Origin of the sequence: Bradyrhizobium sp. HKCCYLS3013, assembly GCF_051167615.1 — a bacterium.
Lineage (GTDB): Bacteria > Pseudomonadota > Alphaproteobacteria > Rhizobiales > Xanthobacteraceae > Bradyrhizobium.
In genome coordinates, this window is record NZ_JBNPTK010000002.1 from 506820 (window position 1) to 561963 (window position 55144).

Annotated in this window: 55 protein-coding genes, 1 tRNA gene and 1 pseudogene (2 of these 57 only partly in view); 26 read left to right on the plus strand and 31 right to left on the minus strand. The window is 66.5% G+C overall.

Annotated features, from left to right (window positions below; all coding sequences use genetic code 11):
• Positions 1 to 93, minus strand: the start of a protein-coding gene (locus ACQR1F_RS06460; protein WP_316180941.1) for a hypothetical protein. 411 nt of this gene lie to the left of the window's left edge; the window shows 93 of its 504 coding nt (coding positions 1-93); the start codon lies at positions 91 to 93; its stop codon lies off the left edge, out of view.
• 157 nt (positions 94 to 250) lie between these two features.
• A complete protein-coding gene (locus ACQR1F_RS06465) occupies positions 251 to 976 on the minus strand; it encodes an alpha/beta fold hydrolase (RefSeq protein ID WP_434883202.1) in 726 nt (241 codons plus the stop codon).
• Between the two features lie 104 nt (positions 977 to 1080).
• Here ACQR1F_RS06465 and ACQR1F_RS06470 point away from each other — a divergent pair, with 104 nt between their 5' ends.
• Positions 1081 to 2067: a helix-turn-helix domain-containing protein gene (locus ACQR1F_RS06470; protein WP_434912695.1), complete on the plus strand. Its 987-nt coding sequence runs from the start codon at positions 1081 to 1083 to the stop codon at positions 2065 to 2067.
• Positions 2068 to 2081: 14 nt separating this feature from the next.
• Here ACQR1F_RS06470 and ACQR1F_RS06475 read toward each other — a convergent pair whose 3' ends face one another.
• Positions 2082 to 2375 carry a GlsB/YeaQ/YmgE family stress response membrane protein gene (locus tag ACQR1F_RS06475; protein ID WP_316215629.1) on the minus strand — a complete coding sequence of 98 codons (294 nt, stop codon included), beginning with the start codon at positions 2373 to 2375 and terminating at the stop codon, positions 2082 to 2084.
• 740 nt (positions 2376 to 3115) lie between these two features.
• On the opposite strand from ACQR1F_RS06475, the gene ACQR1F_RS06480 reads away from it, so the two are divergent.
• The 3 genes from ACQR1F_RS06480 (at position 3116) to ACQR1F_RS06490 (ending at position 6485) form a co-directional block, all read left to right on the plus strand.
• Entirely contained in the window at positions 3116 to 4612 is a 1497-nt protein-coding gene (locus tag ACQR1F_RS06480; protein WP_434912696.1) for an amidase, read from the plus strand.
• Between the two features lie 19 nt (positions 4613 to 4631).
• A complete protein-coding gene (locus ACQR1F_RS06485; protein ID WP_434912697.1) occupies positions 4632 to 4907 on the plus strand; it encodes an amidohydrolase family protein in 276 nt (91 codons plus the stop codon).
• A gap of 72 nt (positions 4908 to 4979) precedes the next feature.
• The gene (locus ACQR1F_RS06490; protein WP_434912698.1) at positions 4980 to 6485 is read left to right on the plus strand and encodes an MFS transporter; all 1506 of its coding nucleotides are present in this window, start codon (positions 4980 to 4982) and stop codon (positions 6483 to 6485) included.
• A 15-nt stretch (positions 6486 to 6500) separates the two neighbouring features.
• Here ACQR1F_RS06490 and ACQR1F_RS06495 read toward each other — a convergent pair whose 3' ends face one another.
• Together ACQR1F_RS06495 and ACQR1F_RS06500 are read right to left on the minus strand one after the other, a co-directional pair.
• Positions 6501 to 7319 carry an LssY C-terminal domain-containing protein gene (locus ACQR1F_RS06495; RefSeq protein ID WP_434912699.1) on the minus strand — a complete coding sequence of 273 codons (819 nt, stop codon included), beginning with the start codon at positions 7317 to 7319 and terminating at the stop codon, positions 6501 to 6503.
• A 205-nt stretch (positions 7320 to 7524) separates the two neighbouring features.
• Positions 7525 to 7827 carry a hypothetical protein gene (locus ACQR1F_RS06500; protein ID WP_315800323.1) on the minus strand — a complete coding sequence of 101 codons (303 nt, stop codon included), beginning with the start codon at positions 7825 to 7827 and terminating at the stop codon, positions 7525 to 7527.
• A gap of 285 nt (positions 7828 to 8112) precedes the next feature.
• On the opposite strand from ACQR1F_RS06500, the gene ACQR1F_RS06505 reads away from it, so the two are divergent.
• The 6 genes and pseudogenes from ACQR1F_RS06505 to ACQR1F_RS06530 all read left to right on the plus strand — a co-directional run.
• Positions 8113 to 8838, plus strand: a complete 726-nt coding sequence (locus ACQR1F_RS06505) for a sulfite exporter TauE/SafE family protein (RefSeq protein ID WP_434845845.1) — start codon at positions 8113 to 8115, stop codon at positions 8836 to 8838.
• Between the two features lie 19 nt (positions 8839 to 8857).
• Positions 8858 to 10357 (plus strand): DNA repair protein RadA, encoded by a 1500-nt coding sequence (gene radA, locus ACQR1F_RS06510; RefSeq protein WP_434912700.1) that lies wholly within the window; start codon positions 8858 to 8860, stop codon positions 10355 to 10357.
• A 173-nt stretch (positions 10358 to 10530) separates the two neighbouring features.
• Positions 10531 to 11157, plus strand: coding sequence for a CvpA family protein (locus tag ACQR1F_RS06515; protein WP_315712460.1), 627 nt, complete (start codon positions 10531 to 10533; stop codon positions 11155 to 11157).
• A gap of 23 nt (positions 11158 to 11180) precedes the next feature.
• Positions 11181 to 12713 (plus strand): amidophosphoribosyltransferase, encoded by a 1533-nt coding sequence (purF, locus tag ACQR1F_RS06520; RefSeq protein WP_316180960.1) that lies wholly within the window; start codon positions 11181 to 11183, stop codon positions 12711 to 12713.
• A 207-nt stretch (positions 12714 to 12920) separates the two neighbouring features.
• Positions 12921 to 13667, plus strand: a complete 747-nt coding sequence (locus tag ACQR1F_RS06525; RefSeq protein WP_316180961.1) for an SDR family NAD(P)-dependent oxidoreductase — start codon at positions 12921 to 12923, stop codon at positions 13665 to 13667.
• Positions 13668 to 13932: 265 nt separating this feature from the next.
• Positions 13933 to 14115 (plus strand): annotated as a pseudogene (locus ACQR1F_RS06530) (SDR family NAD(P)-dependent oxidoreductase); the annotation flags it as partial.
• A gap of 227 nt (positions 14116 to 14342) precedes the next feature.
• On the opposite strand, the gene ACQR1F_RS06535 reads toward ACQR1F_RS06530, so the two are convergent.
• Genes ACQR1F_RS06535 through ACQR1F_RS06545 form a run of 3 tightly spaced genes read right to left on the minus strand, consistent with a single transcriptional unit; the run spans position 14343 to position 16851 of the window.
• Entirely contained in the window at positions 14343 to 14645 is a 303-nt protein-coding gene (locus ACQR1F_RS06535; protein ID WP_434912701.1) for a hypothetical protein, read from the minus strand.
• A 35-nt stretch (positions 14646 to 14680) separates the two neighbouring features.
• Complete coding sequence (locus tag ACQR1F_RS06540; protein WP_434912702.1) at positions 14681 to 15922, minus strand: patatin-like phospholipase family protein; 1242 nt, start codon at positions 15920 to 15922, stop codon at positions 14681 to 14683.
• Complete coding sequence (locus ACQR1F_RS06545; RefSeq protein WP_315800330.1) at positions 15919 to 16851, minus strand: DUF3313 family protein; 933 nt, start codon at positions 16849 to 16851, stop codon at positions 15919 to 15921. The genes ACQR1F_RS06540 and ACQR1F_RS06545 overlap by 4 nt, the downstream gene beginning before the upstream one ends.
• A gap of 161 nt (positions 16852 to 17012) precedes the next feature.
• Between ACQR1F_RS06545 and ACQR1F_RS06550 the strand changes: the two genes are divergently transcribed.
• Positions 17013 to 17672 carry a TetR/AcrR family transcriptional regulator gene (locus ACQR1F_RS06550; RefSeq protein ID WP_316180966.1) on the plus strand — a complete coding sequence of 220 codons (660 nt, stop codon included), beginning with the start codon at positions 17013 to 17015 and terminating at the stop codon, positions 17670 to 17672.
• A gap of 251 nt (positions 17673 to 17923) precedes the next feature.
• Positions 17924 to 19150, plus strand: a complete 1227-nt coding sequence (locus ACQR1F_RS06555; protein WP_315800332.1) for an ABC transporter substrate-binding protein — start codon at positions 17924 to 17926, stop codon at positions 19148 to 19150.
• 88 nt (positions 19151 to 19238) lie between these two features.
• Here ACQR1F_RS06555 and ACQR1F_RS06560 read toward each other — a convergent pair whose 3' ends face one another.
• From ACQR1F_RS06560 to ACQR1F_RS06595, 8 genes are all read right to left on the minus strand, one after another.
• Positions 19239 to 20495 carry a TCR/Tet family MFS transporter gene (locus ACQR1F_RS06560; RefSeq protein ID WP_434912703.1) on the minus strand — a complete coding sequence of 419 codons (1257 nt, stop codon included), beginning with the start codon at positions 20493 to 20495 and terminating at the stop codon, positions 19239 to 19241.
• Positions 20496 to 20524: 29 nt separating this feature from the next.
• Positions 20525 to 21895 (minus strand): ribosome biogenesis GTPase Der, encoded by a 1371-nt coding sequence (gene der, locus ACQR1F_RS06565; RefSeq protein ID WP_316215618.1) that lies wholly within the window; start codon positions 21893 to 21895, stop codon positions 20525 to 20527.
• Positions 21896 to 21977: 82 nt separating this feature from the next.
• Positions 21978 to 22514, minus strand: coding sequence for a hypothetical protein (locus tag ACQR1F_RS06570; protein ID WP_315800335.1), 537 nt, complete (start codon positions 22512 to 22514; stop codon positions 21978 to 21980).
• Between the two features lie 46 nt (positions 22515 to 22560).
• Positions 22561 to 23214 carry a tetratricopeptide repeat protein gene (locus ACQR1F_RS06575; RefSeq protein ID WP_316180972.1) on the minus strand — a complete coding sequence of 218 codons (654 nt, stop codon included), beginning with the start codon at positions 23212 to 23214 and terminating at the stop codon, positions 22561 to 22563.
• 177 nt (positions 23215 to 23391) lie between these two features.
• Positions 23392 to 24984 carry a class I adenylate-forming enzyme family protein gene (locus tag ACQR1F_RS06580; RefSeq protein ID WP_316180974.1) on the minus strand — a complete coding sequence of 531 codons (1593 nt, stop codon included), beginning with the start codon at positions 24982 to 24984 and terminating at the stop codon, positions 23392 to 23394.
• A gap of 166 nt (positions 24985 to 25150) precedes the next feature.
• On the minus strand, positions 25151 to 25975 hold the full coding sequence (gene panB / locus ACQR1F_RS06585) for a 3-methyl-2-oxobutanoate hydroxymethyltransferase (protein ID WP_434872908.1): 825 nt from the start codon (positions 25973 to 25975) through the stop codon (positions 25151 to 25153).
• A 2-nt stretch (positions 25976 to 25977) separates the two neighbouring features.
• Positions 25978 to 26562: an NnrU family protein gene (locus tag ACQR1F_RS06590; RefSeq protein WP_434912704.1), complete on the minus strand. Its 585-nt coding sequence runs from the start codon at positions 26560 to 26562 to the stop codon at positions 25978 to 25980.
• A 276-nt stretch (positions 26563 to 26838) separates the two neighbouring features.
• Entirely contained in the window at positions 26839 to 27432 is a 594-nt protein-coding gene (locus tag ACQR1F_RS06595) for a hypothetical protein (RefSeq protein ID WP_315800340.1), read from the minus strand.
• Between the two features lie 162 nt (positions 27433 to 27594).
• Here ACQR1F_RS06595 and ACQR1F_RS06600 point away from each other — a divergent pair, with 162 nt between their 5' ends.
• The 3 genes from ACQR1F_RS06600 to ACQR1F_RS06610 all read left to right on the plus strand — a co-directional run bounded on the left by ACQR1F_RS06600 (position 27595) and on the right by ACQR1F_RS06610 (position 29676).
• Positions 27595 to 28323: an aspartate/glutamate racemase family protein gene (locus ACQR1F_RS06600; protein ID WP_315800341.1), complete on the plus strand. Its 729-nt coding sequence runs from the start codon at positions 27595 to 27597 to the stop codon at positions 28321 to 28323.
• 82 nt (positions 28324 to 28405) lie between these two features.
• Positions 28406 to 29272, plus strand: coding sequence for a S1C family serine protease (locus ACQR1F_RS06605; protein ID WP_434912705.1), 867 nt, complete (start codon positions 28406 to 28408; stop codon positions 29270 to 29272).
• On the plus strand, positions 29269 to 29676 hold the full coding sequence (locus tag ACQR1F_RS06610; RefSeq protein ID WP_434892240.1) for a response regulator transcription factor: 408 nt from the start codon (positions 29269 to 29271) through the stop codon (positions 29674 to 29676). Before ACQR1F_RS06605 ends, ACQR1F_RS06610 begins: the two co-directional genes overlap by 4 nt.
• A gap of 159 nt (positions 29677 to 29835) precedes the next feature.
• Here the strand turns inward: ACQR1F_RS06610 and ACQR1F_RS06615 are convergent, their stop codons facing one another.
• From ACQR1F_RS06615 to ACQR1F_RS06655, 9 genes are all read right to left on the minus strand, one after another.
• The gene (locus ACQR1F_RS06615; RefSeq protein WP_315800344.1) at positions 29836 to 31455 is read right to left on the minus strand and encodes a peptide chain release factor 3; all 1620 of its coding nucleotides are present in this window, start codon (positions 31453 to 31455) and stop codon (positions 29836 to 29838) included.
• A gap of 338 nt (positions 31456 to 31793) precedes the next feature.
• Entirely contained in the window at positions 31794 to 32801 is a 1008-nt protein-coding gene (locus ACQR1F_RS06620; protein ID WP_315800345.1) for an inorganic phosphate transporter, read from the minus strand.
• A 14-nt stretch (positions 32802 to 32815) separates the two neighbouring features.
• Positions 32816 to 33460 (minus strand): DUF47 domain-containing protein, encoded by a 645-nt coding sequence (locus ACQR1F_RS06625; RefSeq protein ID WP_315800346.1) that lies wholly within the window; start codon positions 33458 to 33460, stop codon positions 32816 to 32818.
• A gap of 143 nt (positions 33461 to 33603) precedes the next feature.
• The gene (locus ACQR1F_RS06630) at positions 33604 to 34572 is read right to left on the minus strand and encodes a branched-chain amino acid ABC transporter permease (protein ID WP_315800347.1); all 969 of its coding nucleotides are present in this window, start codon (positions 34570 to 34572) and stop codon (positions 33604 to 33606) included.
• A 1-nt stretch (position 34573) separates the two neighbouring features.
• Positions 34574 to 35437, minus strand: a complete 864-nt coding sequence (locus ACQR1F_RS06635; protein WP_315800348.1) for a branched-chain amino acid ABC transporter permease — start codon at positions 35435 to 35437, stop codon at positions 34574 to 34576.
• A gap of 77 nt (positions 35438 to 35514) precedes the next feature.
• The gene (locus ACQR1F_RS06640; protein ID WP_315800349.1) at positions 35515 to 36738 is read right to left on the minus strand and encodes an ABC transporter substrate-binding protein; all 1224 of its coding nucleotides are present in this window, start codon (positions 36736 to 36738) and stop codon (positions 35515 to 35517) included.
• Between the two features lie 90 nt (positions 36739 to 36828).
• Complete coding sequence (locus ACQR1F_RS06645) at positions 36829 to 37575, minus strand: ABC transporter ATP-binding protein (protein WP_315800350.1); 747 nt, start codon at positions 37573 to 37575, stop codon at positions 36829 to 36831.
• Positions 37568 to 38323: an ABC transporter ATP-binding protein gene (locus ACQR1F_RS06650; RefSeq protein ID WP_315800351.1), complete on the minus strand. Its 756-nt coding sequence runs from the start codon at positions 38321 to 38323 to the stop codon at positions 37568 to 37570. The genes ACQR1F_RS06645 and ACQR1F_RS06650 overlap by 8 nt, the downstream gene beginning before the upstream one ends.
• Positions 38324 to 38598: 275 nt before the next feature.
• The gene (locus tag ACQR1F_RS06655; protein WP_434912706.1) at positions 38599 to 38955 is read right to left on the minus strand and encodes an ArsC family reductase; all 357 of its coding nucleotides are present in this window, start codon (positions 38953 to 38955) and stop codon (positions 38599 to 38601) included.
• Between the two features lie 218 nt (positions 38956 to 39173).
• On the opposite strand from ACQR1F_RS06655, the gene ACQR1F_RS06660 reads away from it, so the two are divergent.
• Positions 39174 to 39374: a hypothetical protein gene (locus ACQR1F_RS06660; protein ID WP_315800353.1), complete on the plus strand. Its 201-nt coding sequence runs from the start codon at positions 39174 to 39176 to the stop codon at positions 39372 to 39374.
• Positions 39375 to 39496: 122 nt separating this feature from the next.
• Here the strand turns inward: ACQR1F_RS06660 and ACQR1F_RS06665 are convergent, their stop codons facing one another.
• Positions 39497 to 40087: a histidine phosphatase family protein gene (locus ACQR1F_RS06665; protein WP_316236662.1), complete on the minus strand. Its 591-nt coding sequence runs from the start codon at positions 40085 to 40087 to the stop codon at positions 39497 to 39499.
• A 107-nt stretch (positions 40088 to 40194) separates the two neighbouring features.
• Here ACQR1F_RS06665 and ACQR1F_RS06670 point away from each other — a divergent pair, with 107 nt between their 5' ends.
• Positions 40195 to 41823, plus strand: a complete 1629-nt coding sequence (locus ACQR1F_RS06670; protein WP_434880844.1) for a tyrosinase family protein — start codon at positions 40195 to 40197, stop codon at positions 41821 to 41823.
• On the plus strand, positions 41820 to 42239 hold the full coding sequence (locus ACQR1F_RS06675; RefSeq protein ID WP_316236663.1) for a hypothetical protein: 420 nt from the start codon (positions 41820 to 41822) through the stop codon (positions 42237 to 42239). Before ACQR1F_RS06670 ends, ACQR1F_RS06675 begins: the two co-directional genes overlap by 4 nt.
• 30 nt (positions 42240 to 42269) lie before the next feature.
• Here ACQR1F_RS06675 and ACQR1F_RS06680 read toward each other — a convergent pair whose 3' ends face one another.
• The gene (locus tag ACQR1F_RS06680; protein WP_434885647.1) at positions 42270 to 43250 is read right to left on the minus strand and encodes an oxygenase MpaB family protein; all 981 of its coding nucleotides are present in this window, start codon (positions 43248 to 43250) and stop codon (positions 42270 to 42272) included.
• On the minus strand, positions 43247 to 43951 hold the full coding sequence (locus ACQR1F_RS06685) for a glutathione S-transferase N-terminal domain-containing protein (RefSeq protein WP_434880842.1): 705 nt from the start codon (positions 43949 to 43951) through the stop codon (positions 43247 to 43249). The genes ACQR1F_RS06680 and ACQR1F_RS06685 overlap by 4 nt, the downstream gene beginning before the upstream one ends.
• Before the next feature lie 127 nt (positions 43952 to 44078).
• Here ACQR1F_RS06685 and ACQR1F_RS06690 point away from each other — a divergent pair, with 127 nt between their 5' ends.
• Positions 44079 to 44456, plus strand: coding sequence for a hypothetical protein (locus ACQR1F_RS06690; RefSeq protein WP_434880841.1), 378 nt, complete (start codon positions 44079 to 44081; stop codon positions 44454 to 44456).
• 2 nt (positions 44457 to 44458) lie between these two features.
• Here ACQR1F_RS06690 and ACQR1F_RS06695 read toward each other — a convergent pair whose 3' ends face one another.
• Together ACQR1F_RS06695 and ACQR1F_RS06700 are read right to left on the minus strand one after the other, a co-directional pair.
• Entirely contained in the window at positions 44459 to 44686 is a 228-nt protein-coding gene (locus tag ACQR1F_RS06695; RefSeq protein WP_316180996.1) for a hypothetical protein, read from the minus strand.
• Between the two features lie 79 nt (positions 44687 to 44765).
• Positions 44766 to 45845, minus strand: a complete 1080-nt coding sequence (locus ACQR1F_RS06700) for an Acg family FMN-binding oxidoreductase (RefSeq protein ID WP_434912707.1) — start codon at positions 45843 to 45845, stop codon at positions 44766 to 44768.
• Positions 45846 to 46987: 1142 nt separating this feature from the next.
• On the opposite strand from ACQR1F_RS06700, the gene ACQR1F_RS06705 reads away from it, so the two are divergent.
• Both ACQR1F_RS06705 and ACQR1F_RS06710 read left to right on the plus strand, forming a co-directional pair.
• Positions 46988 to 47062, plus strand: a tRNA-OTHER gene (locus tag ACQR1F_RS06705).
• A 316-nt stretch (positions 47063 to 47378) separates the two neighbouring features.
• The gene (locus tag ACQR1F_RS06710; protein ID WP_434912708.1) at positions 47379 to 48719 is read left to right on the plus strand and encodes a TROVE domain-containing protein; all 1341 of its coding nucleotides are present in this window, start codon (positions 47379 to 47381) and stop codon (positions 48717 to 48719) included.
• An 84-nt stretch (positions 48720 to 48803) separates the two neighbouring features.
• Here ACQR1F_RS06710 and ACQR1F_RS06715 read toward each other — a convergent pair whose 3' ends face one another.
• Complete coding sequence (locus ACQR1F_RS06715; RefSeq protein WP_434912709.1) at positions 48804 to 49784, minus strand: glycerophosphodiester phosphodiesterase family protein; 981 nt, start codon at positions 49782 to 49784, stop codon at positions 48804 to 48806.
• Positions 49785 to 49979: 195 nt separating this feature from the next.
• Here ACQR1F_RS06715 and ACQR1F_RS06720 point away from each other — a divergent pair, with 195 nt between their 5' ends.
• The 5 genes from ACQR1F_RS06720 to ACQR1F_RS06740 all read left to right on the plus strand — a co-directional run.
• Positions 49980 to 51359 (plus strand): 3' terminal RNA ribose 2'-O-methyltransferase Hen1, encoded by a 1380-nt coding sequence (locus tag ACQR1F_RS06720; RefSeq protein WP_434912710.1) that lies wholly within the window; start codon positions 49980 to 49982, stop codon positions 51357 to 51359.
• A gap of 8 nt (positions 51360 to 51367) precedes the next feature.
• Positions 51368 to 53929 (plus strand): polynucleotide kinase-phosphatase, encoded by a 2562-nt coding sequence (locus tag ACQR1F_RS06725; protein WP_434912711.1) that lies wholly within the window; start codon positions 51368 to 51370, stop codon positions 53927 to 53929.
• Positions 53930 to 53963: 34 nt separating this feature from the next.
• Complete coding sequence (locus ACQR1F_RS06730; protein ID WP_434912712.1) at positions 53964 to 54362, plus strand: hypothetical protein; 399 nt, start codon at positions 53964 to 53966, stop codon at positions 54360 to 54362.
• A gap of 70 nt (positions 54363 to 54432) precedes the next feature.
• On the plus strand, positions 54433 to 54795 hold the full coding sequence (locus tag ACQR1F_RS06735) for a hypothetical protein (protein WP_434912713.1): 363 nt from the start codon (positions 54433 to 54435) through the stop codon (positions 54793 to 54795).
• 118 nt (positions 54796 to 54913) lie between these two features.
• Positions 54914 to 55144: the 5' portion of a hypothetical protein gene (locus tag ACQR1F_RS06740; protein ID WP_434840040.1), read on the plus strand. Its footprint extends 168 nt past the window's final position; the window shows 231 of its 399 coding nt (coding positions 1-231); it begins with the start codon at positions 54914 to 54916; the stop codon falls past the right edge of the window.

Below are 55144 nucleotides of genomic sequence, written 5' to 3' on the forward strand. Positions count from 1 at the left end.
GCCGGCCCTGGTCGCGGCCGGCCGCGCGGGCGCTTTCGCGGCTGATGTCTTGGATGCAAGACCCCGAGGGGACGTCAGATGGAGCTGGGCCATGACGCGTTTCTCCGATGGTGCGGCGAGGATGGATGCCCCGCCGGGCTGCCTTCATCGGAGATCAGTCTGACCGATCGCGCTCCCGGCGAATGTGACGCCGATCACAACCTGGAATCATCACCGCGTGGCGTCACACCGAGAGCGTGACGGCGTCCCGTCAATCGCGTCCCGCATCCATGATCGCCTGCGCGAGCCGGCCAGGATCGGAGAAGCACAGCTCATGGCTGCCGGGCACCTGGACCAGCCGGAACAGGCCGAGCTTGCCGGACAGGCGCGGATGCCATGGCAGGCTGTGCGGCAGCGCCGTGTCCTCGGTGCAGTTGATGTAGGATTTCGCGATGGCCATCTCGGCGGGATTGGTGCGCAGCGTGATCTTGTCGGTGAAGGTCTTGTTGGGATGCGGATTGAGCATCTCATAGGTGCGCGTCGCGGTGGCGAGATCGGCGTCGTTGATGAAGGCCTCGCGCCAGACCGGGAACGGCAGCACCACCGAGCCGTCGCCGCGCTCCGCCGCGACCGCGTCGAACAGCGCAACATAGTGCGGTGGCACCATGTCGTTGAGGCACTCGCCGTCGTTGGGCACGAACGCGTTCCAGTAGACCAGGCGGCGGATGCGCTGAGCAATGCGGTCGGCGACGCCGGTGATGACCATGCCGCCATAGGAGTGCCCCATCAGCACGGCGTCGGTGATGTCGTGCTCGGTGAAGTAGTCGCAGATCGAGGCGATCGCCTCGTCGAGTCCGATGGTCTTGGCGTCGCCGGGGCGGTTGCCGCGGATGGTCGGCAGATGGACCGTGTGGCCGGCGGAGCGAATGGGCGCGGCGACCGGCTCGAGCTCGGCGCCGGTATGCCAGGCGCCATGGACCAGGACGTAGGTTGACATGATCACGTTCCTTTGCACGATGGAAGGCGGTGCAAGGACTATGGGCCGGACCGCGCCCGCGGCGCTTGGCTGCAACTGAACCCGATTGGTCTCGGAGTGAACCGATGGGCGCCGAGCCGGAACGGCAGCGGAGCTGGAATACGGCAGTGGTGCGGCCGGAGGAGCAGTTCTCGTATTATCGCGAGGCGATCTGCCAGGCCTTCATGAATTTGACGCCGGAGCCGGCGCGCGGCATCGGCTTCGCCGCGGAGGTGCAGAGCATCAGCGTCGGGAGCGGCGCCATCAACCGCGTCAGCTTTCCCGAGCACATCGTCCGCCGCTCGCGCGCGGACATCGCCGCTTCCACCCAGCGCTGCTTCTATCTCAACCTCAAGCTCGCCGGCCGCTGCACCATCCTGCAGGACGAATGCGATGTCAGCCTGTCCGCCGGCCAGGTCGGCATCTTCGACAGCGACCGCACCTTCGTGCTTCAGCACGATCGCGGGCCGTCGCTCGGCGTGATCTCGTTCCGCGTCCCAGCCGATGCGCTGTTCGGCCGCCTGCCGGCGGTGCCGGACATCGCGCCGACGCGGCTGTCCGACGACCCGTGCGTCGGCGCGCTGATCGTGGAGACGGCGCGCTCCCTCAACGCCAACGCGCTGCGGCTCGCGCCGGACGATGCGTCGGCGCTGTTCGGCGTGCTGCTCGATCTGGTGGCGCTGAGCCTGTCGCGCCGCGGCCGCCGCGAGACGCATGCGACCACCTCGTTTGCCGATGCGACGACCTTGGCGCTGCGCCGCGCCATTCACGAGCGGGTGCGCGAGCCCGGCCTGACGGTGGCGACCATCGCATCTGTCGTCGGGATCAGCGAGCGCTATGTGCACAAGCTGCTGGCCCGCGCCGGCACCAGCTTTTCCGAGTTGGTGATGGAGCGCCGGCTCGATGGCGCAGCGCGCGATCTGCGCGATCCCGCCCGAGGCGGCCGCGACATCGGCCGTATCGCCTTCGACTGGGGCTTTTCGGATCTGTCGCACTTCACGCGCCGCTTCAAGCAGCGCTTCGGCATGCGTCCGCGCGACTGGCGCGCGGAGACCGCGCGCCACTCGGGCTGACGACCGCGTGGGGCTCAGCGCGGACTCGGTTCGCGGGCTACGCCCCACAGCCAGATCGCCGCCAGCAGGACGAGCGAGCCGACGAACGCCGCGACGACATCGCGTAGCGAAATGACGATGCTGCCCATGCCCGGAAACAACCCGAACAGGTTGAACAAGACCCCGCCGATGAGCGCGCCGACGCATCCCAATCCGATGTTGGTGAGGAGCCCGAAACCTGCTCGGCGGCGCTTCACCAGGATTCCGGCTAGGCCGCCGCCGATCAAGCCGACGACGAGCCAAGTCACTGCGTGTACCAGTGTGAACATTCTTCACTCCGTCGGTCTGCCGTCGCACTTCAGTTGGAGCATCACGGCCAGCAGCAAGATCATGAGAGCACCTTGCCGAGCGAAGCGGGACCGCCGGTTGCGACACGGATGCAGCCAGATCAGGGGTCACGCTCGCAGAGCCGGACGAATCGCGCACGTGCAGGTTACATCGATTTCGTTGCCATGAGCTGAACTCTGCAGATCGGATGAGTTCGCGACCTGATCGCAAACTGGACGATACGCAGGCCGGCGTCCCTCACAATGTGATGCGGCCTGCTTGCTTCGAACGGCGATTCCGCTTCGAAGCCGCGGAGTTATTCCGAATTGACAATCATTCTAACCTATTCGTCTCGAACGCGCGCAGCTCATGCGAACGCTTCGCACGCAATCGACTACGTAGTTCCCCCGAGTTCATACGATCTGCGGAATCGGGAATAGTGTGTTTCCCGCAGAGCGAGCAGAGGTGAATTCATGCGCGTCGCATGCAACGGGGCGAGATTTCGCGGTCTGCTCCAGCTTGAGACTCCGCCAACGGGGCCGGACTGCCACGACTCCCGCTCCTCCAGACAGGCGCGGCGTTCGCCGCGGCCGATGCCGGCCCAACATTGAGGCGCTGATGACCGTCATGAACGGCCAGCTCAGCCACGAACAGCGAAGCTGAATCCTGCGTTTTTCTCGGATCGTCACCTCACGATCAAATCGAAATACTCGGACCGATTCCCGGAAATACGGAGGCGTGTATGATCGACAGACGAATGCTCATCAAAGGCGCGGGAGTGGCGTTGGTCGCGTCCGAACTCGGTTTGCCGGCCGCGCGGGCCGAGTCCGCCGATCCGCTCTGCTACGCATCGGTCGCCGATCTCACCGCCATGTTCCGGGCCCGCAAGGCGTCACCGGTCGATCTCCTGAAGGCGCAGATCAAGCGGATCGAAGCCTACAACCCGAAGGTCAATTGCATCACCTACGAGCACTTCGACCAGGCGATGAAGGAGGCCAAGCAGTCCGAAGACCGTTATCGGCGCGGCAATCCGAGGCCGCTGGAAGGGATCACGGTGGCCATCAAGGACGAATTCTCCAGGCCCGGCTGGCGGACGACACAGGGCTCGCTCATCTACAAGGACTCGCCGCCGGCAACGGAGAACGCGGCCATCATCGACTCGCTCGAGGCGGCTGGCGCCGTGATGCCGTTCCAGACGACCGTGCCGGAATTCTATCTTTTCCTCGGCGCATCCACCCGCGCCTGGGGCACGACGCGCAATCCATGGAATCTCGAATATTCTCCGGGCGGGTCGTCGGCGGGGTCCGGCGCGGCGCTGGCCGCGGGCTTCACGACGCTCGCCCTCGGCTCCGACATGGGCGGCTCGATCCGAATTCCCGCCTCACAATGTGGTCTCTATGGCTTCAGGCCGCCGTTCGGACGCGTGGCCGGCGGGGAAATCCCGTTCGCGACCTCAGGCCCGATGGCGCGGCGCTTCGACGACCTCGTCCGCCTCCAGAACGCGATCGTCGGTCCGTCCGAGCGGATGATGGCCGCGATGCGCCCTCGCCTCGACTATCCCACCCGTTATCCGCGCCTTTCCGGGTGGCGCATCGCCGTGGATTGGGGCGCCGGCATTGCGGAGGTCATACCCTCCGTGAAGGCTGCGATGCTGGGAGGCATCGCGGCGCTGCGCGCCGCGGGTTGCACGGTGGACGAGGTCGATTGCGGCTTCACGAAAGCCCACAAGATGGTCTTCATCCGTGGGCTGATGTCGACGTCCATCGGCACCGCGATCGAGATCTCGAATGCGCATCGCGATCAGCTCTCGCCCTACATGACCGAAATGCTCGACCAGGTCGGCCCGGTCGGACCGCGCCAGGCCGAAGACGCCGAGGAGCTGCTGCAGCGGCTGCACCGCCAGGTCCAGCAGCGCGTGTTCGGGAAGGGCTACCGCATTCTGCTCATGCCGACCATGGCAACGCCTCTTGTCGGGGCCGACATGTTCAAGAGCAAGGACAACAAGGTGGACCCGTGGGTGGGCACCGGCCTGAACCTGGCGCTGACGTGGCACTGGAACCTGCTCAACCGCTATCCCGTCGTCGAGGTCCCGCTCGGCTTGGTCGAGGACCGCATGCCCGCGGGCATGCAGGTGATCGGCCAGACCTACACCGATCTCGACACGTTCCAGTTCGCGTCCAACTGGTCCCGTCTCCGGCGCTCCCTGTTCGCGGGCGAGCGTTTTCCGACTTTCACCTGATGTAGCCGGGGCCACACGGGTGCGGACGCGAGACAATGGCTGCCAGCGCAGCGCTTCGGTCCATCCGCCCGCGACCGAACGCCTGAGCCTGCCGGAGCTCATTCGAGGCGACACGATGGGCGGGGCCGATCAGCTGCGCATGCAAGATAGGATCGGCTCCATCAAGGTCGGGAAGCTGGCCGATCTGATCGTGCTCGAGAAGAACCTGTTCGATGTCGGACCACACGAGATCGGCAAGCTGAACGTTCAGCTGACGATGATGAACGGCCGGATCACACATCGCGATGGACTCTGAACGGGAATGACGACGGTGAACGAGATGGCGAATGCGCGGACTGACCAGAGTCTTCCGCCGGCGGATTCGCCGATGTCGAAGCGCATTCGCTGGCTGATCCTCCTGACCGTCTCCGGCGCGCTGGCGCTCGTCGTCATCGACATGACGGTGCTCTATACGGCGCTGCCCAGCCTGACCCATGAGCTCGGAGCAACCGCCTCGGAGAAATTGTGGATCGTCATGGCCTACGGGCTCGTCGTCGCCGGCCTGCTTCCCGGCTTCGGCTCGCTCGGCGATCGCGTCGGGCACAAGAGGACATTCATCGCCGGCCTCATCGTCTTCGGACTGGCTTCGGTCGTCGCCGCCTATTCGCCGACCGCCACGATCCTGGTTGGCGGACGCGTCCTGCTCGCGATCGGCGCCGCGCTGATGATGCCGGCGACGCTGTCGATCATTCGCATCACCTTCTCCGATGACCACGAACGGGCGCTCGCCATCGCGATCTGGGGAGCCGTTGCGTCCAGCGGGGCGGCGGTCGGCCCCTTGGTCGGCGGCGTCCTGCTGGAATATTTCTGGTGGGGCTCGGTCTTTCTGATCAACGTGCCGCTCGTCGTCCTGGCGCTGGCCGCCGGCCTGCTGCTGATTCCTGCGCCGCGAGATCGTGCTGAGCGCGACTGGGACCTCCTCGGTTCAGTGCAGGCGATGGCCGGACTGATCGGCTTCGCCTACGTCGTCGAGGATCTCGGCAGTCGCCAGTCGTCCTATGTCGTCCTTGCCGGCACGGCTGTCGCGACGGCCATCGTGTTGACGGCGTTCGTACGCCGTCAATTGCGTCTCGAGGATCCCTTGCTCGACTTCACCCTGTTCCGGAATATCGAGTTCGCGCTCAGCGTGATCACCGCGATCGTGGCGTCACTTGCCATCGCGGGCACCGAGCTCGCGATCAGCCAGCGCCTGCAACTCGTCCTCGGCTACTCGCCGCTGCAGGCGGCATTGTACATCCTGCCGGCCCCGCTCGGTGCATTCATCGGCGGGCCGCTCGCAAGCCTCATGCTCCGTCGCGTGGGAGCCGCCACCACGATGTCCGGCGCGCTGGCGATCGCAGGCATCGGCGCGGCCGGCTACCTGCTCTGCTACAACGCCAGCTTCGTGCTGCAATTGATCTGCATCGCAATCAACGGGCTCGGGCTCGGCGCATCCATCGCGGCCGCCTCCAACGCCGTGATGAATCACGCGCCCGAAGGCCGCGAAGGCATGGCCGCGTCGATCGAGGAAGTGTCGTTCGAGCTCGGCGGCACCATCGGCATCAGCATTTTCGGAAGCATCCTGTCCGGGGTCTATACGGCCTTCATGGTTCTGCCCGACGGCCTCGGCATTCCCGCCGCTGCGCGCGACAGCATCGACGAGGCGCTGATCGCAGCCGAGCGGCTGCCGACCGAGCTCGCTGCCATCGTCACCTCGCACGCCCATCGCGCCTTCGATCAGGCGTTCCTGACGGTCGTCACCGTGGCGATGCTCGTCCTGCTCGGAACCGCCTTCCTGGTCCGGCCCCGGGCAGAACGGACGACATCGAAAGAGGCTCGTCAGCGTGTCCATTAGACAGACGACGGCAAATCATGTGTCGTCGTCTGCGGTGGAGACCAACAGGCTCGCCAACGCAATGTCTCCGTCCGTCACGTAGTGATTGACCCGCTCGGGGAGGCTCTGACCAGCCTTGTACAGCTCCACGGTCTCGATCGATCGTGTCCTGATCAGTTCGGCCATGATGTAGTCCCGCTCGGCGTTGACATCCGGATCGGTGGCGTGCGTGACCTGAAACGTCAATCGGGTGAACGACAGGCCGGTGTCCTTCGTGCCGGCGCCGACCCACAGAGCGGATTCATCGACCGCCGGCCGATCGGCGTTGGACCAGAAATCGCCTGCATTCCAGGTTTGCTCTGCGTGTGCCAGGCCAACAGCCCAGAACCTGACGTGATGGCGCTTTCGCGGGCTGTTGCCGATGGCTTTCTGAAAGCCGATATCCTGGCCGCGCCCGAACAGATAGAGCGTGCTGAACGGAGCGGCGGGGTAAGGCGCATCGAGGACAAAGGCGCGGATCATGGCCCAGGAGCTCGTCAGGCCCAATCGGTCCGCTTCAGACCAACCGACCGCAGCAAAGCTTGCGCGAAGCTGTTGGAGCGTCCCGACCAGGGCGAGATTGACGGGGTCGCCAGGCAATCCATCCCCCGTGATCGTGTAGCTGGGCACTCGCCGCTTCTGAAGAATCCTGAGGCTCAACCGGATCACGCGTGGCAGAACGACATAGGCCGCGAACGCGTAGCTGACGCCGACTGCGGCAATCCAGGGCAGCCTGCGGTTCGCGGTCTCGAACACCACGAAGACGATCAGCCAGACCGTGAAGATCCCCAGCCCGGCGACCAGCACGCGTTGCATGAGGCGTATGAGCAGTCGCACTCGATCGGTCCGGCGAAAGAAGTGAGCGGCAGTCGGTGGTTTCGGGAAGGTGTCCGATCTTCATCACAATGGCAACACACCGCACCTGAACGCATGAAACGGCCCAGCCGGCGGCGTTTCGACCAGCTCGTCCGCGCTCGGTGGCTCGACATCCGCAGTCCAACGCAATCGGACTGCGCAGGGCTTAGGCCGACAGCCGCTCGGCGTTGGCCGCGACATAGTCCCGATAGAGATCGACGACTGCCGCCGGGCTCGCGCCGGCCATCAGCTTCGCCGTCGCCTCCAGGGCTGCGGCGATCTTTTCGCTGACCATCAGCTCAGCCTCCTCGCCCGCATCGGCTTCGCCGCGCGCGAACTTCTCCAGCCGGAGCCGGATGACCTCGCCGGCTTCCATGGCCAGCATCGCAGCCGTGAACCAGGGGAACTCCGCATCGGCGGTTGCCGTCATGGACGGCCGCATCTGCAAGGACATTGGCGTTTTGCTCATCGTCATCGTCCGAGAACATCAGCGGACCTGCGAGGAATACGCTTCAACTTTTAATGATGCGGACGCACAATCATCTCCGATTTCGAGTCGGCTCGAACGAGCCGTTAACCACGGGACGCATCTCTCCGACTCCGTCATTGCGAGGAGCCCCTCGAGTCTCGCCTGCGGCGAGCCCGAGGGCAGGCTCCGCGACGACGCAATCCAGGGGCACGCACAGCCTGGATTGCTTCGCTTCGCTCGCAACGACGCGGAGAGAGATCTTGTCCGAGCGCGGAGACGATCTTCTTGGGCTTCCTCTTCGTGCTCGCGGTCGGCCTCGTGGCCGGCACCTTGTCCGGTATCGTCGGCACCGGCTCGTCGATCATGCTGATGCCGGTGCTGACCTATGAATACGGGCCGAAGGAGGCCGTGCCGATCATGGCGGTCGCGGCCGTGATGGCGAACCTGTCGCGCATCCTGGCGTGGTGGCGCGAGGTCGACTGGCGCGCCTGCGCAGCCTATTCGGTCACCGGGATTCCGGCCGCCGCACTCGGCGCGCGCACCTTGCTGATCCTGCCGTCGCACGCCGTCGACATCACCATCGGGCTGTTCCTGATGGCGATGGTGCCGGTGCGGCACTGGCTGGCGCGGCACGACCTCAAGGCCAACCTCTGGCACCTCGCGATCGGCGGTGCGGTGATCGGATATCTGACCGGCATCGTGGTCTCGACCGGGCCGCTGAGCGTGCCGCTGTTCCTGTTCTACGGGCTGTCGAAGGGCGCGTTCCTCGCCACCGAGGCCGCGAGCTCGCTCGGGCTCTACGTCTCGAAATCCATCACCTTCCAGCGTTTCGGCGCGCTGACGCCGGACATCCTGCTGAAAGGTCTGATTGCCGGCGGCTCGCTGATGGCCGGCGCCTTCGTCGCCAAGCGCTTCGTGCTGCACATGAAACCCGATGTGTTCCGTGTGGTGATGGATGGCATCATGCTGGCCGCAGGCCTAAGTATGTTATGGAACGCCACCCACTCCTGACCGCACCGATTCTCACCTCATGGCCAAGACCACGCTCTCCTTCGTCTGCCAGAACTGCGGCGCGGCCTATTCGCGCTGGCAGGGCAAGTGCGAGGCCTGCGGCGAGTGGAACACGCTGGCCGAGGAAGACACGACGGGCGCGACCTCCGCGCCGGTCTCGCTGCGCTCCAAGCGCAAGGGCCGCACCTTCCAGCTGGAATCGCTGACCGGCAAGACCATCGACGCGCCGCGGCTGTCGTCGGGCATGACCGAGCTCGACCGCGTCACCGGCGGCGGCTTCGTCCGCGGCTCGGTGCTGCTGGTCGGCGGCGACCCCGGCATCGGCAAATCGACGCTTCTGACCCAGGCGACCTCGATGCTGGCGCGCGCCGGCCATCGCGCGGTCTACATTTCCGGCGAGGAGGCTGTCGCCCAGGTGCGGCTGCGCGCCGAGCGCCTCGGGCTTGCGGATGCGCCGGTACAACTGGCGGCTGAGACCTCGGTCGAGGACATCATCGCGACCCTGTCCGAGGGCGGCGTGCCGCGGCTGATCGTGATCGATTCGATCCAGACGATGTGGACCGACACCGTGGAATCGGCCCCGGGCACGGTGACCCAGGTGCGCGCCTCGGCGCAGAAGCTGATCAGGTTCGCCAAGAAATCCGGCGCGGCCATCATCCTGGTCGGCCACGTCACCAAGGACGGCCAGATCGCCGGCCCCCGGGTCGTCGAGCACATGGTGGATGCGGTCCTGTCGTTCGAGGGCGAGGGCTCGCAGCAGTTCCGCATCCTGCGTTCGGTCAAGAATCGCTTCGGCCCGACGGACGAGATCGGCGTGTTCGAAATGACCGGATTGGGTCTGCGCGAGGTGACCAACCCGTCCGAGCTGTTCCTGTCGGAGCGCGATCTCGGCAGCCCCGGCACGGCGGTCTTTGCCGGCATCGAGGGCACCCGCCCCGTGCTGGTCGAAATCCAGGCCCTGGTGGCGCCGACCTCGCTCGGCACGCCGCGCCGCGCCGTGGTCGGCTGGGATCCGAGCCGGCTGTCGATGGTGTTGGCCGTGCTGGAGGCGCATTGCGGCGTCAAGCTGTCGGGCCACGACGTCTATCTCAACGTCGCCGGCGGCCTGCGCATCAACGAGCCGGCGGCGGATCTCGCCGCGGCCGCAGCTCTGGTCTCGTCACTGGTCAACGCGCCGCTGCCGTCCGATGCGGTCTATTTCGGCGAGATCTCGCTGTCGGGCGCGGTCCGACCGGTGGCGCAGACCTCGGCACGGCTGAAGGAGGCCGCCAAGCTCGGCTTTCTGCGCGTGGTGCTGCCGGAGCGCGCCCGCGGCGAGGCCGGCGGCGACGCCGGGCTCAGCCTCAATACCGTCGGCGGGTTGACCAGCCTGGTGGCCGACATCGCCGCGCGCGGCACGCCTCGTGCCCGCCATGAGACGACCCGGCAGGTCGACGATGACGGCGACCACGGCCGCCGCGGACCGCGCCCTGCCGAAAAAAATGCCACACCAGCGAGATTCCGCCGCCAGGACGGCTAGCCGGACCGTGACGTTCGCGTGACTCGCCGCTATACAACGCCGCAACCGGTCGCCCACACGGGATCGTGCAGCGTCCGGACTTGCCGGGGAACCTCGCTGTCCTCCACCTGGAGGGGAGGTCCTCCGTCGATTCGAAGCGAACCTTGGACCTGTGAAGCGGACCTGAGCAGCCGATGCCGATAACGATCCTCGATCTCATCCTGCTCGGCGTGATGCTGGTGTCGGGGCTGCTCGCGATGGTCCGCGGCTTCATGCGCGAGGTGCTGTCGATCGCGGCCTGGGGCGCGGCCGCCCTGGTCACGCTTTATTCATTCTCCAAGCTGCTGCCGACCGCGAAGACCTATTTCAACAACGATACCGTCGCCAGCGTCGTCGTCGTCGCCGGTACTTTCGTGGGCACCCTGCTCATCGTCTCGGTGATCACGGTCAAGATCTCCGACATGATCCTCGATTCGCGCATCGGCGCGCTGGATCGCACCCTCGGATTCCTGTTCGGGCTGGGCCGCGGCCTGCTGATCGTCGTGGTCGCGTTCCTGTTCTTCAGCTGGCTGGTGCCGGACAAGCAGCGCCCGGACTGGGTCACCGGCGCCAAATCCCGCGTCGTCCTGCAGGGAACCGGGGATTGGCTGATGTCGCTCTTGCCTGATGATCCCGAGAACACCATTTTAAAGAAATTCAAGAAGAACAAGCCGGACGACGACCAGACTGACACCGAGTCGCCCGGAGCGGGCGGCGATGGGTACAGCAAGCCTGCCCGCGACAGCTTGAAGAAGCTGATCGAGAAACCCGCGGCCAAGTGAGCTCAGCCCAGAAGAGAGGCGCGATGGACCTGCACCACGATTCTTCCGGCGAAGCCCAAGCGGATACTCACGCGGATCTGGACTTCGGACCTCAAGCCTACCTCAGAGACCCAGACCTGGACGGAGACACGCTGCGCGAGGAGTGCGGCGTGTTCGGCATTTATGGGCATAGCGATGCCGCCGCGATCACTGCGCTGGGCCTGCATGCGCTCCAGCATCGCGGCCAGGAAGCCGCCGGCATCGTCTCCTATGACGGCGCGCGCTTCCACAGCGAGCGCCGCCTGGGCCTGGTCGGCGACACCTTCTCCCGCCGCGAGGTGATCGAGCGCCTGCCCGGCAACGCCGCGGTCGGCCATGTCCGTTATGCCACCACCGGCGCCACGATCCTGCGCAACGTGCAGCCGCTGTTCGCCGAGCTCAATGCCGGCGGCTTCGCGGTCGGCCACAACGGCAACCTCACCAACGGTCTCACGCTCCGCCGTGAGCTGGTGCGCGCCGGCGCCATCATGCAGTCGACCAGCGACACCGAGGTGATCCTGCATCTGGTGGCGCATTCCCGCCGCACCAATTTCATCGACCGCTTCATCGAGGCGCTGCGCGCGCTCGAAGGCGCCTACTCGCTGGTCTGCATGACCAACAAGAAGCTGATCGGCGCCCGCGATCCCCTCGGCATCCGTCCGTTGGTCTATGGCGAGCTCGAAGGCTGCCCGATCCTGGCCTCGGAGACCTGTGCGCTCGACATGATCGGCGCGCGCTACATCCGCGACATCGAGCCCGGCGAGGTCGTGATCTTCGACGAGACCGGGGCGCACAGCCACAAGCCGTTCCCGCCGAAGCCGGCACGTCCCTGCGTGTTCGAATACATCTACTTCGCCCGTCCCGATTCCGTCGTCGGCGGCCGCTCGGTCTACGAGGTGCGCAAGGCGTTCGGCGCGCAGCTCGCGCGCGAAAGCCATCCCGAGGTCGACGTCGTCGTGCCGGTGCCGGATTCCGGCGTGCCGGCGGCGATCGGCTACAGCCAGCATTCCGGCGTGCCGTTCGAGCTCGGCATCATCCGCAATCACTATGTCGGCCGCACCTTCATCCAGCCGACCCAGGCGATCCGCGAATCCGGCGTGCGCATGAAGCACTCGGCCAACCGCGCCGCGATCGAAGGCAAACGCATCATCCTGATCGACGACTCGCTCGTGCGCGGCACCACCTCGCGCAAGATCGTGCGCATGATGCGCGACGCCGGCGCCACCGAGGTGCATTTCCGCCTGGCCTCGCCGCCGATCCTCTACCCCGACTATTACGGCATCGACCTGCCGGATCGCGGCGGCCTGCTCGCGGCGACGCATTCGCTCGAGGAGATGCGCCAGCTGATCGGCGCGGACTCGCTCGCCTTCCTGTCGATCGACGGCATGTATCGCGCGATGGGTGAGCCCGCCCGCGACCCGGCAGCGCCGAAATATGCCGACCACTGCTTCACCGGCAGCTATCCGACCCATCTCACCGACCAGTCACTCGTCGAGCCGCCCCAGCAGCAGCTCTCGCTGCTGGCGGAAGCGAGCTGAGGCTCTTTCCACACGCCGTCGTTCCGGGGCGATGCGCGGTTGCCCGTCGTCTCTGCGAATGCCAGGACCATAGCCACCAGCGATCGTTGGGCGGCTAGGACTAGCCACGACGGTCCAACTCCCTCATAACCGCCGAGGAGTACGGGTCCCGGCTCCGGGCGCGCAATCGTGCGCCTGGCCCGGACGACGTCTGAGAGAATAGCGGCCATGACCACCCTTCCCCTCGCCAACCGGATTGCCCTCGTCACCGGCGCCTCGCGCGGCATCGGCCATGCGACCGCCCGCGCGCTGGCGCGCGCCGGCGCGCATGTCGTCGCCGTCGCCCGCACCCAGGGCGGGCTGGAGGAGCTCGACGACGAGATCCGGAAAGAGACCGGCAACGGCGCCACCCTGGTGCCGCTCAGCATGACCGACAGCGACGGCATCGCCCGTCTTGGCGCCGCGCTGCATGAGCGCCATGGCAAGCTAGACATCCTCGTCGGCAATGCCGCCGTGCCCGGCCCGTCCTCGCCGCTCGGCCATATCGACCTGAAGCCGTGGAACGACGTCGTCGCCGTCAACCTCTCAGCCAACTTCCAGCTGATCCGCTGCATGGAGCCGCTGCTGAAGGCCTCCGACGCCGGCCGCGCCGTGTTCCTCACCTCAGGCGCCGCCCACAAGGCCCAGGCCTATCTCGGCCCCTACGCCGTCACCAAGGCCGCGCTGGAGACGCTGGCGCGGGTGTGGGCGCACGAGACCGAGCGCACGCCGCTGCGCGTCAACCTGTTCAGCCCGGGCCCGATCCGCACCCGCATGCGCGCCACGGTCTTCCCCGGTGAAGACCCGATGACGCTCGAGACGCCCGAGCAGGTCGCCGACTTCATCGTGCCGATGTGCCTGCCGTCCTGGACCGAGACCGGCAAGCTGTACGAGTACAAGACCCGCACGCTGAAGAGCTTTCAGCCGCCGGCGTGAGATCGTTGCTCCCCTCACCGTACGGCGAACGCCGGACCGATAGCCACCGGCGGTCGTGGTGGGCGACGATGACGACGCAGACTGTCTTTCCCAACACGCATCACGCGGTATCCGTCCCGGCGTTCGCCGGGACGACAGCGGCGGACGTGGTCGGCACCACGCCTCTCACGCACGACGCGTCAACCCGTTCGTGCCCCGACCACTTGTGAGCCGATCTGCGTCGGCAGCTATTTCGGAGCAGGACTCGCCGCCGCAGGCTTTGCGCCCGGGCCCGATCCGCACCCGCATGCGCGCCACGGTCTTCCCCGGTGAAGACCCGATGACGCTCGAGACGCCCGAGCAGGTCGCCGACTTCATCGTGCCGATGTGCCTGCCGTCCTGGACCGAGACCGGCAAGCTGTACGAGTACAAGACCCGCACGCTGAAGAGCTTTCAGCCGCCGGCGTGAGATCGTTGCTCCCCTCACCGTACGGCGAACGCCGGACCGATAGCCACCGGCGGTCGTGGTGGGCGACGATGACGACGCAGACCGTCTTACCCAACACGCATCACGCGGTATCCGTCCCGGCGTTCGCCGGGACGACAGCGGCGGACGTGGTCGGCACCACGCCTCTCACGCACGACGCGTCAACCCGTTCGTGCCCCGACCACTTGTGAGCCGATCTGCGTCGGCAGCTATTTCGGAGCAGGACTCGCCGCCGCAGGCTTTGCGGCAGCGGGCTTCGCGGGGACGGGCTTCGCCGCGGCAGGCACCTGACGATCGCGCACCGCCGTCAGCTCCTTGCGCAGCTTTTCCTGCTGCTCCACCGACAGCACCGGACGCTGCTCGTGATGCGGCACGTCGTTCACCGGGAGATAGTTGTACGTGTTGCCGTACTGCGCCGTGTCGGATGATGGCGTCGTGCCCGAGGTCGCGCAGCCGCCGAGCAGCACGGACGTCAACAGCGCCGCGCTCCCGAGCACTGAACGCCAGGGCATGGGCCGCGTCAATCGCAAGCAGGTCCGGCGGAAGCTCATCGCGCGGCCGCTGCCATGGTGCGCGTGGTCCCCTGCGCCGTGATGCCATGCTCGTTGGATTGCAGCCCGGGCAGGCTCTTCACCCAGGGATAGCCCCGACGGCCCATGTCGAAGCCGCGATCGAACAGCGCGGTCATGTAGGTGCGATCGAACGGGCCGTCGGCCTTGGCCTGGAAATCGGCTGGCACGCTGGCCAAGTTGAAGTCGATGCCGTTGAACCTCGCCACCGAGTAGATGCGGTAGATGTCGCCGATGCCCTGGTTCTTGATCAGGGTCGACAGCGAGCGCTGCGTCACCGAGAGCACGTCGGCGCCGACGCTGTCCCATTGCGGATCGATGCGGGCGTTGCGGATGACGTAGAGATGCGCGCCGCTCACGCTCCAGCGCGGGCCGCGGCCGGAGACGAGACGCAGCACCGACGGGCCGATGAAGACCTGCCGGGTGACGCCGCCATCGACATGCAGCTCGTCGTAGTCCTTGTCGCCGATCCGCACCTTGATGCGAACCGGGGCGAAAGCGCCCGGCACGGTCGCGGACGCCAGCAGCACCTGGCGGAACAGCGCGATCGCCTCGGGCGTGTCGGCGGCCGCGATGCGGCCCATGTCCCACAGCACCGGCCGCTGCGCGTCGAGATTGGTGGTGCCGACCAGCAGCACCCTGCCCTTGCTGCTCTCGCGCGCGACATCGCGCAGGAACTCGCGATCGACATATTTCTCGATCAGCCGCGACAACGGCGTGTTGTCGGCCAGCGCCGAGCCCTGCAGCAGGCCGGGAATGTTGACCGTGAAGATGTCCTTGCGCTCATAGGCGGTGAAGATCTCGCGCAGCTTGTCATCGTGCTCGCGCCCCAGGAAGACGAACGGCGCGATCAGCGCGCCGGAGCTGACGCCCGTCACCATGTCGAACGACGGCCGGTTGCCGGACTCGCCCCAGCCGGCCAGCAGCCCGGCGCCGAATGCGCCGTTCTCGGCGCCACCGGAGATCGCGAGGAAATTCAGCGGACGCGAGATCGGGATTTCGGCCGAGGCGCGCGACATCGCGGCCTCGGCAAAGCGCGGCGCCGGCTCGTCACCCCAGTAGCGCACGTTGCGGAAGCCGACCGGGTCGGCGCTGACGGCAGCCGCTTCCGGCAGCGCGTTGCGCGGCATGACGGCTGCGCACGCCGCCAGCAGCAGCGACGCGGCGCATGCGAGCAGGATACGCGGAACCATCGCGCGGAAGGAGGCGGCAGACTTCATCGCGACGCTTGCTGCTCCACGCTTGCGATCTCCGGCGCCGGCGGCGGCACGCCGGGCTTGACCTCGTCGGCCCCCTTGTCGGTCCAGCCCGGCGGCAGGCCCAGACCGGCACCGACGAAGCCCTTCAGGCCGGGGAAGCGTCCGTACTGCTCACATGCGGCATATTTGGGAGCGCCGCCGAGCTTGGCGGGCACGCTCGACACCGAAGGCAGCGAGGCCAGCGACGGGACGCCGGAGAACGGCGACTCGCCGGTCGATACCAGCCTGGCGAAATCGGCGCCGAACTCCGAAGCGAGGTCGTAGGCGTCGCCGTCATTGGCCATGCGGGCGGTCGACACCGAGGAGGCGCCGCGCGCCCACACCATCGCGGCCTTCTGGAAGCCGGCGAAATCGCGCGCCTCGGCCTCGACGGACAGCGTGCCGAGCCCGACCGGCAACCGTGGCACCGGCACCGGGACGCCCGGCAGCGCGACGCTCTTGGCGATCGACGCCGCCTGCGAGGCGGCCGAGGCGGTCGCGTTGGTCGCCGTGGCGTGGGTGACGGTCGCCTTGATCGTCAGATCCGCCTCCTCGCCGAGCGCAACGATGCGGAAGCGCTCGCTGAGCCGCAGGCACATTTCCCGGCTGATGGCGTTGGCGACCAGCTTGCGCTCGTTCTCGTCGAAGGCGATGTCGGGACGCGGCGGAAACGCGGTCGGCTCGATCCGGATCGTCCTGGCCTCGAGCAGCTCCTTCTTGTTCGCCTTGATCTGCGCGCGCGTCACCAGGCCATTGGCGTCGGCGAGACGATCGTAATTCTTGAGCGAGCCGGCCCGCTCCAGCGGAGCGGTGGCGCAGCCGGCCGTTGCCAGCGCCAGGGAAATCAGGGCCGTCGACTTCAGCGGGGCGAGGCGCATCTTACCGGCGAGACCCATTGATAGATAGCTCACTCTAATTAAGTCTCACAAGCCGAAACGCTTGTCCAACTAAACTAGATCAAATTCTCTAGATTAGAGCGGCGCGAAATATTATTTTATATTACAAGCAGTTGGCGGAAACCCGCGAATGTGGCGAGAGTTGGCCCGACAGGACGTGTGATGAGAGACGCGTGATGAGAAAGGTCGATCCGGTCAAGCACGAGCAGAAGCGCCGGGAGATTCTCCAGGCGGCGTTGTCGTGCTTCGTCCGGAACGGTTTTCACGGCGCCAGCACCACCGACATCTGCGCCGCCGCCAAGATCAGCCCAGGCCACCTCTACCACTACTTCCCCAGCAAGGAGGCGATGATCCAGGCGCTGGTCGACCAGAACCTGAGCCACGCCGCAGCGCGCCTCCAGGCGATCCTGGCCTCACCCGACGTGATCGACGCCCTGGTGCAGGAGCTCGAGAGCACCAGCATTCATCAGCCGCAGGCCCAGGTCCTCAGCGCCGAGGCGTTGGCCGAGGCCTGCCGCAATGCCGATTTTGCCGCCATCGTCCACGCCCATGCGCGCGCGATGCGGGCGCTGCTGGTCGATTTTCTCATCAAGGCGCAGCGGCGCGGCGACGTCGATCCCCGCCTTGATCCCGAATCGACCGCCAATATTCTGTTCGCGATCGTCGACGGCGCACGCGCGCTGCCGATCCGGAATCCGAACGTCGACATCAAGAAGAGCACCGCACATCTGCGCATCATGCTGACGCGCTTCCTGCGGCCGCCCGCAGCCCCCTCGCCGGTCGGCGACAAGACCAGAAAGGCCCGCGGCTCGACGCCCATCGTCGAGCCCTCATGAGCTACCGCGCCGTGCTCAGCCGAGCATGACCTGATCGTGGAAGGCGTCGGTCACGGGCCTCGTGATGAGCAACGGTATTCTTGCAGGGCCTGTACGCCCAGCGTTAACGCTCAAGCGAAACGCACAAACCTTGGGCGCGCCTCGCGCCTTTTGGCACATTGCCGCAACTCACAAGACCGGCTATCCAGGGAGACAGACGGCAAGGGGCGCCCAAGAAGCCCCGCCGTGACACGACACCAGGGAGGACTTTGATGACGACGTCTCAGGCGCGGCGGATGGCCGCGCTGCTTGCCGCCACCACGCTCAGCTTTGCCGGCTCCGCCTTCGCGGACGACAAGGTCGTCAAGATCGGCGTGCTCAACGACATGTCCAGCCTCTATGCCGACATCGGCGGACCGAACTCGGTCGCAGCCGTCAACATGGCGGTCGAAGATTCCGGCATGAAGGCCAAGGGCTGGACCATCGAGGTCATCAGCGGCGACCACCAGAACAAGCCCGACATCGGCGTCAATATCGGCCGGCAGTGGATCGACACCCAGAAGGTCGACGTGATCATGGACACGCCGAATTCCGGCGTTGCTCTGGCCATCTCCAATCTGGTCAAGGAGAAGAACTCGGTCCTGATCAACTCCGGCGGCGCGAGCGCCGACCTCACCGGCAAGGCCTGCAACGCCAACACCATCTCCTACACCTACGACACCTACATGCTGGCGAACGGCACCGGCAAGGCGCTGACCAAGGCCGGCGGCGACAGCTGGTTCTTCCTCACCGCCGACTACGCGTTCGGCCATGCGCTGGAGCGCGACACCTCGGCGGTCGTCACCGCCAATGGCGGCAAGGTGCTCGGCTCCGTCAAGCACCCGCTCAACACCGCCGACTTCTCCTCCTTCCTGCTGCAGGCGCAGTCGTCCAAGGCCAAGGTCATCGGCCTTGCCAATGCCGGCGGCGACACCACCAACGCGATCAAGCAGGCCGCCGAATTCGGCATCGTCCAGGGTGGCCAGAAGCTCGCCGCGCTGCTGCTGTTCGTCAACGACGTGCATGCGCTGGGCCTGAAGGTGGCGCAGGGCCTGACCTTCACCGAGTCGTTCTACTGGGATCTCAACGACAAGACCCGCGAATGGTCCAAGCGTTTCCAGAAGGTGTCGCCAAAGGGCACGATGCCGTCGATGACGGTCGCCGGCGTCTATGCCGGCACGCTGCATTACCTCAAGGCGCTGGACGCGATGGGCGGCAATCCGCATGACGGCGCCAAGGTCGTGGCCAAGATGAAGGAGATCCCGACCGACGATCCGCTGTTCGGCAAGGGCCCGCTGCGCGCCGACGGACGCCGCCTGATCCCGGCCTATCTGTTCGAGGTCAAGAAGCCGGAAGAGTCCAAATATCCGTGGGACTACTACAAGCTGATCGCGACGATCCCGGCCGAGGACGCCGCCAAGCCGCTCGAGGCCAGCGAGTGCCCGCTGGTGAAGAAGTAATCGTCCCGCATCGGTCCGGGCTGGCGCGCCAGCATCAGTCCGGACTCACGCCCATTTCCGATGCGCCGTCGCGCGCATCGGGATGATGTCAGGAGGCGGCCTTCGCTTTTGCGAGCGTCCGCAGCGCGATCACGATCGCGACGATCATCAGCCCCGAGGCCAGCAGGAACGGCGCGCCGGGCAGATGCACGGGCGCAGTGGCCCCGATGAAATAGGCGAAGCTCAGCGTGAACAGGAACGGCCCCGTGAGCTGGGCCACGCTCTGCACGCTCGATGTCGCGCCCTGGAGCTGGCCCTGCTTGTCCGGCGCCACCAGCCGGGTCATCAGCGCCTGCAGCGCCGCGCCCGAGACGCCCCACAGCGCCATCACGGGAATGCCCAGCCAGCTCAGCGGTCCGGTCGGCGCCACGCCGAAAATGAAGAAGCCGACCAGCCCCGCGGATAGCCCCAGCATCAGCGCGCCGCGCTCGCCGAACACGCGCACGATCAGCCCGACCGCGCCGCCCTGCACGATCATCGCGCAGACGCCGACCATCGCCAATGTGAGGCCGACGGTGCGCGTGTCCCAGCCGTAGCGATAGGTCGCGTACAGTACGAAGGTCGACGGCAGCACGACATGGGCGAGCTGGGTGATGAAGTTCACGGTCGACAGTCCGGCCAGGATGCGGTCCGATGCCAGCAGCCGCAGCGCCCCGAGCGGATTGGCCGTTCGCCACCGGAATGGACTGCGCCGCTCCGGCCTCAGCGACTCCGGCAGCACCAGTAAGCCGTAGAGCGCGTTGGCGAAGCTGAGCCCCGCGGCCGCCCAGAACGGCAGCCGCGGATCGATGTCGCCCAACAGCCCGCCGGTGGCAGGCCCGAGCACGAAGCCCGCGCCGAACGCCGCGCCGATGCGGCCGAAGATCGCGGCGCGGCGGTCCGGCGGCGTCAGGTCGGCGATATAGGCGAAGGCAGTGGAGATGCTGGCCGAGGTGACGCCGGAGATCAGCCGCCCGACGAACAGCCAGGCGAGCGACGGCGCCAGCGCCATCAGCACATAGTCGGCGGCGAGGCCAAAGTTCGACAGCAGAATCACCGGCCGCCGGCCGAAGCGGTCGGACAGGCTGCCGAGCACCGGCGAAAACACGAACTGCATCAGCGCCCACGCGGTGCCAAACAGCCCGAAGATGCGTGCCGCCTGCGCGGTGTCGTTGCCGACGAAGCTCTCGATCAGCTTCGGCAGGATCGGCATGATCAGCCCGAGCGCGAGCATGTCGAGCAGGATGGTGACGAAGATGAAGGCGACCGCGCCGCGGCGCGGGGCCGGCGCATTTTCGGTCGCGACGCTCGGCGGGCTTGCTTCCATGGCCGGACCGCTTCCGCTACCGCGACCGATCAGTTCGGCCGCTTGCGCTTGTGCGCGAACGGGTTGGCCTTCTCGCGCAGGGTGATGCGCACCGGCGTGCCCGGCAGCTCGAAGGTCTCGCGCATCGAGTTGGTGAGATACCGCAAGTACGATTGCGGGATCGCGTCGGCGCGCGAGCAGAACAGCACGAAGCTCGGCGGCCGCGCCTTTGTCTGGGTGATGTAGTTCAGCTTGAGCCGGCGGCCCGACACCGCCGGCGGCGGATTGTCGGCGATCGCCCCCTCGAACCAGCGGTTCAGCGCCGCGGTCGGCACGCGCCGGTTCCAGACCGCGTAGGCTTCGACGATCGCCTGCATCAGCCGGTCGATGCCCTCGCCCATCAGGCCCGACACCGCCACGATCGGCGCGCCCGCGACCTGCGGCAGCCAGTGGTCGGCATCGCGGCGCAGCATCGAGATCTGGCCCGGCTTGGCCTCCATCAGGTCCCATTTGTTGACCGCGATGACGAGCGCGCGACCCTCGCGCTCGATCAGATCGGCGATGCGCAGATCCTGCTCCTCGAAGCGGTTCTGCGCATCCATCATCAGCACGACCACCTCGGCGAAGCGCACGGCGCGCAGCGCATCCGCCACCGACAGCTTCTCGAGCTTCTCCTCGATGCGCGAGCGCCGGCGCAGGCCTGCGGTGTCGTAGATGCGGAAGCCGCGGCCCTTCCATTCGATCTCGACCGCGATCGAATCGCGCGTCGTGCCGGCCTCGGGGCTGGTCAGCAGCCGCTCCTCGCCGAGCAGATGATTGATCAGCGTCGACTTGCCGGCATTGGGACGGCCGACGATCGCGACGCGGATCGGACGTGCGGCACGCTCCTCGTCGGTCTCCTCGCGCTCGTCGTCCTCGTCGTCCGTGGGCGGCACGAGCTTGCTAACGGCGTCGTAGAGCTCGCCCATGCCCTCGCCGTGCTCGGCCGAGATCTGGATGGGATCGCCGAGACCGAGCGCATACGACTCCATGGCGCCGAGCTCGCCATGCTTGCCCTCGCTCTTGTTGGCGAGCAGCAGCACCGGCTTGTCGGCGCGGCGGGCGAAATCGGCGAAGGCGCGGTCGGCGGGCGTCAGGCCGATGCGGGCATCGATGACGAAGAACAGCGCATCGGCGAGCGCGATCGCGGTCTCGGTCTGCTCCTGCATGCGCGCGGTCAGCGAGCCCTTCGGGCCCTCGTCGAGGCCGGCCGTGTCGATGATCGTGAAATGGAGATCGCCGAGCTTCGCTTCGCCCTCGCGGCGGTCGCGCGTGACCCCCGGCATGTCGTCGACGAGCGCCAGCTTCTGCCCGACCAGACGGTTGAACAGGGTCGACTTGCCGACATTGGGCCGGCCGATGATGGCGATGGTGAAAGGCATGATGATCCGTGCGCGTGAGCGCGCAGCTTTAGCGCATTCGGCCGCAAAACCGAACGGGCGATCAGTCGATTCGCGACTGAGATTAACGGCTGAAGGAGCCGCTCGGCATCGGCGCCGGGAAGCCGCCGCCCGAGCTCTGGGCGGCCGGCGGCTGCGCCGGGGCCGTGTCATCCGCCGGCGGTGCGGTGGTGCGGCGGCGCACGATCTTCTTCGGCTTCGGCGCCGGCGGAACGCCGGCGGCGCCCTGCTCGACCGCAGCGGCCTCGCCGTCCTGCGGATCGGCCGTGGTCGGGTTGCTCACGGCGGCCTGCTGCCGGCCCTTGGCGCCCTTCTTGCCCTTGGGCTCCTCGGCCGGGGGCGCCGGCATCGCCTCCTGGGCGCCTGGATCGGTCATCGGCTGCTGCTGCGCGCCCTTGTAGAGCTCCTTCGGCACGCCCTGCTCGAGACCCGGCACGCCCTCCGGGAACACCGGCTTGCGGTCGCCCGGCAGCTTCTTCTTGGTGTCGAGGAAGTCGAGCATGTCCGAGGGGTCGAAGCTTCCCCCGCTCGCGCAGCCGCCCAGCACGCCGGAAAGCGCAATGAGGACCGTGAGGGCAATGGCACGTTGGGCGCGGCGCATGATCGTCGTTCCAATCAACTCGGTTTCGCCGTCGCGCGATCCGCGATCAGCTCTTGGCGACTGCAGGCAACAGCGCCTGCAGCGCTTCGGCGCGCGAGCGCAGGCCCGGCGGGGTCTCACCATCCAGCGCAATCATGTCGAGCCATTGACGCGTCGCGGCGGCATCGTTGGCCTTCCACGCCGACAGCGCCAGCAATTCGCGGGCCGCGTGGCGGAACGGCGCACCAGGCGCCGTTTCGCCTTCGAGGCGCTGCTTGAGGTCCGCGTAAGGTGCCGTATCGGCCAGCAGGCCTGCCGCGCGCAGCCGCGCCATCGACTGCTGCTCGGCCCCGATGCTGCGGTCGGCAGCAAGCTCGTCATAGAGCTTCACGGCCGCCGCCTTGTCGCGCATGGCGGCCTCTGCGGCCTGATGGAAGCGGGCCAGCGTGCGGTATCCCGATGGGGCCGTGGCCGCGACATCCGCAAAGGCCTTTTCCGCCTCGGCATGCTTGTTCTGCTCGGAGAGCTCGAGGGCCTTGTTGAAGGCCGAGCCCGCCTCGGCCGCCTTCTGGCCTTCCAGGTATTGGTAGCCGCGCCAGCCGCCAACGCCGGCGATGATCAGCACGGCCAGGGCGATGATCAAGATCGAGTAGCGGTCCCACAGCTTCTTGAGCTGTTCCCGGCGGACCTCCTCGTCTACTTCATCAATAAAATCAGACACCTAAGGACATCCAGTCAGGTTCGCTGCGAACGCGCGCGCATGGCTTCGAAGGGCCGCGCGAGCGGCCCGTTGCCCACGCGCCGGCGCCGATACCGCATCGGCATGGCGGTGGCAAGGCGAGTCCAGCCGAATCAAGGCGTTACTCCCCGGTTCTGCCACAGGGTCCGAACGCGGCTATCACGCCGTCAAGGCTTCGCGCAACTGCCGTTTCATCACCTTGCCGTTGGCGTTGCGCGGCAGGGGGTCCGCGGTCACGGTCAGGGTTTCCGGAACCTTGTAATCCGAGACCCGCTCGGCACACCAGCTGCGCAGCGCCTCGGCGCTGATCGGCTCGCGGGTCACGACCACCGCATGCACGCGCTCGCCGAGCACGGGACATGGCCGGGCGACGATCGCGCTCTCGACCACCGCCGGATGGCTCGCCAGCACCGATTCGACCTCGGCCGAGTAGATCTTCAGACCGCCGCGGTTGATCATGTCCTTCTGCCGGTCGAACACCCGGACGAAATTGTCGGCGTCGACGGAGCCGAGATCGCCGGAATGCCAATAGCCGGCGGTGAAGCTCTCGGCCGTGGCCTTGGGATTGTTCCAGTAGCCCCTGATGACCTGGCCGCCGCCGATCCAGATCTCCCCGATCTCGCCGCGCGGCAGTTCCCGCCCCTCCCCGTCCATGACCAGGATGCTGGCCCCTGGACACGGCAGCCCGACGCTGTCGATATGGCGCGCGGTCAGATCCGAGGGCATCAACGTTGCCGGCGAGGTGGTCTCGGTCGAGCCATAGGCATTGACCAGCCGCAGACCCGGGATCTTGGCGGCCAGCCGCTCGATGGTCGCGACCGGCATCGGCGCGCCGCCGAAGCCGCCGATCCGCCACGACGAGAGATCGTGGCTGTCGAAGTCGCGCTGCAGCAGGCAGAGATTGTACATCGCCGGGACCATGACCGTGTAGGTCACGCGCTCGCGCGCGGCGAGCTTCAGATACTCGCCGGCCTTGAACTCCGGCATGATGATCAAGGTGCCGGCGCAGCGCGCCATGCTGGTGATGTTGGCGACGACGCCGGTGACATGGCCGAGCGGCACCGCGGCGATCGAGCGGTCGGCTGGCGTCAGCCCCAGGCAGGCCTCGTAGATCATCGAGGAGTGGATGATGTTGCAATGGGCGAGCATCGCGCCTTTCGGCCGACCGGTGGTTCCGGAGGTGTAGAGGATCATCGCGGTGTCCTCTTCCGCCACCTCGACCCGAGCCTCGTGCGCGGCATGATCGGCCAGCGCTGCAAAATCCGATCGCGCTGGACGATCATCGACGGCAATGCGCCCCGCCAGCTCCGGCGTCTCTGCAGCAGCCGGCAACCGGTCCGCCAGTGCCGCCTCGTGCAGCAGCAGCTTGGCGCCGCAATCCTTCAGCACATAGGCGATTTCCGGGGTCTGCTGCCGCGTCGACAGCAGCACCGTGATCAGCCCGAGCTTGGCGGCAGCGAACAGCGTGAGCACGAACTCGATGCGGTTGCCGAGCAGCAGCGCCAGCCGATCGCCCTGGCGCAGGCCCCTCGCCTGCAGCCCGCCGGCGATCCGCGCGGCGGCCTCGGCGACCTCGCGCCATGACAGCCGCACGGCCCCGCAGACCAGCGCCTCGCCGTCGCCGTTGCGCGCCGCGGCCTCCTCGACCATGGCCCAGATGTTCGCCGGCCGCTCCGTGAACAGCGGCACCACGCGATCGCCAAAACGGGCTTCGCGCCGCATCGGCGGCGTCACATAGGTCGACCAGTCCATGGCATTTCCCCGAGCTTGGCTTTTTTGTCGTTGTTTGCCGCGATGCGGACTGGCCCAAGCATAACCATCGGGCGATGCGCTTGGCTATCTCCGGCAGCGCCGGAGATAGCGCAGTGCCGCCGCGCGCATCACGGCTGCAACGCGACGACCAAGCGAGAGGCGCCCGTCAGGTCTTGGACTTCATGCCGTAGACATGTTCCGCCGCCGGAAACACACGGCTACGCACGTCGGCCGCGTAGCGCTCGACCGCCTCGTCGATCGCCGGACCGAGATTGCCGTAGCGGCGGACGAATTTCGGCGCGCGTGGCGACAGGCCGAGCATGTCCTCCAGCACCAGCACCTGGCCGTCGCAGGCGGCGCTGGCGCCGATGCCGATGGTGGGGATCGCGATCTGCTGCGTGATCTTGCGCGCCAGCGGCTCGGCCACGGCCTCGATCACAACCGAGAACGCGCCGGCCTGCGCGATCGCCGCAGCGTCGCTCTCGATCGCGGCCCAATCCGCCTCGTCGCGGCCCTGCGCGCGGAACGAGCCGAGCGTGTTGATCGATTGCGGCGTCAGGCCGACATGGCCCATCACCGGAATGCCGCGCTCGCTGAGGAAGGCCACCGTCTCGGCCATCCGCACCCCGCCCTCGAGCTTGACCGCGCCGCATTGCGTCTCCTTCAGGATCCGCACCGCCGCATGAAACGCCTGCTCCTTCGACGCCTCGTAGCAGCCGAACGGCATGTCGACCACCACCAGCGCCTGACGCGAACCACGCATCACGGCGCGGCCCTGCAGGATCATCATCTCCAGGGTCACCGGCACGGTGGTCTCGAAACCGTGCATCACGTTCCCAAGGGAATCGCCGACCAGGATCACATCGCAATGGCGATCGACCAGCGCCGCGGTATGGGCGTGGTAGGACGTCAGCATCACGATCGGCTCGCCGCCCTTGCGGGCGCGGATCTCGGGAGCCGTCTTTCGGCGGACCGTCGACTGCACCGACATCGCTACCCCCCAATGACCGGAATGCCGAGCACGACGGGATGGAACGCGAAGCCCAGCGCCAGATAGACGACGATGCCGACCACCACCGCGATCACGTCGTTGCCGACGCCGCCGACCGGGATCGGCGGGCCGCCGGCGTCAGCGCGCCGCTTCAGCGAAATGCGGTCGAACACCGCCCAGGCCAGGATCGAGCCGAACAGGATGATGCCGCCGAGGTCGCCATTGGCGAGCAGATGCCCGAACGCCCACAGCTTCACGCCCGCCAGCATGGGGTGCTTCAGCACGGTGTAGATGCGGCCGCGGATGTAGGCGGCGACCACCATGATGACGGCCGGCAGCATCAGCGCGAGATTGATGTGCTTGAGCGCCTTCGGCGGCGTCCAGACCTGGATCCAGCCGCCGCTGCGGTAATCGGCAAAGCCCCACACGATCAGGACGAGGCCGGCAAGGGCCACGACCGTGTAGACCAGCTTGTACGTGCCCTCGCCCAGCCGCGCGATGACCTGCGCGCGCGCCTCGCGCCGGGTCGTGAACACATGGGCGCCGAGAAACAGCACCAGCCCCACCACCATCACCAGAAGTCCCACGGCATCCCCCTTCGCTTGCACGCGACCTGTGCGTGGGCACCGGTATCATTTCCGGGGGCGGCCTCGCAACGTGGCCTGCATTTTCGAGGTGAGGCGCCAAGCGCCTCAGCCGTCATTCCGGGGCGGCTCGCAGAGCCGAACCCGGAATCTCGAGATTGGCTTGCGTTCTTGCAGGCAATCGCGAAATTCCGGGTTCGACGCGAACGCGTCGCCCCGGAATGACGATGGGCGCGAGACACGGGGCGGTCGAGAGGTCGTGCCCAGCGGGCGAAGCCATCACCGCTCCGACGTGTTCTTCAGATCACGATTCTCGACATAGCGGATCGCGATCGGCCGGCCGGCGAGCGCGCCGCCCAGCCCTTTTGTGAACTTCAGCGGCAGGCAGCCGTCGAGCGAGGCATTGATCGTCTTCAGATAGGTCGCACGCGTGTCGGCCGGGGCGCCTGATGTTGCGAAGGTCACGCGCGGCGGCGCGATCATCTCGCCGGTCCGCTTGAAGCTGAAGCGCACCGTCATCTGCATCCCGGCGCGGGCGTTGTCCTCCGGCGGCGGCGTCCAGCATGCACGCAGCGCTGCGAACAGATCGCCGATCGTGTCGAGATCGTGATCCGGCTTCTGATATTTGGCTTCCTGATCCTTGGCAGGCCGGCTCTCGATCGTCAGTTGCAGGTTCTGGCCATAGGGATAGTTCATCTCGGGAATGCAAGGCCACGGCCCGTAGACGCTGCAGAACGACGGCGTGCATGGTCCCTCGTCGAGCACGCTGCACGGTGTGTGCGCGAACGGCACCGGATTGATCTGCTGGCGGCGCGCGTCGGCGGTGGCCGGAGCGGCCACCATCAACAGGACGAGCACGACGACACGGAGCATGGGACTCTCGGGCTGGAATGGACTCCAAGCTGGATCCGATCGCAGAATTCGCAAGCTCAATCCCGTTCACGTCTGCGCGTTCCCGCGTCGCGAACGGCCCTCGACCGTGCCTGCGGAACTCGGCTAGAACACGGCAGGATGCGACAACGGACGGACGCGACGATGAGCCACAGCGAGACCGTGATCAACGTCATCAACCCGAACATGACGGTGACGATGACCGAATTGATCGCCAAGGCGGCCCAGGCCAGCGCAAGCCCGTCGACGCGGATCGTCGGCCGCACCGCGCGGTTCGGCGCCGCCTCGATCGAGGGGCACTACGACGAGGCGATTGCCGCGGTCGGCATGCTCAAGGAGATCGAAGCCGGCGACGCCGAGGGCTGCCACGCCCATGTGATCGCCTGCTTCGGCGATCCCGGCCTGCTCGCCGCGCGCGAATTGTCGGGCGTGCCGGTGCTCGGCATCGCGGAAGCCGCGATGCATGCGGCGAGCTTCGTCGCCACCCATTTCAGCATCGTAACCACGCTGTCGCGCACCAAGGTGATCGCGGAGCACCTCGTGCGCAACTACGGCATGGAGCAGCATTGCCGCAAGGTGCGCGCGGTCGACGTCGCCGTGCTCGATCTCGACAAGCCCGAGGCCAATGTGCGCGGCACGCTGCTCGGCGAATGCCGGGCGGCGCTGCGCGAGGACGGGATCGGCGCCATCGTGCTCGGCTGCGCCGGCATGGCCGATCTGGCGCGCGATCTCTCGACCGAGCTCGGCATTCCCGTGATCGACGGCGTCGCCGCCGCCGTGCGCTTCGCCGAGGCGCTGGTCGGGCTGGGGCTGAAGACGTCGAAACACGGCGATCTCGCGTTTCCGCTGCCGAAGTCGCGGAAGACGCTCTGAGTTCAACTCATAGCCTGCCCATCCGGGGAGTTCCGAAACGCCGACCGACGCTCCACATTGGGATCAACCCATGGAGCCCGCGATGTCCGATCTGTCCACCCTCTCCTCGCTCTCATCAGCGCTTTCGACGACCGTCGCCGCGGTCGCACCGTCTCTGGTCTCGGTCCACTCGCACCGCTTGCGCGCCTCCGGCTTCGTCTGGAAATCAGGCCTCATCGTCACCGCCGATGAGGCGCTGGCCGATGAAGGCGACGTCACTATCGTCTTCGCCGACGGCACCACACGTCCCGCCGGGATGGCAGGCCGCGATCACACCACCGACATCGCCCTGCTCCGCTTCGATGGCGGCGCGGCGGCGCCAGTCAAACTCTCCGGCGAGGTGCCCGCGCTCGGCTCGCTCGCGGTCATCGCCGCCGCCGACCAGGGCACGCCGGTCGCAGCGCTCGCCATGGTCTCGAAATCCGCCGGCCCGTGGCGCAGCCTGCGCGGCGGCGACATCGATGCGCGGATCGAGCTCGACACCCGGCTGCGCCACAGCTCCGAAGGCGGCCTCGTGCTCGACGCTGCAGGCCACGCGATCGGAATGGCCGTGCGCGGCCCGCGCCGGACGCTCGTGATACCCGCGGCTACGATCGAACGGGTCGCGGGCAAGCTCGAGACGCATGGTCGCATCGCGCGCGGCTATCTCGGCGCCGGCCTGCAGCCGGTCCGGCTCGACGACGGACTCGGTGCGATGATCATGAGCCTCGACAAGAGCGGCCCGGCCGCTGCCGCCGGCCTGCGCCAGGGTGACGTCATCACCGCTCTCAACAAGGAGCCGTTCAGGGGCATGCGCGCGATGATGCGCGAACTCGGTCCGGACAGCGTCGGCGCCGTCGTCGAGGTCGCAGCGCTGCGTGCCGGCGAGCCGGTGCAGTTCGCCCTGACCATCGGCGAGAGGCCGGCGTGAGCGAGGAGGCGCGCGGGCCGATCAGGATCGCAATCGCGGTCGACGATGCCGAGCTCGCCGACCGGCTGGCGGCGCTGCTCGGCGATGTCACGGGCCTGACGCTGGTCGCCCCCGGCGAGAGCGCCGACGTCGCGATCGCGCCATTGCATGGCAGTGATGAGACGCACAGCGGCGACGACAGGATCGACGGCCAGGCGATCGATGATTTTCAGCTCACCGCGCGCGAGCGCGACGTCCTGGCGCTGATGGCCGAGGGCTGCTCCAACAAGGAGATCGCCCGCAGCCTCGGCATCTCCGTGCACACCGCGAAATTTCACGTCGGCTCGCTGCTCGACAAGCTCGACGCCACCGGGCGAACGGATGCGGTGGCGCACGCGGCAAGGCGCGGCATCATCGAGCTGTGAGCAGCCCCGAGTTTTGGAGGGAACTCTCTCCCCACGTCATTCCGGGGCGCCCGCAGGGCGAGCCCGGAATCCATCGGACGACAGAACCAGAGGCAAGATGGATTCCGGGTTCATCGCTGCGCGATGCCCCGGAATGACGGCTGACAACGGAGCCAGCCCTCACGCCTTCTTCTTCACGTCCTTGACGTTGGAGAACACGATGCCCTCCGCGCGCTCCTTGGTGTAGCCGAGATAGAACTCGTTCTTGGCCAGGAACACGGGGTCGCCATCGACGTCGTCGGCGACGCCGGAATTGTTGGCGGCGATGAACGCCTCGAGCTTCTTCTTGTCGTCGCAGGAGATCCAGCGCGCCAGCGAGAACTCGGAGATCTCGAACTCGACCGGCAGTGAATATTCCGCATCGAGCCGCGCCTTGAGCACGTCGAGCTGCAGCGGTCCGACCACGCCGACCAGCGCCGGCGCGCCATCGCGCGGACGGAACACCTGCACGACGCCCTCCTCCGACATCTGCTGCAAGGCTTCCTTGAGCTTCTTGGCCTTCATCGCATCGGTGAGGCGGACGCGGCGGACGATTTCCGGGGCGAAGCTCGGCACGCCGACGAAGGTCAGGTCTTCGCCCTCGGTCAGGGTGTCGCCGATGCGCAGGCTACCGTGGTTGGGAATGCCGACGACGTCGCCGGCGAAGGCCTCGTCCGCCACCGAGCGGTCCTGTGCGAAGAAGAATTGCGGGCTCGACAGCGGCATGGTCTTGCCGGTGCGCACCAGCTTGGCCTTCATGCCGCGGTTGAGCTTGCCCGAGCACAGCCGCGCGAACGCGATGCGGTCGCGATGGTTCGGGTCCATGTTCGCCTGGATCTTGAACACGAAGGCGCTCATGCGCGGCTCGGCGGCGTCGACCTTGCGCAGGTTGGACTCCTGCGCGCGCGGCGACGGCGCGTAGCGGCCGAGACCTTCCAGGAGATCGCCGACGCCGAAATTGCGCAGCGCGCTGCCGAAATAGACCGGCGTCAGATGGCCCTCGCGGAACGCCTCCAGGTCGAACGGCTTGCAGGCTTCCTTGACCAGCTCAAGCTCGTCGGTGATCTGGCCCATGTCGAGATTGGCGTTGAGCTTGCCGAGCTCGGAGATCGCGATCTGCTGCGCCGCGCCGGTCTTGGCGCCACCGCCTTCGAGCAGGCGCACGCCGCCGTCTCTGACGTCATAGGTGCCGATGAAGTCGCGGCCGCGGCCGACCGGCCAGGTCATCGGTGTGGTGTCGAGCGCCAGCGTCTTCTCGATCTCGTCCAGCAGGTCGAAGGTGTCGCGGCTCTCGCGGTCCATCTTGTTGATGAAGGTGATGATCGGGATGTCGCGCAGGCGGCAGACCTCGAACAGCTTGCGCGTGCGCGCCTCGATGCCCTTGGCGGCGTCGATCACCATGACGGCGGAGTCGACTGCGGTCAGCGTGCGATACGTGTCCTCGCTGAAGTCCTCATGGCCCGGCGTGTCCAGCAGGTTGAAGACGAGGCCCTCGAACTCGAAGGTCATCACCGACGTGACGACCGAGATGCCACGCTCGCGCTCGATCTTCATCCAGTCCGAGCGGGTGTTGCGGCGCTCGCCCTTGGCCTTGACCTGGCCGGCGAGGTTGATGGCGCCGCCGAACAGCAAGAGCTTCTCGGTCAGCGTGGTCTTGCCGGCGTCCGGATGCGAGATGATGGCGAAGGTGCGCCGGCGCGCGACCTCATCGGAGAGCGCGGAGCGGGACGGCTGTTCAGTGGTGACGGCGGAATCGGACATGAGGCGGCGGACGTCGTTTTGAGGCCAGAGAGAGCGCTATGTGATGAAAAGGCGCGGGATCACGGCCGCCGCGCGCCCTCCATATAGGCGTTTTGCACCGCAACTCCAACCGGGGAGTTAACCGGCCTGACCGTGGCCCGCCCGGACCCCGCATCCCGCCCACGGCCGTCCTTCAAGACGCGCGCCAAGCGGCGCGCTCCTCAGGACGAGGTCTGAATCTGTAGCGGAGTCCGTTTTGCGGACCAGATCCAGCCCCAAACCCTCATGGTGAGGAGCGCCGCGCTTGCGGCGCGTCTCGAACCATGAGGCCCCAACGTTTCAGGACGGTCCCGCCGTCTTTAGTGCCTGAGCACCGACACCAGCCAGAAGCTCAGTGCCGCTACGATGGCCGAGGCCGGAATCGTGAAGATCCAGGCATAGACGATCGATCCGGCGACGTTCCAGCGCACCGCCGAGGCGCGGCGGGCGGCGCCGACGCCGACGATGGCACCGGTGATGGTGTGGGTGGTCGAGACGGGCACGCCGAGGAACGTCGCCAGGAACAGCGTGATGGCGCCGCCGGTCTCGGCGCAGAAGCCCTGCATCGGATTCAGCTTGGTGATGCGCAGGCCCATGGTCCGGACGATGCGCCAGCCGCCCATCAGCGTGCCCAGCGCCATCGCGGCCTGGCACGACAGCACCACCCAGAACGGCACCGTGAACTGCTCGCCGAGATGGCCCTGCGAGTACAACAGCACCGCGATGATGCCCATCGTCTTCTGCGCGTCGTTGCCGCCGTGGCCGAGCGAATACAGCGAGGCCGAAGCGAATTGCAGGATGCGGAAGGCCCGGTCCACGGCAAACGGCGTCGAGCGCACCGAGGCCCAGGACACGATCGCAACCAGGATCATCGCCAGCACCAGCCCGACCAGCGGCGACAGCACGATCGCGAGCACGGTCTTGGACAGGCCGCTCCACACGGTGGCCGAGATGCCGGCCTTGGCGACCCCTGCCCCGACCAAGCCGCCGATCAGCGCGTGCGAGCTCGACGACGGAATGCCGGCCGCCCAGGTGACCAGGTTCCAGACGATCGCGCCGACCAGGGCCGCGAAGATCACGTGGGCGTCGACGATCGCGGGATCGATGATCCCGGTGCCGATGGTCTGCGCGACATGCAGTCCGAACACGCTGAACGCCACGAAATTGAAGAACGCGGCCCAGAACACCGCATATTGCGGCCGGAGCACGCGGGTCGAGACGATGGTCGCGATCGAGTTGGCGGCGTCGTGCAGGCCGTTCAGGAAATCGAAGGCGAGTGCGACGGCGATGAGGCCAACCAGGATCGGAAGGCCGAGTTGAGCGTCCACGGCGCGGCCCTACCCTAGACCTGTTCGATCATGATCGAATTGATCTCGTTGGCGACGTCGTCGAAGCGGTCGGCGACCTTCTCCAGATGGTCGTAGATCTCGGCGCCGACGATGAAGTCCATCGTGTTGGCGTTGCGGTGCTTGAGGAATAGCTCCTTCAGCCCGATGTCGTGGAGGTCGTCGACCCGGCCCTCGAGCTTGGTCATCTCCTCGGTGATCGCGGTGATCATCGGCACGTTCTGGCCGATCGCCTGCAGCAGCGGCAGCGCCTTCCCGATCAGATTGGCGCAATCGACCAGCAAGGTGCCCATCTCGCGCATGGTCGGCTCGAACTCCTTGACCTCGAACAGCACCACGGCCTTGGCGGTCTGCTGCATCTGGTCGATGGCGTCGTCCATCGAGGTGATCAGGTTCTTGATGTCGCCGCGGTCGAACGGGGTGATGAAGGTGCGGCGGACCGCGGTCAGCACCTCCCGTGTGATGTTGTCGGCCTCGTTCTCGAGCTGGCTGACGCGCTGGCAGTGCCTGAGGATGTCGTCGCCGCCCTTAAGCATGTCCTGCAGCGCATGCGCGCCTTGGATCACCACCTTGTTGTGGCGGGCGAACAAATCGAAAAACCGCTCCTCCCGCGGGAGAACGGCGCGAAACCAGTGCAGCATGGGACGAGATCCATCCATTCCGAAACGGGCCAGGGCCGACCCGTCACAGAACTGTCATACTCCGGATCGCGCACCAGCAGAAGCGGTGGCCGGTTCATCCACCGCTTTCTGCCCTTTCGACGATCTCTTTACAGATCAATAGCTTAGAGGGATCGCTTGAACAGATGGGCGATTTCTCCGACCACGCCGCGGCGGAAGGTGAGCACGCAGGCGACGAAGATGCCGCCCTGGATCACCGTCACCCACTGGCCGAAGCCGGACAGATATTGCTGCATGCCGACGATCACGAAGGCGCCGACGACGGGGCCGAACACGGTGCCGAGCCCGCCGACCAGGGTCATGAGCACGATCTGGCCGGACATCCCGACCTCGACGTCGGTCAGCGAGGCATTCTGGGCGACGAACACCTTCAGCGCACCGGCCAGGCCAGCCAGCGTCCCCGACAGGATGAAGGCGAGCAGCTTATACTGGTCGGTCTTGTAGCCCAGCGAGATCGCCCGCTGCTCGTTCTCGCGGATCGACTTCAGCACCTCGCCGAACGGCGAGTTGATGGTGCGGAAGATCAGCAGGAAGCCGGCGAGGAAGCCGGCCAGCACGACGTAATACAGCACCGTCGGCTTGGACAGGTCGAGGATGCCGAACATCCGCCCCTGCGGAATGCCCTGGATACCGTCCTCGCCATGGGTGAACGGCGCCTGCAGATAGATGAAGTACAAGAGCTGCGACAGCGCCAGGGTGATCATCGCGAAATAGATGCCCTGCCGGCGGATCGAGATGTAGCCGGTGATCACCGACAGGACGAACGATCCGGCAACGCCCGTGAGGATGCCGAGCTCGGGCGGCAGCCCCCACACTTTCAACGCGTGGGCGCTGCAATAGCCGGCCGTTCCCAGGAACATCGCGTGGCCGAACGACAACAGGCCGCCATAGCCGATCAGGAGGTTGAAGGCGCAGGCGAGCAGCGCGAAGCACAGCGCCTGCATGACGAAGAACGGGTACAGCCCGGTCCACGGCACGATCGCCAGCAGCGCTGCCATGATGACGAACACGATCATCTCGTCGCGCATCGCGCGCGGGGTGATCGGCAGGGTCGCGTCGGTGATGGATGTCATGTCAGGCCGCCCGTCCGGTCAGACCCGTCGGCTTCACCAGCAGCACCAGGACCATCAGAACGAAGACCACGGTGTTGGAAGCCTCGGGGTAGAAATACTTTGTCAGTCCCTCGATCACGCCGAGCAGGAAGCCGGTGATGATCGAGCCCATGATCGAACCCATGCCGCCGATCACAACCACCGCGAACACCACGATGATGATGTGCTCGCCCATCAGCGGCCGCACCTGGTTGATCGGCGCCGACAGCACGCCGGCCAGCGCCGCAAGCCCGACGCCGAGGCCGTAGGTCAGCGTGATCATGCGCGGGACGTTGATGCCGAAGGCCCGCACCAAGGTCGGGTTCTCGGTGGCTGCGCGCAGGTAGGCGCCGAGCCGGGTGCGCTCGATCAGGAACCAGGTCGCCAGGCAGACGACCAGGGAGAAGATGACGACCCAGCCGCGATAGACCGGCAGATACATGAAGCCGAGGTTCATGCCGCCACGGAGCTGATCCGGGATCGCGTAAGGCAGGCCGGACGAGCCGAAGAAGTTCTGGAACACGCCCTGGATGATCAGCGCCAGTCCGAACGTCAGCAGCAGTCCGTAGAGATGGTCGAGCCCGGCAATCCATTGCAGCATGGTGCGCTCGAGGATCATGCCGAAGGCGCCGACGATGATCGGCGCCAGCAGCAGCGCCCACCAATAATTGATGCCGCCGAGGTTGAGCAGAAAATAGGCGCAGAACGCGCCCATCATGTAGAGCGCGCCATGGGCGAAGTTGATGATGTTGAGCATGCCGAAGATGACGGCAAGCCCGAGACTGAGCAGCGCGTAGAACGAGCCGTTGATCAGTCCGACCAGGAGCTGTGCGTAGAGGGCCTGCATCGTCTTGTTTCTGTTTTCTCTCGGCGTTTCCTAAAGACAGCGGTTCCGGCGGGATCAGCCGCCGGGACGGCAGCGGTTCACTTCTTCAACAAGGCGCACGCGCTCTTGTCGAGCGGTGTGAAGGCCTGGTCGCCCGGTACCGAGCCGACCAGCTTGTAGAGATCCCACGGGCCCTTGGACTCCGAGGGCTTCTTGACCTCGAACAGATACGCAGTGTGGATGGTGCGGCCGTTCGGCTGGATCTCGCCCTTGCCGAACAGCGCATCGTCGGTCGGGATCGACTTCATCTTGTCGACGATCTTGACGCCGTCATGCGGGTTCTCGCCGAGCGCCTCCAACGCCTTGAAGTAATGCATCAAGCCGGCATAGACGCCCGCCTGCACCATGGTCGGCGGCGCGCCGTTCTTCATCCGTTTGGCAAAGCGGTCCGAGAACGCGCGGGTCTGGTCGTTCATGTCCCAGTAGAAGGTCTCGGTGAAGTTGAGGCCCTGCGCGATGTCGAGCCCGATCGACTTGACGTCGGTCAGGAACAACAGCAGCGCCGCGAGCTTCTGGCCGCCCTTCGTGATGCCGAACTCGGCCGCCTGCTTGATCGAATTGGTGGTGTCGCCGCCGGCATTGGCGAGGCCGATGACCTTGGCGTTCGACGACTGCGCCTGCAGCAGGAAGGAAGAGAAGTCGGAGGTGTTGAGCGGGTGCTTGACGCTGCCGATCACCTTGCCGCCATTGGCGGTCACGACCGCCGTGGTGTCGCGCTCCAGCGCCGCGCCGAAGGCGTAGTCGGCGGTCAGGAAATACCAGGTCGAGCCGCCCGCCTTGACCAGCGCCTGGCCGGTGGTGTGCGCGAGCATGTAGGTGTCGTAGGTCCAGTGCACCGTATTGGGCGAGCACTGCGCGTTGGTGAGATCCGAGGTCGCAGCGCCCGAATTGATGTAGACGCCGTTCTTTTCCTTGACGACGTTGTTCACCGCCAGCGCCACGCCCGAGTTCGGCACGTCGACGATGACGTCGACCTTGTCGACGTCGAACCACTGCCGCGCGATCGAGGTGCCGATATCCGGCTTGTTCTGGTGATCGCCGGAGATGACGTCGATCTTCCAGCCCTTCGCGGTGAGACCGGAATCCTCGATCGCCATCTGCGCCGCGAGCGTCGAGCCGGGACCGCCTAGATCGGCATAAAGACCCGACTGATCGGACAGCGCGCCGATCTTGATGGTCTTGTCGCCGGCCGAAGCGACGCTGCCAGCGGCGAGCGTGAGTGCCGTTCCCAGCAGCAGCGACGCGATGAATTTGCTCTTCATTTCCAACTTCCAGAACTTTCCAAGACAACTGCCGAGAAAACTGCCGCAACACTAACGATCAAACCGTCGAGCCGACATCGCCGGCGCCGGTCAGACGCCGAGGTAAGTATGCAGCTTGTCCATGTTGGCCGACAGATCGGCATTGGCGAAGCCGTCGATGACCTTGCCGTGCTCGACCACGTAGTAGCGGTCAGCGACCGTCGAGGCGAAACGGAAGTTCTGCTCGACGAGGAGAATCGTGAAGCCTTCCTTCTTCAGCCGCGCGATGGTGTGGCCGATCTGCTGGATGATCACGGGCGCGAGACCCTCGGTCGGCTCGTCCAGCATCAGGAAGCTGGCGCCGGTGCGCAGGATGCGCGCGATCGCCAGCATCTGCTGCTCGCCGCCGGACAGCTTGGTGCCCTGGCTCTTCAGCCGCTCCTTCAAATTCGGGAACAGCTCGAAGATCTGATCGAGCGTCAGCCCGCCCGGCCGCACCACCGGCGGCAGCAGCAGGTTCTCGCGCACGTCGAGACTCGCGAAGATGCCGCGCTCCTCCGGGCACAGCGCAATGCCGAGCCGCGCGATCCTGTCCGAGGTCATGCGGATCAGCTGCTGACCGTTGAACTGAACCGAGCCGGTGCGCTTGCCGATGATCCCCATGATCGACTTCAGCGTCGTGGTCTTGCCGGCGCCGTTGCGCCCGAGCAGGGTGACCACCTCGCCGGCATTCACATTGAAGTTCATGCCATGGAGAATGTGGGATTCGCCGTACCAGCTCTCGAGGTTGTTGACGTCGAGAATGGTGCTGGTCGCAGCCGCCGCGCCTGGCTTCGTGGCCGTCATCACCTCAGGCATGTCCGGCTCCCAGATAGGCTTCCTTGACGCGCTCGTCCTTGGAAAGCTCTGAATACGGCCCTTCCGTCAGCACCTGCCCGCGCGTCAGCACGGTGATGGTGTCGGAGAGGTTGGCGACGACGCTGAGATTATGCTCGACCATCAGGATCGTGTATTTGGCGGAGATGCGCTTGATCAGCGCGGCGATCTTGTCGATGTCCTCGTGGCCCATGCCGGCCATCGGCTCGTCCAGCAGCATCATCTCCGGATCGAGCGCCAGCGTGGTTGCGATCTCCAGCGCGCGCTTGCGTCCATAGGGCATTTCGACCGCCGGAATATTGGCGAACTCGCTCAGGCCCACGTCGTTGAGCAGCTCGAGCGCCCGGCCGTTGAAGCGGTTCAGAACGCTCTTGGAGCGCCAGAAGTCGAACGACGAGCCATGCTGCCGCTGCAGAGCGACGCGGACGTTCTCCAGCGCGGTCAGATGCGGAAACACGGCCGAAATCTGGAACGAGCGGACCAGGCCGAGCCTTGCCACGTCGGCCGGCGCCGTCGCCGTAATGTCCTGACCCTTATAGAGAATCTTGCCGGCAGACGGCGTCAGGAACTTCGTCAGCAGGTTGAAGCACGTGGTCTTGCCGGCCCCGTTCGGGCCGATCAGCGCGTGAATGGTGCCCCGGCGGATCTTGAGCGAAACATCGCGAACGGCAAAAAATCCCGCGAATTCCTTCGTCAATCCGTGGGTCTCGAGAATGAACTCGTCAGCCAAAGATTCCCCCCAAGCCGGCGCCTTCAGCGCCTGGCCCTCGCTTCTTCCTGTACGACGGCTCTGCTGGACGGCTGGACGATTCCTCGCCGCCACCCGCGACCGCTTCGCGGCGGAATATGCCGTCAATCGAGTGAGTTAGGCAAGGCGGAAAGCTGGGCAACGACGTCGCAAGGCGGCCGGCGGACCTTGCGTTGAAATCTGCCGGTATTTCCCGTTGACATAGAATATCATGCCACCGGCATTTTCCCACACGCGCGCAGCGATCGCCGGCTCAACTACTTCGCGGCCTTCACGTCCCTGGCGTAGAGATCCGGCTTGAAGCCCACCACGCGCCGGCCGCCGAGATCGAGCACCGGGCGCTTGATCATCGACGGCTGCGCCAGCATCAGCGCGATCGCCTTGCTCTCGGTGAGTCCGTCCTTGTCCGCGTCGGGCAACTTCTTGAACGTCGTGCCGGCGCGGTTGAGCAGCACCTCCCAGCCGAGTTCGTCGCTCCACGCCTTGAGTTTAGCCTTGTCGATTCCGGCGATCTTGTAGTCGTGGAAGTCGTAAGCGACGCCGTGATCGTCGAGCCAGGCGCGCGCCTTCTTCATCGTGTCGCAGTTCTTGATTCCGTAGATCGTGATGCTCATGCCACGCGTCCTCAAACAATCGTGTCCGACGGTGATGGATGTCCCACGTTGCGACAATCGGCCCTGCATTTTGCAGTGCGATTCACCCGCTTTTGATGCGGCGGAGGCCACGCGTTCCGCGGTCGGAATTCACTCCGACCTTTGCCACGAAACTGTCGGCTGAGCATTACATTTTCTTCGCATCCCCGGCGTATCTGGCCCACGAACAGGAGACCGCGATGGGCAAGATCATGGTACGTTGTCCGCAGACCGGCCGCAGCATCGAGACGGGGATGGAAATGGACGCTGCGCGCTTTCAGCGCATGCCCGTGTTCTTCTCGCGCGCCTACTGCCCGCACTGCCGCATCTACCATGAATGGTTCGCCGCCCATGCCTGGGTCGAGGAGATCAGCGACCGCGAGCGGGTTGCGCTGGCCTGACCTGACCCGCGAAAGGAAACGGCCCGCGCGATCGACCCTACCCACGCCACTGCTGCGGACGTCGCTCCAACGCACCCGTCCGCTGGAGATCTCCCTGGAGCAGGCGAAACGCGATCGGGTGCTCAATCGTCTTTCGGATCGCCTTTCAACGGCGTGTTGGAATCGCCCGGCATCAGGCAGGGACACAGCTCTGTAAACTTGAAATCGGCCTCGCCCGCGGCGCGGTCGAAGCGCAGCACGACATCGAAGCGTTTGCCGGACCAGTGGGTCGGCAACTGGCCTTCATTGCTCACCGGCAGCCGCGGCAGGATGTCGGAGATGATCGCCTTGTGCTCCCACGCCACCAGCACGGTGCCGGACAGCGGCAGCAGGGCTTCGACCAGCGCCGCCTCCTGCCCCTTCGCAAAGGACGTGTTCGGCTTGTCGAGCCCGATGCGCGCCGCGAGCTCGAGCACCGTCTCGTACGGCCGGCGGCTCGGGTCGGAGCCGTCCTTGGTGCTGTCGGGATCGGCGGCATAGACCGCCTGCGGTGTCGGATAGTCCGTGCCGCCCAGCCCGCTGCCGAACAGCGCGGTCCACGCCCCTGCCCGCTCCCAGCCGAAGATCACCAGCGACTTCGAATCCGGCTTGCCCGTGTGGGTCAGGCCCGGGCCTGTCGTGTCGCCGTCAGGCTTCTCGGCATGACGGATGATCAGCAGCGTCAGCGCGTTCATCGGCAACCCTCTCGGGCGGCATCATACGGCCATCACACGGAATTGCTACTTGAGATTGCAATCGTGAGAACGCAACATGGCGTTTTTCCAACCAGGATTCATTTCAGATGAGCATGGGATTGCGACAGACCCGCCGAACGTTCCTGGCGACGGCCGCGATGGCGGCAGCCGGCACCGTCATCTCGCCGAGACCAGGCCACGCCGCCGCGAAATATCGCCGCCACAACGTCACCAGCGCGGAAGGCCAGAAGATGCTCGCGAGCTACGCCAAGGGCGTCGCCGCCATGCTGCAGCTTCCCGCAAACCATCCGCAGAACTGGTTCCGCAACGCGTTCATTCATCTGATGGACTGCCCGCACGGCAATTGGTGGTTCTATGTCTGGCATCGCGGCTATCTCGGCTATTTCGAGCAATCGATCCGCGCGCTCAGCGGCGACGACAGTTTCGCCCTGCCCTATTGGGACTGGACCGAGCTGCCGGAAATTCCTGCCGGCATGTTCGACGGCGTGCTGACGCCGACCGACAAGGCGTATCAGCCGTTCACCGGGAATCTCGCGGTCTTCACCTCGTTCATCAAGCCGGCGCTGACGGATTACTGGAACGGCCTGTCGAAGGACCAGCGCGGCCAGCTCGAGATCCGCGGCTACAAGTCGATCGACGATCTCTGGAACGACGTCACCGGCTTCTCGCCGTCCGCCAATGCCGGCATCTCCGGCAATGAGGCATTCGCGACCACCTGCGCCTCACGCTATCTGTCGCGCGACAATCCGAAGCTCGATGCCAAGACCACCTACGACGTCTCGCCGTTCGTGATCATGGCGGGCCTTCTGCCGACCGACTTCTACAACCCCGACAACTATCTGAGCTTCACCAGCTCGAAAACCGCTTCACACAACACCCAGCCGAATGGCGCGACCAAGTTCTCGACCTTGGAAGGTCTGCCGCACAACAAGGTCCACAACTACATCGGCGGTGTCGGCCCGCTCGATCCCGGCCCCTATGGCAACATGACCAATTTCCTGTCGCCGGTCGATCCGATCTTCTTCCTGCATCATTCGAACATGGACCGGCTCTGGGATGTCTGGACACGCAAGCAGCAGCGGCTCAAGCTACCCTACCTGCCGCAGGGGGCCGACCTGAAGACATTCTCGGACGAGCCGTTCCTGTTCTACGCCGATGGCAAGGGCGGCTATGTCGGCCCCAGCAAGGCCGGCGACTACATCTCGACCGACCGCTTCGACTACGATTATGCGCCGGGTTTCGGCGAGGACATCGTGGGTCCGCCCGCGGTCGCCTCGGCGCCGCAGATCAAGCCGCAGCAGGGCTCGGTCAAGGCCAATGCGGGCACGGTGAAGATTCCTGGCGACGCGCTCGAAGCGCACCTCGCGGCAACGCGGCCGCAGCCGCTGATGGCGCAGATCACGCTGCCCCGCCCGAGCGGCTATTCGACCGTGCGCGAGTTCGACGTCCTGGTGAACGCGCCCGCCAACGTCACCAAGGTCACGGCTGACAGCCCGTATTATGCAGGCACCATCGCCTTCTTCGGATCGATGATGCCGGGCATGGCCATGACCATGGATGCGACCTTCGCGGTGCCGCTGCCGACGAAGCAGGAGGCGTTCTCCGCCCTGCGGGCCGCGCCCAACCAGCCGCTGAGCATCCGCGTCGTGCCTTCGGGCGGCGTCGGCACCGCGCCGACCCTGAAAGCGCTCTCGGTCGGACCGCTGCGCCGATGAACGGCAGGCGCGCCGCGCTGCGGGCCTGCGCCGTGCTGCTCTGTACCGTGCTGCTCTATACCTTGCTGCGACCGGCCTCGTCCTTGGCGGCGGAGCCCTTCAGAGCGGTCGATCTGGTCGTGCCGCGGCCATTGGATGCGAGCGACGCTGCGGTCGTCGAGATCAGCCTGGGCGCACTGGGGCGAGGCCAGGAGGTGACGGTGACGACCGCATCCGGGATGCCGCTCGGGACCATCTCGCCATTCGGCCTTCGCACTGGTGCGGAGGCCGGGACCTATGCGCTCCCGGTGCCGAAGGAGGCCATCGAGGGCGGACGGCTGTCGATCCGCCTCAGCATCAGCCAACCCGGCGGCAGCCGCGCGCCGACGCCGCAGGAGGTTCGCGGCATCACGCTCAAGCTCGCTCCACGGCCGTGATCCGTCATCGGCGCCGCAAGCGCGCCGGTCTCAGAGCGTCCCGCTCCGCGCACGGTCCGCACGCGGCTCGAACGGGCTCGCCATGCTGGGCTGTCCGATCCAGGCGCGGTTGAGCAGCCGTGTGAACGGCGGACACGTCGTCCCCTCGATGCGCGCCATCGCCTCCTGATAGGGGCCAACGGTACGCAATCTCTCCGGCAGCAACGCGTAGGCGCGTGGCAGAAACCGTTTGGCCCGCGCCGCGCTGCGGCGTTCGCGCTCGCCATAGGGCAGCGCGAAAGCAAGGCGCAGCCGCTCCGGCAGCATCTCGGCCGTCAGCGCCGTGAACCAGCGCGGCGGTGCGATCCACGTCGCCTCGCCCGAGAAGATGCGTTGCGCGATGTCGCGCGCGGCCGTGCCAACCGTGAGCGTCTCCGACGCCATCATCTCGGCCGCATAGACCTTGAACGACGTCCAGTCCGGCGGCATGGCCTCGTGTGGAATTCCGAACAGGCCCGCGAACCGCATGGCCTCGCGCCAATATTGCTCGCGCTCGGCATCGCCGAGCGGCGGACACAGCAGGCCGTAGGACATCATCGCGGTCTCGACCAGGGTGGCATGGACCCAGCGCAGCGCGTCGACGTCGTTGGCGCGATAGCGCGAGCCGGCGGCGAACGGTCCGACCGTCTCCGGCATCACGCCATCGACCGCGGCGTGCCGCCTATACAGCCGCCGCGCCACCGCGACCGCCTGCGCGCGCGTGCCGAACACCATGGTGTAGACGATGCTGAAGGTGCGGTGGAAACGGCCGAGCGGATCGGCAAACACTCTGGACTGCTCGGCAATGCCGGCCGCCACCCAGGGATGGGCGAGCTGCAACAGCAGCGCGCGGCCGGCGCCGAGAAACAGCGCGGCCTCGCGATGCACGCGCCACATCACGCTGTCGGACGGCAGCACGGCGTCGCCCGGCATCGCCGGCGCGGCCAGCAGTTCGGCGATGCAACGTTCGAAATCGGCCTCGCTGACGATCACGGCCGCTGCGGGATCTCCAGCCCGCGCTGCACCGCCGGCCGCGCCAGGCCGCGCTCCAGCCAGGCCGGCACGTGCTTGAGCTCATCGAAGGCGACGATGTCGCGCGCGCCGTAGAACCCGATCAGGTTGCGCACCCAGCCGAGCGTCGCGATGTCGGCGATGGTGTAGTCGGCGTCCATGATCCACTGCCGGCCGTCGAGCCTGTTGTCGAGTACGCCGAGCAGCCGCCTGCTCTCCGCGACGTAGCGCTGCAACGGCCGCTTGTCCTCGTACTCACGGCCGGCGAATTTGTGGAAGAAGCCGAGCTGCCCGAACATCGGGCCGATGCCGCCCATCTGGAAATGCACCCACTGGATGGTCTGCCACCGCCGCGCCGGATCGTCGGGTAGAAATTTCCCGGTCTTCTCGGCAAGGTACTGCAGGATCGCGCCGGATTCGAACAGGCCGAGCGGCTTGCCGCCGGGACCGTCGGGATCGATGATCGCGGGAATCTTGCCGTTCGGATTGAGCGACAGAAATGCCGGCGTCTTCTGCTCATCCTTGCCGAAATCGATCGCATGCGGCTCGTAGGCCAGGCCGGTCTCCTCCAGCATGATCGAGACCTTCACGCCGTTCGGCGTCGGCAGTGAATAGAGCTGGATGCGGTCGGGATGCCGCGCCGGCCAGCGCGCGGTGATCGGGAAGCTGGAGAGATCGGACATGATGGCTTTTTGCTCGCGCTGTCTCGTTGAGAGCTCAATCTAAGCCCGTGAACCGCCGCTGCAAGGTTCGATGCGGAACTGGCCGCGGCCGGCGATCTTATGTTGCTGCATCGTGCAGAAGGCCAGCATGCCGAGCCCGACCTACCGATTGATCATGCAGGCGATGCTCTCGCGCCAGCAGATTCTGTGCATCTATGGCGGCTTCGCCCGCGCGATCTGCCCGATCATCCTCGGCCACACCGCCGGCCGCGAGCGCGTGCTCGCGTTCCAGTTCGCGGGCGGCGCGAGCAGCGGCCTGCCGCCGGGCGGCCAATGGAAGTGCTTCGATGTCGCCGACATGAGCGAGGTCGAGCTGCGCCAGGGGCGCTGGCATTCCGGGCGCAGCCACCGCCGGCCGCAATATTGCGTCGCCGAGGTCGAGCTCGACGTCAATCCGGACAGCCCCTACGAGCCGAAACGACCGATCGCGACAGCGCAGCGCGGCAAGCTCCGGCGCAAGCGCTGACGCTACTGCGGCTCGCGCAGGCGCACGCGCAGCAGTGCCGGCAGCTTCGAGGTGGCGTCGTGCTGCGCGAGCTTGGCCGCGACGCGGCGCATCAGCGACGACGCGCCCTGCCTGGCAAACACCTTGATGCCGCGATAGCTGAAATCCACCACCACCTCGTGATGGCGCATGCCCTTGCCGCCCTTGACCAGGCCAAGGTCGCGCACCAGGCAATAATGCCCGTCGCTCATGCGTGCCAATCGGGTGTTCTCGAACATGCAGCGAAGCAATGCACCGAGTCGCAAATCCGTCAAGATTGACAGGAACGACTCATGAACCCAGCACGTCGGCAACGCGCCGCCGCGGCGCAAACGGCAGCGCCGGCCCGTAGCCGAAGCGCAGCACGAGATCCGGCCGCCTCGTCGTTCCGACCACGCGCGCCAGCTCTGGCCGCAACGCGGCGACTTCGACCGGCTGGTTGACGAAGGCGAGCTTCAGCCCCAGCCGCGTCGCTTCGAGCGCGAAGCGCTGGCACGCCTGCCCGGCCCTGATCCAATGCGAGGCGTCGGCCTGCTCGGCGGTGAACACGGCGACACCGGCCGATGAGCTGATCTGCCCCGCATATCTGTCGTTCTCCGATGCTGCATTGAAGAGCTGATCGAAGGCGAGGCCACCGAGCGCGGTCGGCAATGACGGATTGCCGCTGGCCGCCGCGAACAGGCCGTCGCCCGTCTCCATCGCGCTCCGCGGATTGAACCGCAGCCAGCTCTTCAGCTCGCGCAAGAACGCGGCATCGTGCATCTGCGCGTCGTTGCCGGCGACCACGAGATCGCGGATGGCAGCGATCACGGCGGGAGCCGTGATGATCGCGAGATCGACGCCTGGCATCGCCGAGGCCGCCTGCAGCGCGGCGAGATCGCCTGGCGGCACCGCTCGTCCGTCATACTCCGCGCGCGTCGACTGCCTGCGGACGATGGCCGCAAGCCGCGCATCGTCATGCGCCGTGCCGTTCGTGAAGCTGTACCGCACCATCCGGCCGTCGCTGCTGATCTCGCCCGGACGGCCGCTCGCATCGGCGGCGATCGCGAGATTGGCGGCCGCGCAGCCGAGGCTGACGAACAGATGATGGTCGTCCGGATCAACCACCGGCGTGCGGCGTGACGGATCGGGCATGATCTCGATCGCATCCCGCGTCACGCGAAAGCGCCACGGCTGCGTGTTGTGGCTGTTGGCCGCGAGCGTCGCGTAACGGATGACATCGGTGATGTCGGACGACAACGGCGCGCGCAACCGGGCACTATAGTCGTCATATGCGCGCATCGTGCCGGTCGCGGCGCGCCAGGAGCCGGCGCCGAGCGCGGCCGCTGCAAGCGCGCTGCCGCCTCCTATCAGGACCCGCCGTCGGTTCATGACTCTGCGCCCGCAATTCTCGCCGCATCTCGATATGCTCACGATAAGCATGCTCCGCATCGGCGCGTTGTTGCAGATCAAGGCCTCCGCAGCAGCCGGCAAAACATCAACGCCATGCTGTTGACAGCACCAACAAAGCGGCGTATGTCCCGCGGCCTCGCGAGCGACTGCGCCCGCGACAAACATGAGCGAGACGATGTCCTTCGGCTACGAACACTTCATCCGCACGTCCAACGGCGTCATGCCGGTGGATGGCGCGCGCCGTGCTCGGGGGAGCGATCTTGCTTGAGGCAAGATCAACAGTCCGCATCACACGGACCCTCCCGAGCCCGCCGCTCCGGAGGGTTTTTTGTTGCCCTCACGTGAGCCGGCTGCACGGCGAACAACCAGATGTCCCGGCCTCGAGCCGGAACGGGAGACCCGGATCCCGGGGCTCGCGCAGGTGATGCGCGTGGCCTGCGCGCGCGGGGCCTGTCGGAGGGAACGAGGCGGCAACGCCGGACACCGATGACAGAGCGAGCTCCCTGGAGCTCGCAACACGCGGCGCCGTGCAGCGCCGCAGACAAGCCAATTGAATTCCCGGCCGTTCGCAGCCGGGAGCTGCTGGTGGTGAAGATCGCGGCTCCTTCGCGCCAATGCGGCCGCGCGCCGCCTTCGATCGATCGTACCGTGGAATCCGTCAAGCGAGATGGGTGAGTCGCGGGTTGCGGCGAGGCTGATGCCAAGCCTGCGTTTCGATCGTCGTATCGCCGTGATCGCCCGTTCCCCAGCATGCCATCAATGCCGCCCGGCCGCATCCCGCAGTCGTGCGGCCAAGGCGGTGGTGAAGATGCCTGTTACTTCGTTGAAACCGAGCGCCCCACTGGGGCAGCAACAGCATCACCCATTCCCCGCCGAACTCATTCGCGAGCCGTGGTGAAGATGACTGTTACTTCGCCTTCCACGCCAGAGGTCGCGGGTTCGAATCCCGCCCGGCGTCATGCCGGTAGCTTAGAGGTCAGAGCGCTGTCCGGGCCATGCAAGTGGCCCGGGTCTCAGTCATCGCCCGTTCCCGGCTCGTGATCCATCTCAACCGGTGGCCGTCCGCCAACAGGCGGTCACGTCGTTACGGCGCAGCTGCTGGCTGTGCCGCCGTCTTCCACGCGCCGTGGTGAAGAGTGCTGATACTTCGATTGCTAATCGAGAGGTCGTGGGTTCGACTCCCATCCGGCGTTCCACGCGCCGGTAGCTCAGCGGCAGAGCACTATCCGCTCCACGCGAGTGAAGCGGAACTCAGCATTCGCCCGTTCCCGGCGCGTGGTCCGTCTCGGTGCGCGGTCGTCTCTGACGAGGCGGTCGCGTACCGGCCGGTGGTGAAGAGCGCTGTTACTTCGGGGCCACAAGGCTGGAGGTTCGACTCCTCTCGAACGACGGGCTGATCTTCAGCCCGGGTTCGAAGCTCGTCGGATCGAGCGTGTGGCTGCCAGCAATGGCAGGTCAGCCTCGCCCCTTCCCCGGCACGTCCATCCATCATCAACCCAAGAGGAGGCCATCATGGTCAGGCTCAACAAGGTCCTGCGCGCCTTCACCCATGAGGGTGCGCCGTCCCGGCAACTCGCGCCTGCGCAGGCGCTGCAGCGCACGCTGATGAGCTGCCTGCTGTGGGAAGACCAGTTCTACGAGGACGGGGTTGGAATCGCCGACCGCGTCAAGGCGCTGGTGCCGTTGGTCGAGCCGCGCGAGGTGGCTCAGCTCGCGGTCCGTGCCCGCGAGGAGATGAAGCTGCGGCATGCGCCGCTGCTCGTCGCCCGCGAGATGGCGCGGCTGCCCTCGCACCGTGCGCTGGTCGCCGAGACGCTGGCGCGCATCATCCAGCGGCCGGACGAGATGACCGAGCTGCTGGCGATCTACTGGGCGGACGCTCTCGGTCCGCAGCAGCAGCGCAAGCGGCAGCCGGTCTCGGCGCAGGTCAAGAAGGGGCTGGCGAAGGCGTTCGCGAAGTTCGACGCCTATCAGCTCGCGAAGTATGACCGCGAGGGGCCGGTGCGGCTCCGCGACGTCCTGTTCCTGGTTCACGCCAGGCCGAAGGACGCCGCGCAGGAGGCGGTGTGGAAGCAGCTCGTCGATGGCGGGCTGCCCGCGCCCGACACCTGGGAGGTCGCTCTCTCGGCCGGTGCGGATAAGCGTGGGAGCTTCGAGCGGCTGCTCTCAGAGAAGCGGCTCGGTGCGCTGGCGCTGCTGCGCAACCTGCGACTGATGCAACAGGCCGGAGTGCCGCGGGCGATCATCGCGGCCGCGATCGAGACGATGCGGACGGACCGGATCCTGCCGTATCGGTTCATCACGGCGGCCCGGCGCGCGCCGGACTTCGAGCCCGAGCTCGAGGCCGCGATGCTCCGATCGATCAAGGGCTACCAGCGGCTTCCGGGCCGCACGCGGCTCTTGATCGACGTCTCCGGCTCGATGTTCGCATCGCTGTCGGCGAAGTCGGAGATGACGCGCGCGGACGCGGCGTGCGGGCTGGCGATCCTGGCCCGCGAGGTCTGCGACGAGGTGGAGATCTTCACGTTCAGCAATGAGGTCGTGAAGGTGCCGCCGCGGCGTGGCTTTGCGCTGCGCGATGCGATCCTCGGGTCGCAGCCGCATTCCGGGACCTATCTCGGCCGTGCGGTCGGCGAGGTCGACCGCAAGGGCGACCGCCTGATCGTCTTCACCGACGAGCAGAGCCACGATGCGGTGCCGCCGCCCAGGGCGCGCGGGACCGTGGTCAACGTGGCGTCGTACCAGCACGGGGTCGGCTACGGGCCCTGGACGCGGGTCGACGGCTTCTCCGAGGCCGTGATCGCCTGGATCGCGGCGCAGGAGGAGACTCTGCGCGGCGCGACCCTGCACTGACGACAACAGACCCGGACGCGTCACAGACGCGCCCGGGTCTTCCGTTAACCAGGCACATTCGGCGGCGACTTGCGCTGCTTGGCTTCAAGGCGTCTGCTTCAGCAGCGGCGCCACGGTTTCGATTTCGTCGGTCATGACGCCGCCGGTAAAGTTCTTGGGCAACCTGGCGATGTCGTCCCGTGTGTCCAGCCCGGCCGAGAACGCCTCACCACTATAGGAGCCGAGGACGAAGACGCTGCTTTCGGCGCGTGTCATGCGCGCGAGGAATCGATCCGGCCAGCCCCACAGCCACGGCGCGACATTGATCGGGACCAGCACCATCATGTTGTGGCACGCGGACGGCACCAGGCCGGTCCAGCCATAGCCGAGATAACGGACCAGGCAGCTCTTCAGCATGCCGCGCGACATGACCTTGAGATCCGGCAGAGACGCCCTGAGCGTCGCGATCGGCGCGTCGCCGCCATAGACCATCAGTCGCGCCCGTCGCGCGCCTGGCAAGCGCGCCAGAGCATCCGCCAGCAGTCGGCCTTCCGCCGGATCATTGCTCTTGACGTTGATCAGGAAAGGCTTGTCCGGAAAGGCTGCGAGCACCTCGTCCAGCGACGGCATCAGGCCGACGCCCTTTCCGCGGAATGGAAACGTGCGCCCACCATCGGCGGTGTAGCCATAACCGATGTCGAGCTGCCGCAACGCCGTCATCGCATGCTCGCGCGTGACGCCCTTGCCATCGGTGCGACAGTCGAGCGTCCAGTCATGGAACACCGCGAACTGGCCATCGGTGGTTCGGTGCACGTCGAATTCCACGATATCGGCGCCGGCCAGAAAGCTGGCGCGCATCGAGGCGATGGTGTTCTCGAGATACTCATGCGTCGGCGGCAGCATCCGCGCCGCGGTGCAGGTTTCGCTCGTCAGGCCGGTGCGATCGAACTGCTGTGACATCCCTCGATGAGCCAGGAGATGCAGCCGCCCAGCCTCCTTTGTCACCTGCAGATTGGCGTTGTTGAAGAACATGAAGCCGGCGCAGATCAGCACCAGCAGCCCGGCGATTTTCATGACTCTGCTCATGCGATGTCAATTCCATGATGATTCGAGCCGAATTGCGTCCCTGCCCTCGTTCTCCGCAAGAGTCGTCCTGCGGAGATGGCGCACCTTTTGTCCAGCGCTCCCAGAGCCGATGCGAAAGCGAATGCGAGAACGGCCACCGCCAAACTTTGGCTTCGAAGCACTGGATCGTTGTTTCCTCATCCGGTATCTGACCTCATGTACCTGTCCATCGCCACCACCCATCAGCCTGCCACCGATCTCGGCTACCTGCTCAACAAGCATCCGGAGCGACTGCACGAGCTCGCGCTCACCTATGGCAAGGCGTTGATCTTCTATCCCGAGGCCAGCAATGATCGCTGCGAGGCGGCGCTGGTGCTCGACGTCGATCCAATCGGCCTCGTCCGTGGCAACGGTCAGGGCGACGGGCTGCTCGATCAATATGTCAACGACCGCCCCTATGCCGCGTCGTCGTTCCTTTCGGTCGCGCTCAACAAGGCGTTCCGGACGGCGATGAACGGCGTCAGCAGTGCGCGCCAGGAGCTTGCCGACAGCGCCATCGCGCTGGAGGCGGTCGTGACACCCCTGCCCCTGCGCGGCGGCGAAACCGTGCTGCGGCAGCTGTTCGAGCCGCTGGGCTGGCAGGTCGAGGTCGCGCCTATCGCCGGACCGCAGGGCGATCCCACCAGCCGCTACGTGCGACTGACGTTGCGCGGCACCGCCAGGCTCAGCGCGCTGCTCAACCATCTCTACGTGCTGATCCCCGTCATGGACGATGCCAAGCACTACTGGGTCGGCGACGAGGAGATCGACAAGCTGCTCAAGCGCGGCGAAGGCTGGCTCGACGCCCATCCCGCCAGGGAGCTGATCGTGCGCCGCTATCTGCGCCATCGCGGCGTGCTCGCGCGCGCGGCGCTGGCGCGGCTTGCACCGGAGACGCAGGACGAGACCGCCGAGCCCGAAGCGCGCAGCGAGTCAGAGGAGAAATTGGAAGCGCCGACCCGGCTCAACGACCTGCGCATGGCGGCGGTCGTCGACGCGCTGCGCGCCACGGGCACCAAGACCATCGCCGATCTCGGCTGCGGCGAAGGCAAGCTGCTGCAGCTTCTGGTGCGCGAACGCTGGGTCAACAGGCTGATCGGGCTCGACGCCGCTGCCGGCGAGCTGGAACGCGCGGCCAAGCGGCTCAAGCTGAGCCTGCTTGGCGGGCCGCCCGAGGGGCGAGTCACGCTCCTGCACGGCTCGCTGACCTATCGCGATGCGCGCTGGGCGGAGGCCGATGCCGCGGCTCTGGTCGAGGTGATCGAGCATCTCGATCCGGACCGGCTGCCGATGGTCGAGCGCGTCGTGTTCGGCGCCGCGCGGCCGCGCGTGGCGATCGTGACCACGCCGAACGCCGACTACAACACGCTTTTTCCGAGCTTGCCCGCAGGGCAGTTCAGACATCGCGACCATCGCTTCGAATGGTCGCGCGCCGAGTTTGCCGATTGGACGCAGCGCATCTGCGCCGCGTTTGGCTATCAGGTCGCCCTCTCCGGCATCGGCCACAATGACGAGACCCATGGCGCGCCCACCCAGATGGCAGTCTTCACCCGCTGAGCAATTCCATGAACATCGACATTCCCGACTTCGCGCTGGTCGTGCTGATCGGCTCGACCGGCTCCGGCAAGTCCACCTTTGCCGCGAAGCATTTCCTCCCGACGGAGGTGATCTCCTCGGATCATTGCCGCGCACTGGTCGCCGACGACGAGACCGACCAGGGCGTCTCGACCGACGCGTTCGACATCGTCCGCGAAATTGCCGGCAAGCGGCTGAAGCACCGCAGGCTCGCCGTCATCGACGCCACAAATGTGCGCCCTGCCGACCGGAAGGGCTGGGTCGAGCTCGCGCGCAAATGGCATGCGCTGCCGGTCGCGATCGTGTTCGATCCCGGCATCGACGTCTGCATCGACAGAAACAGGACGCGTCCCGAGCGCGCCTTCGGCGGCCCCGTCGTGCAGCGCATGGTCTCGGAGATCCGCCGCGGCATCAGTGGCCTGCAGCGCGAAGGCTTTCGCCAGGTGTGGAAGCTCGACAGCGTCGCGCGCATCGAGGCCGCCACCATTGCGCGGCAGCCGCTGTGGACGGACAAGCGCCACGATGCCGGACCGTTCGACATCATCGGTGACGTCCATGGCTGCGCGGCCGAATTGCAGGCGCTGCTGGCGAAGCTCGGCTATCAGGTCACATGGAGCGACACAGAGGGTCGACGCGCCGTCGCAGTGACGCCGCCCGCGGGCCGCAAGCTCGTCTTCGTCGGCGACCTCGTCGACCGCGGCCCGCAATCACCCGATGTGCTGCGCATCGTCATGAGCATGGTGGCGGCCGGCACCGCCTATGCCGTGCAGGGCAATCACGACCGCAAATTCCAGCGCTGGCTGGCGGGCCGCAAGGTCACGATCGCGCACGGCCTGCAGGCCACGATCGATCAGCTCGCCAGCGAGGAGCGAAGCTTCCGCGACACTCTGCCGGGCTTTCTCGACGGGCTGCGCAGCCATGTCTGGCTCGACGGCGGCCGGCTCGCGGTGGCGCATGCCGGGCTGAAGGAGGAGATGATCGGCCGCGGCTCCGGCGCAGTGCGCGAATTCGCGCTGTATGGCGAAACCACCGGCGAGATCGACGAATTCGGCCTGCCCTTGCGCGCCGACTGGGCCGCGAACTACCGCGGACCGACCACCGTGGTCTACGGTCACACGCCGGTGCGATCAGCCGAATGGGTCAACAACACCATGTGCATCGACACCGGCTGCGTGTTCGGCGGCCGGCTGACAGCGCTGCGCTGGCCGGAGCGTGAGCTCGTCGAGGTCGAGGCCGAGCGCGTCTGGTGCGAGCCGGTCCGTCCGCTCGCGCCTCGCGCCGGCAGCGCCTCCGCGCAGGCCGAGGCCGATCAGCTGCTCGATATCGATGACGTGAGCGGCCGCCGCTGGATCGACACCACGCTGCGCGGCCGCATGGTCGTGGCCGAGGAGAACGCGGCCGCCGCGCTGGAGGTGATGAGCCGCTTCGCGCTGCCGCCGCAATGGCTGGTCTATCTGCCGCCGACCATGTCGCCATCGGAGACGAGCGCGCGCGACGGTTGGCTGGAACGGCCCGAGGAGGCGTTCGCGCATTTCCGCGCCCGCAACGTTGCCGAGGTCGTGTGCGAGGAGAAGCACATGGGCTCGCGCGCCGTCATTGCGCTATGCAACAGCGCCGATGTTGCCAGGGCCCGCTTCGGCATCGCAGGCGACGAGAGCGGCGCGATCTGGACCCGCACCGGCCGCGCCTTCTTCAACGATGCCGCGATGACCGAGGCGCTGCTGGCACGGCTGCGTGACGCTGTCGACAGCGCCGGCCTGTGGCAGGAGCTGCAATCCGACTGGCTGCTGCTCGACGCCGAGATCATGCCCTGGTCGGCCAAGGCCGGCAGCCTGATCGAGAGCCAGTACGCGCCGGTCGCGGCGTCATCGGTCGCCGGCCTCGAAGCAGCAGCCGACGCAGTGGCGCGCGCCGCCGCGCGTGGCCTCGATGTCGCCGCGCTCGGCGACCATTTCCGCGATCGTGTCGCGCGCGCCAAGCGCTATGGCGCTGCCTGGGCGCCTTATGTCTGGCCGGTCGGCGGCATCGACGATCTCAAGGTCGCGCCGTTTCATCTGCTCGCCAGCGAGGGCCGGGTCTGGTTCGATCAGGACCACGTCTGGCACATGACGCTCGCCGATCGGCTGGCCGCCGCATCAGCATCCGTCGTCACCCGCACGCAATGGCGCACTGTTGTGCTGGCCGACGACGCGGCCGTCGCCGACGCCATCGCGTGGTGGGAGCAGCTCACGGGAAGCGGCAGCGAAGGCATGGTGGTGAAGCCGAAAAACTTCGTCGCGCGCGGACCGAAGGGCCTCATTCAGCCGGCGCTCAAGGTGCGCGGGCCGGAATATCTGCGCATCATCTACGGCCCGGAATATGATGCGCCGGAGCACATCGTCCGGCTGCGCCAGCGAAAGCTCGAGGGCAAGCGCAACCTGGCCCTGCGCGAGTTCGCGCTCGGCCACGAGGCGCTGACCCGCTTCGTCGCCCGCGAGCCGCTGCGCCGCGTGCACGAATGCGTGTTCGCAGTTCTGGCACTGGAGAGCGAGCCGATCGATCCGCGGCTGTGAGCCGCTCAACAACCAACCACGGCGATCTTCTGCGATGTACAAGCCGGTCTTGCGCGATTGGATCTGGGCTGACGGACGCGGACCAGAGCTGCGACGAGCGCACTTTTTCGGCCACGGATTGAACTTGATCGCCATCGACTATCTGAACCCGGACTGGGCTTCCGAGGACGATATGCGACACTTGATCCTTCACAAGACTCAAGTGCATCAAGTCACCCCAGAGGAAGTCCATGACTATTCCCGTGAAACCGTCGGTTGGGGGCCCGCGATCGATCAAGCCGCCGTGGTGGACCTGGGACGATCAGCCTGGCTGATGAGCTTCTCCCAGCGGCATCTTGCCCGCTGCCGACATTTTCGCATCATGTTCTATGACGAATATGTCGACGTCATCTGCGAGAGTATCACAGCCGCCCATGGTGCCTACGCTCCGTAGTTGTGGCGCCCAGTGACGGGCGCTCTCGAGCCAAACGTGACTTTGGGCAGCCGAACTGCGGAAGGGAGCCATGGGATCGTTCATCACCAACCTCCACGTTCGCGACGCCGCACCTCGCAACGCGGTCCGTAAGAAAGCGATCGAGGCCTATCCGATGATTGCCGCCAAGATGCCGAATCCGCCGAGCCTCGAGCAATATCTCGCCGACATCGAAAAGCGCATGGCTACAAGGCCTGCCGCAATCGTCGCCACGCCGTCCCCAGCCAGGCCGTTCATGTTTGCCGAAGACAGGTTGACGGGCCTCGCTGAGCTTCTCGGCATTCCCAGCGGACATGCACTTGATAGCTATCACTACCTCTCCGGTGGCGAGGGCACGCCCGGAATGTTGACGCTGATCGGGCCGGACGGCGAAACCGAGATCAGCTTGTCTTGAGTGCGCGGACCGGCTTCTGAGACCCGTCTCGTCATCGCAGCGCGCAGCCGCAGGGGCGTGCGAGCGAGCCGATCGAGCGGCGGGGTGAGCGTAGGACGGTGGCCTCAGGTCGACGGGGGTGAGCTTCCGCAGGGCCGCTGACATCGTCACCGATGTGCCGGCTGCCTTCGAGGAGATCGAAGCCATCGCGGTCATGCTGCTGACGCAGCAGGTATTGGTACTGCCTCTCGATGTCGGCGATATCATCATCGTGGAGCAGCTTCCTGGCAGTCACGCCGTCTCGTCCAGGTACGATTCCCGGAACGCGACGCCGTTCCTCCGGCGCGATCCCCTTCGGCTTGATCCTGCG

What these genes read in the sequence shown, in the direction of transcription:
- ACQR1F_RS06580 (WP_316180974.1), bottom strand. Translation starts at nt 24,984, where the DNA reads ATGGACTGGTCGACCTATGTGACGCCGCCGATGCGGCGCGAAGCCCGT.
- ACQR1F_RS06645 (WP_315800350.1), bottom strand. Translation starts at nt 37,575, where the DNA reads ATGCCTGAGGTGATGACGGCCACGAAGCCAGGCGCGGCGGCTGCGACC.
- ACQR1F_RS06605 (WP_434912705.1), top strand. Translation starts at nt 28,406, where the DNA reads ATGTCCGATCTGTCCACCCTCTCCTCGCTCTCATCAGCGCTTTCGACG.
- ACQR1F_RS06630 (WP_315800347.1), bottom strand. Translation starts at nt 34,572, where the DNA reads ATGACATCCATCACCGACGCGACCCTGCCGATCACCCCGCGCGCGATG.
- ACQR1F_RS06710 (WP_434912708.1), top strand. Translation starts at nt 47,379, where the DNA reads ATGGTCAGGCTCAACAAGGTCCTGCGCGCCTTCACCCATGAGGGTGCG.
- purF (WP_316180960.1), top strand. Translation starts at nt 11,181, where the DNA reads ATGGACCTGCACCACGATTCTTCCGGCGAAGCCCAAGCGGATACTCAC.
- panB (WP_434872908.1), bottom strand. Translation starts at nt 25,975, where the DNA reads ATGTCGGTGCAGTCGACGGTCCGCCGAAAGACGGCTCCCGAGATCCGC.
- ACQR1F_RS06535 (WP_434912701.1), bottom strand. Translation starts at nt 14,645, where the DNA reads ATGCCCTGGCGTTCAGTGCTCGGGAGCGCGGCGCTGTTGACGTCCGTG.
- ACQR1F_RS06470 (WP_434912695.1), top strand. Translation starts at nt 1,081, where the DNA reads ATGGGCGCCGAGCCGGAACGGCAGCGGAGCTGGAATACGGCAGTGGTG.
- ACQR1F_RS06465 (WP_434883202.1), bottom strand. Translation starts at nt 976, where the DNA reads ATGTCAACCTACGTCCTGGTCCATGGCGCCTGGCATACCGGCGCCGAG.
- ACQR1F_RS06635 (WP_315800348.1), bottom strand. Translation starts at nt 35,437, where the DNA reads ATGCAGGCCCTCTACGCACAGCTCCTGGTCGGACTGATCAACGGCTCG.
- ACQR1F_RS06695 (WP_316180996.1), bottom strand. Translation starts at nt 44,686, where the DNA reads ATGAGCGACGGGCATTATTGCCTGGTGCGCGACCTTGGCCTGGTCAAG.
- ACQR1F_RS06720 (WP_434912710.1), top strand. Translation starts at nt 49,980, where the DNA reads ATGTACCTGTCCATCGCCACCACCCATCAGCCTGCCACCGATCTCGGC.
- ACQR1F_RS06675 (WP_316236663.1), top strand. Translation starts at nt 41,820, where the DNA reads ATGAACGGCAGGCGCGCCGCGCTGCGGGCCTGCGCCGTGCTGCTCTGT.
- ACQR1F_RS06475 (WP_316215629.1), bottom strand. Translation starts at nt 2,375, where the DNA reads ATGTTCACACTGGTACACGCAGTGACTTGGCTCGTCGTCGGCTTGATC.
- ACQR1F_RS06600 (WP_315800341.1), top strand. Translation starts at nt 27,595, where the DNA reads ATGAGCCACAGCGAGACCGTGATCAACGTCATCAACCCGAACATGACG.
- ACQR1F_RS06595 (WP_315800340.1), bottom strand. Translation starts at nt 27,432, where the DNA reads ATGCTCCGTGTCGTCGTGCTCGTCCTGTTGATGGTGGCCGCTCCGGCC.
- ACQR1F_RS06735 (WP_434912713.1), top strand. Translation starts at nt 54,433, where the DNA reads ATGGGATCGTTCATCACCAACCTCCACGTTCGCGACGCCGCACCTCGC.
- ACQR1F_RS06670 (WP_434880844.1), top strand. Translation starts at nt 40,195, where the DNA reads ATGAGCATGGGATTGCGACAGACCCGCCGAACGTTCCTGGCGACGGCC.
- ACQR1F_RS06540 (WP_434912702.1), bottom strand. Translation starts at nt 15,922, where the DNA reads ATGAAGTCTGCCGCCTCCTTCCGCGCGATGGTTCCGCGTATCCTGCTC.
- ACQR1F_RS06525 (WP_316180961.1), top strand. Translation starts at nt 12,921, where the DNA reads ATGACCACCCTTCCCCTCGCCAACCGGATTGCCCTCGTCACCGGCGCC.
- ACQR1F_RS06715 (WP_434912709.1), bottom strand. Translation starts at nt 49,784, where the DNA reads ATGAGCAGAGTCATGAAAATCGCCGGGCTGCTGGTGCTGATCTGCGCC.
- der (WP_316215618.1), bottom strand. Translation starts at nt 21,895, where the DNA reads ATGCCTTTCACCATCGCCATCATCGGCCGGCCCAATGTCGGCAAGTCG.
- ACQR1F_RS06480 (WP_434912696.1), top strand. Translation starts at nt 3,116, where the DNA reads ATGATCGACAGACGAATGCTCATCAAAGGCGCGGGAGTGGCGTTGGTC.
- ACQR1F_RS06730 (WP_434912712.1), top strand. Translation starts at nt 53,964, where the DNA reads ATGTACAAGCCGGTCTTGCGCGATTGGATCTGGGCTGACGGACGCGGA.
- ACQR1F_RS06660 (WP_315800353.1), top strand. Translation starts at nt 39,174, where the DNA reads ATGGGCAAGATCATGGTACGTTGTCCGCAGACCGGCCGCAGCATCGAG.
- ACQR1F_RS06500 (WP_315800323.1), bottom strand. Translation starts at nt 7,827, where the DNA reads ATGAGCAAAACGCCAATGTCCTTGCAGATGCGGCCGTCCATGACGGCA.
- ACQR1F_RS06685 (WP_434880842.1), bottom strand. Translation starts at nt 43,951, where the DNA reads ATGTCCGATCTCTCCAGCTTCCCGATCACCGCGCGCTGGCCGGCGCGG.
- ACQR1F_RS06655 (WP_434912706.1), bottom strand. Translation starts at nt 38,955, where the DNA reads ATGAGCATCACGATCTACGGAATCAAGAACTGCGACACGATGAAGAAG.
- ACQR1F_RS06550 (WP_316180966.1), top strand. Translation starts at nt 17,013, where the DNA reads ATGAGAAAGGTCGATCCGGTCAAGCACGAGCAGAAGCGCCGGGAGATT.
- ACQR1F_RS06690 (WP_434880841.1), top strand. Translation starts at nt 44,079, where the DNA reads ATGCCGAGCCCGACCTACCGATTGATCATGCAGGCGATGCTCTCGCGC.
- ACQR1F_RS06560 (WP_434912703.1), bottom strand. Translation starts at nt 20,495, where the DNA reads ATGGAAGCAAGCCCGCCGAGCGTCGCGACCGAAAATGCGCCGGCCCCG.
- ACQR1F_RS06515 (WP_315712460.1), top strand. Translation starts at nt 10,531, where the DNA reads ATGCCGATAACGATCCTCGATCTCATCCTGCTCGGCGTGATGCTGGTG.
- ACQR1F_RS06725 (WP_434912711.1), top strand. Translation starts at nt 51,368, where the DNA reads ATGAACATCGACATTCCCGACTTCGCGCTGGTCGTGCTGATCGGCTCG.
- ACQR1F_RS06665 (WP_316236662.1), bottom strand. Translation starts at nt 40,087, where the DNA reads ATGAACGCGCTGACGCTGCTGATCATCCGTCATGCCGAGAAGCCTGAC.
- ACQR1F_RS06640 (WP_315800349.1), bottom strand. Translation starts at nt 36,738, where the DNA reads ATGAAGAGCAAATTCATCGCGTCGCTGCTGCTGGGAACGGCACTCACG.
- ACQR1F_RS06570 (WP_315800335.1), bottom strand. Translation starts at nt 22,514, where the DNA reads ATGCGCCGCGCCCAACGTGCCATTGCCCTCACGGTCCTCATTGCGCTT.
- radA (WP_434912700.1), top strand. Translation starts at nt 8,858, where the DNA reads ATGGCCAAGACCACGCTCTCCTTCGTCTGCCAGAACTGCGGCGCGGCC.
- ACQR1F_RS06495 (WP_434912699.1), bottom strand. Translation starts at nt 7,319, where the DNA reads ATGCAACGCGTGCTGGTCGCCGGGCTGGGGATCTTCACGGTCTGGCTG.
- ACQR1F_RS06625 (WP_315800346.1), bottom strand. Translation starts at nt 33,460, where the DNA reads ATGCTGCACTGGTTTCGCGCCGTTCTCCCGCGGGAGGAGCGGTTTTTC.
- ACQR1F_RS06615 (WP_315800344.1), bottom strand. Translation starts at nt 31,455, where the DNA reads ATGTCCGATTCCGCCGTCACCACTGAACAGCCGTCCCGCTCCGCGCTC.
- ACQR1F_RS06555 (WP_315800332.1), top strand. Translation starts at nt 17,924, where the DNA reads ATGACGACGTCTCAGGCGCGGCGGATGGCCGCGCTGCTTGCCGCCACC.
- ACQR1F_RS06490 (WP_434912698.1), top strand. Translation starts at nt 4,980, where the DNA reads ATGTCGAAGCGCATTCGCTGGCTGATCCTCCTGACCGTCTCCGGCGCG.
- ACQR1F_RS06700 (WP_434912707.1), bottom strand. Translation starts at nt 45,845, where the DNA reads ATGAACCGACGGCGGGTCCTGATAGGAGGCGGCAGCGCGCTTGCAGCG.